A 51,699-nucleotide genomic window follows, 5' to 3' on the forward strand; every position below is an offset into this window, starting at 1 on the left:
TTTTCGGAAAGTAGCTTTTCAAAAGCAGGATTAAATTTATAGAAGAATAATAAAGCGTTTTCAATGAATATTCGTCAAAATTCGATATTTTACACGGAAATGTGAAGAAAAACTAACATTTTTAAGAAAAAAACGAATGTTTTTTATAAATTAACAAGGATATTGCAGTTTTTCGCAGAAATAGTTAAAGTATAAAAAATTCTGTCATCTAAGTGAGGTGAGCATATTGAGTGTAATAAATTGTGAAGAAGTGAAACGAGATGAGTTTCATACAGAAAAGTACTATGAAAGTTATAACATCTTTGGCGCACATGTTGTGACGGAAGATGAGATTCAAGGGGTACGATTTACAGTGTGGGCTCCTCATGCGAAAGCAATGAGTGTTGTTGGAGATTTTAATGAGTGGGATTATGAGCAACATAAGATGCTACAAGTGACAGAAGAAGGGATTTGGTCCTTATTTATACCGCATATTGAAGAAGGAGAAATATATAAATATGCGATTGAAACGTTGGCTGGTGACGTCATTTTAAAGGCAGATCCGTATGCTATATATGCAGAAGTAAGACCGAATACGGCATCTGTAGTTTTTGATATAAAAGGATATGAATGGAATGATAAAAACTGGAATCGTAAGAAAAAGAAAAAACCGATTTATAAAGAAGCGATGACAGTTTATGAATTACATTTTGGTTCTTGGAAAAAGAAAGAAGATGGAACACTATATTCTTACAGGGAAATGGCAGAAGAACTCATTCCGTATGTGGTGGAACATCAATTTACACATATTGAAATTATGCCGCTTGTTGAGCATCCATATGATCGTTCTTGGGGATATCAAGGAACGGGATATTATGCAGCGACGAGTAGATTTGGTACACCGCATGATTTAATGTATTTTGTCGACGAATGTCATAAATATGGAATCGGTGTCATTTTAGATTGGGTACCGGGGCATTTTTGTAAAGATGCTCACGGTTTATATTTGTTTGATGGCACACCGACCTATGAATATAAAGATAAAGATGTACAAGAAAATCTAGTATGGGGAACTGTCAATTTTGATTTAGGAAAGAGAGAGGTACGTAATTTCTTAATTTCAAATGCGTTATTTTGGATGAGATATTTCCATATTGATGGTTTCAGAGTAGATGCAGTTGCGAACATGTTGTACTGGAATAAAGAAGGACAAGAGCAAAGTAATGAGTACGCTGTGTCATTTTTACGGGAGTTAAATGAAGCAGTGTTTGCAGAGGATGAAGATTTTCTTATGACGGCAGAGGATTCAACAGCTTGGCCACTTGTAACAGCACCAACGTATGAAGGTGGGCTTGGATTCAATTACAAATGGAATATGGGCTGGATGAATGACGTGCTGAAATATATGGAGTGTGCGCCAGAGTACAGAAAATATATTCATGAGAAAATGACGTTCTCTTTACTATATGCTTACTCTGAAAACTTCATATTACCCCTTTCTCATGATGAAGTCGTTCATGGGAAAAAGTCGTTATTAAATAAAATGCCAGGTGATTACTGGGATAAGTTTGCTCAGCTTCGTTTATTATATGGATATTTCTTTACTCACCCAGGAAAGAAATTACTTTTCATGGGAGGAGAATTCGGGCAGTTTGATGAGTGGAAAGACCTTGAAGATTTAGATTGGAATTTACATGATTTTGAAATGCATCGTTATATGCATGATTACTTTAAAGAGCTCATAGCATTGTATAAGCGCTCAAAACCACTTTGGCAGCTTGATCATTCGCCTGAAGGTTTTCAGTGGATTGATGCTAATAATAACGAGCAAAGTATTTTCTCGTTTATCCGCCAAGGGGATAAACAAGAAGATGCGTTAGTTATCGTATGTAATTTTACGAAAGCTACATATGAAAACTATAAAGTAGGTGTACCAGATTTCGAGTATTATAACGAGATTTTAAACAGTGATGCACAGCAATATGGCGGTTCGGGACAAGTGAATAAGAAACGTCTTAAGACGATTCTAGAACCGTACCATAATCAAGCAGCACATGTAGAGATTACAATTCCACCATTTGGCGTATCCATATTACGACCAGTGAAGACGAGAAAGGGGAGCAAAAAACAAGATGGCTCAAAAACAAAAGTGCGTAGCAATGTTACTAGCAGGGGGAAAAGGTAGTCGTTTAAGTGCATTAACAAAGAATTTAGCCAAGCCAGCTGTTCCATTTGGTGGTAAATATCGCATTATTGATTTTACGCTAAGTAACTGTGCGAATTCTGGTATTGAAACGGTTGGGATTTTAACGCAATATCAACCACTCGAACTTCATAATTATATCGGAATCGGAAATGCGTGGGATTTAGACCGAGTAAACGGTGGGGTCACAGTCTTACCTCCTTATGCGGAGTCTTCAGGGGTTAAGTGGTATACAGGTACGGCAAGTGCCATTTATCAAAACTTAAACTATTTAAGTCAGTATGAACCGGAGTATGTTCTCATTTTATCAGGCGACCATATTTATAAAATGGATTACAGTAAGATGCTAGATTACCATATTGAGAAAGAATCGGACGTATCCATTTCTGTTATTGAAGTACCTTGGGATGAAGCAAGTCGCTTTGGCATTATGAATACAAATGAAGAAATGGAGATTGTTGAGTTTGAAGAGAAACCACAATTTCCAAGAAGTAATCTTGCATCAATGGGAATCTATATTTTTAATTGGTCAATTTTGAAAGAGTATTTAGAGATGGATGCAAGAAACCCTGAATCTAGTAACGATTTCGGAAAAGACGTACTTCCGCTTTTATTGGATGAAGGGAAGAAGCTAATGGCGTATCCGTTTGAAGGATATTGGAAAGATGTTGGAACGGTGAAGAGCTTATGGGAAGCGAATATGGATTTGCTTCGCGATGAAACATCACTGAATTTAAATGATCGTAATTGGCGTATTTACTCTGTCAATCCAAACGAACCGCCTCAATATATTGCTGAAAAGGCGAAAGTAGAAGAATCGCTTATTAACGAAGGGTGCGTCATTGAAGGGGACGTGAAGCATTCTGTGTTATTCCAAGGAGTGACGGTGGAAGAAGGAAGTATGGTGATTGATTCTGTCGTTATGCCAGGGGCTAAGATTGGTAAAAATGTTGTGATTGAAAGAGCGATTGTTGGATCAGAAATGGTTATCGAGGATGGAACAATCATTCGTCCAGAAAAGAATGTTGACGATGTAGTATTAATTGCTGAAGGGAAATAGAAAAGGGGGATGAAATGAATGGGAGAAAAAATGTTAGGAATTATTAATGCAACGGGAAGTTTTCCTTCCTTAAAGAAAGTAACAGGGCATCGTTCACTAGCGGCGTTACCGTTTGGGGGCCGTTATCGACTCATTGATTTCATGCTTTCAAATATGGTGAATTCTAGTATTCATAGTGTGGCAGTTTTTACAAGCCATAAAAATCGTTCGTTAATGGACCATGTTGGTTCAGGAAAACAGTGGGATTTAGATAGAAAACGAGACGGACTATTTTTATTCCCGCCAAACTGCCAATGTGACCAAGATGAATTTGGGTCTTTTGCACACTTTAGAAGACATATTGATTATTTTCTAAGAAGCAGAGAAGAGTACGTTGTTATTACGAATAGCCATCTCGTAACAGCATTAAATTTTCAAGCGGTGTTAGAGCGACATATACATACGGCAGCTGATATTACGGAAGTTTGCCATGAAGGGGTTTCACTTCAAACATATGTGTTAAAGAAACAATTATTGTTAGACTTATTTGAGTCATATAAAGATGTGGAACAATACAGTTTATTTGATGTAGTGAGAGAAAAGCGCGGGAAATCATTACACATTGCTACATATGAACATACTGGATATGTAGCAATTATTGACTCGATTGAAAGTTACTATAAACATAGCTTAGAAATTTTGCAACCTGCTATTTGGAAGCAATTATTTAAGAAAGAAGCACCGATCTTTACGAAAGTAAAAGATGAGCCACCAACTCGTTATTTAAAGGGTGCAGTCGTGAAAAATACAATGATTGCAAACGGTAGTATTATTGAAGGGGAAGTCGAAAACAGTGTTGTTTCCCGTTCAGTTAAAATTGGAAAAGGTTCAATTATTCGTAACAGTATTATTATGCAAAAGAGCCAAATTGGAGATAACTGTATAATAGATGGTGTTATTATTGATAAAGACGTGAAAATTGGTGACGGTGTCGTATTAAAAGGAAACGCCGATGGGCCGTATGTTGTAGAAAAAGGAAGCGTACAAAACAGTACGATTAATAGTTATTCTTAAAAGAATCAGTGGGGGCTTTTTCCTCCACTGATTAAAGTTTTAATTTAAATGAAAACTCGAAGGGAGGAAGCTGCAAGAGGAGTAATAAAAACTTTTCGCGCAGTGGGACAACAAGTGAATATTTTATTTGCAGTATCAGAATGTGTACCGTTTGTGAAATCGGGAGGATTAGCTGATGTAGCGGGTGCGCTCCCAAAAGAGCTGAAAAAATTAGGAGTGGACGTTCGTATTATACTTCCGAATTATAGTCTCATTCCGCAAAAGTTAAGAGATGGATGTACGTTACATAAAGTAATTAACGTCCCGCTTGGGTGGAGAAATCAATATTGTGGAATTTTAAAAGGTGAGCAAGACGGAATTACGTATTACTTAATAGATAATGAATATTATTTTAAGAGAGATTCTCTGTATGGTCATTATGATGACGGAGAGCGTTTTTCTTATTTCTCAAAAGCGGTGTTAGAGTGTATTCCGCACCTTGATTTTGAAGTGGATGTTCTTCATAGCCACGATTGGCATACGGCTATGGTTAATTTCTTACTTCGTGAAAAGTATCAAGATAACCCGTTATATGAGCGTATTAAAACGGTATATACAATTCATAACTTACAGTTCCAAGGTGTATTTCCTCCTGAAGTAATGTACGACTTGTTAGAACTTGGTGATGAATATTTCCACAGTGAGCAGTTAGAGTTTTATGGGAATGTGAACTTTATGAAGGGCGGTATTATCGCTTCGGATCAAATTACAGCGGTGAGCCCGACGTATAAAGAAGAAATTCAATATGAATTTTTCGGTGAGAAGTTAGATGGATTACTGCGAAAATATAATGATAAGCTTAGCGGTATTGTAAATGGCATTGATACGAGCGTATATAATCCAGAAACGGATTCGTATATTAAGGCTCAGTATGATGCAGAGTCATTATATGAAAAAAGTGAAAATAAACGCGCTTTGCAGCGTTATTTTGGTTTGCCAGAAAAAGAGGATACACCAATTATTTCAATGGTAACGAGATTAACGAAGCAAAAAGGGCTTGATTTAGTACGTACTGTATTCCGCGAACTAATGGAAGAAGATGTACAATGTATTATTTTAGGTTCAGGTGATTCGGAATATGAGCAATTCTTTGAGTGGATGGCATATGAGTATCCGGAGAAGGTAAAAGTTTATATCGGATTTAATGAAGAATTAGCTCACCAAGTGTATGCGGGAAGCGATTTGTTTTTAATGCCATCGCTGTTTGAACCGTGTGGACTTGGACAACTTATCGCATTAGCGTACGGTACGATTCCAATTGTAAGAGAAACAGGTGGATTAAACGATACAGTACATTCTTATGATGAAGAAACAGGCGAAGGAAATGGTTTCAGTTTCACGAATTTTAATGCACATGACATGCTGCATACGATTCATCGTGCAATTGAATTCTATCACGATAAACCGGTATGGGAGCAGCTTGTAAAACAAGCGATGACTGAAGATTACAGCTGGGAGCAATCGGCTCTTGCTTATAAGGAATTATATAAAAGTCTCATGGAATAACATGTAGGTGGTGAAAAAATGTTTACTCATGTTGAAAGTTTTAAATCAACTTTTCTAGAAAAGTTAGAGACGATGTATGGTAAAAGTTTTAAAGATTCTACAACTCGTGATCAATATAATACACTCGGCCATATGGTACGTGAGTATATGAATAGTCAATGGATTGCAACGAATGAGAGTTATCGATCCGGAGAGCAAAAGCAAATGTATTACTTGTCTATTGAGTTTTTGCTTGGACGTTTGCTTGGAAGTAACATCTTGAATTTAGGTATTAGAGATGTATGCGAGCAAGGGTTATCTGAACTAGGGATTTCGTTACAAGAGTTAGAAGAAGTGGAAGCAGATGCAGGCCTTGGTAATGGTGGGCTTGGACGCTTAGCAGCCTGTTTTCTCGATTCACTTGCATCTTTAAACTTGCCAGGACACGGCTGTGGAATTCGTTATAAACATGGTTTGTTTGATCAGAAAATTGTTGATGGTTATCAAGTCGAATTTCCAGAACAGTGGCTTCTTCATGAAAACGTATGGGAAGTAAGAAGGCATGATCAAGCTGTAGAAGTAAGTTATTTCGGCAATGTTGAACCGCTAGAAATTGACGGGCGTTTAGAGTTTAGGCATACAAATGCAGAAGTCATTATGGCCGTGCCATATGATGTGCCGGTAGTTGGCTATGAGACGAGTACTGTAAATACACTTAGACTTTGGAATGCTGAACCAGTTCCTTTCCCGCAAAACTGCAAAGATATTTTGAAATATAAGCGTGAAACAGAGGCTGTATCGGAGTTTTTATATCCAGATGATACGCATGATGAGGGAAAAATACTTCGTTTAAAACAACAGTATTTCCTCGTATCAGCAAGTTTGCAAAATATCGTTCGAATGCATAGAGAAAGATATGGTGACCTTCGTCAACTACATGAAAAAATTGCGATCCACATTAACGATACACATCCGGTTTTAGCAATTCCGGAACTGATGCGTATTTTACTAGACGAAGAAAAGTTAGCATGGGAAGAAGCTTGGCACATAACGACGCAGACGATTTCTTATACGAATCATACGACGTTATCAGAAGCGCTCGAAAAGTGGCCAATTCACATTTTTAAACCGTTATTACCGAGAATTTATATGATTATTGAAGAGATTAATGAACGTTTCTGTCATGAACTTTGGGAACAGTATCCGTATGAGTGGGATCGTATTGAAGCAATGGCGATTATTGCACATGACCTTGTGAAAATGGCTCATTTAGCGATTGTCGGTAGCCATAGCGTAAACGGTGTAGCGAAAATTCATACGGAAATATTAAAGCAGCGGGAAATGCGATTGTTTTATGAATTTTATCCAGATAAGTTTAATAATAAGACGAATGGAATTGCTCATAGGCGCTGGCTTATGAAAGCAAATCCACAGTTAACAAATCTCATTTCAGAGGCGATTGGAACAGAGTGGAAGAAAGAACCGATTAAGCTTCAAGAGCTACAATTAGTTCAATATGATGCGAGTTTCCAAGAGAAATTTGCAGAGGTAAAGCAAGAGCGTAAAGAGATTTTAGCGGAGCGTATTCATAATACAATGGGGATTACCATTGATCCAAATTCTATTTTTGATGTGCAAGTGAAAAGATTACATGCTTACAAACGACAATTATTAAATGTTCTTCATATTTTATATTTGTATAACCGTTTGAAAGAGGATGCTAGTTTTACATTTTATCCGCGTACTTTTATTTTTGGAGCGAAAGCATCACCTGGCTATTATTACGCGAAAAAAATTATTAAATTAATAAATGAACTCGCAAGAAAAGTAAATAATGACCCGTATGTCAGTCAATATATGAAAGTTATCTTTCTAGAAAACTATCGAGTTTCTTTAGCAGAAGATATATTCCCGGCAGCGGATGTAAGTGAACAAATTTCAACGGCGAGTAAAGAAGCATCGGGAACAGGTAATATGAAATTTATGATGAATGGTGCGATTACACTCGGAACGCTAGACGGTGCTAACGTTGAAATAAAAGACCGGGTCGGTGATGATAACTGTTTCATTTTCGGTTTAACAGCCGAAGAGGTTCTTCATTACTATCAAAATGGTGGATATCGTGCAAGTGATTATTATCACCACAATGGGCACATTAAAAAGGTAGTAGATCAGTTAACGAATGGTTTCTTTGCACAGTCGGGAGCCGAATTTGAAGCAATTTACGATTCTCTCGTTATTCAAAATGATGAATATTTCGTTCTGCGAGATTTTGGTCCATATGCTGAAAGACAAGAAGCTGTCGGTAGAGCTTATGAGAACCGAACGAAGTGGCTAGAAATGTCGATTTTAAATATTGCACAGTCTGGTCATTTTGCGAGCGATCGAACGATTTTGCAGTACAGTAATGAAATTTGGGGTATTGGTAATGCAGTTAAACAGTTTTAAAGAGGTTGCTATATTGGGAGATATATTATCGATTTACCAACAGAAATGGATATTAATAAATAAAACGTGCTTAATAAAATTAAGCTCGTTTTATTTATTTTGCTTAAGAAAGAAATGGAACAGTGGTATATATGATACCTGCCCCATCATACTCTCCTGTCGCAAAGTATGAAAATGTAAAGAAACCTGTAACCGTAAAAATTACAATAAGGAAAAATGCGAAGATAAATTTTAACATGTAAGGTCCCCTCATCCAAAAATAACTTCATAGATTATTATAGTATACGAATATTTTATTTCCAATTGTTTACTGGTTAAAAATGAGAAGTCAGACATGTTTTGTATGTTGTAATGGAATGATTATTTGTAATGGATTTTGTGTTTTTTGTAAATGTCATGTTGTGATGGACGTGTGCATACTCCCAGTCATGATCATTAAAATTTATGTTTCGGGGAGGGAGAAGTGGAACGACATCGAATAAGTTGACGAAACGAAAGCTACTAGCTACTTGTAGTTTATAATAATTTCGAAAAGCGATATCTCCTACTTTTGGAGAAGCGAATGTATAAAGTCCATACTGTGCGAAGGCAGTATTTATACGTGCATCTAATATGTGTAATGTGGCAAGCGCGCCACCTAGACTATGCCCAGTAGCTAGCAGTTTTTTATGTGCTGGCAATGATACGAGCATATCCATAATAGAATCACGACAAGACTCATAAATAGAGAGAAAACCGTTATGGACATTTCCGCCATTTAAAGCATAAGGATAAGGTTTTTGATTGACGAGAGAATCAATAATCCAATCTGGATCTGTTTGAGTGCCTCTGAAGGCAACGATAATTGTATCCTCAGATTCTAATATAAATCCGAACCATTCTGTTGTTTGAATTGCCTTTCCTTGAAAACCTTGTACATATTGAAAACCATCTGGTATTTCGAAAATACCATTTTGTTTATATTGTTCATACGTTAACTCACAACAAGAAGCTAACAGTATGGCAGTTTCTTTATCAAAGGATAAAGGAGTACGCATTAAGGTAGCCCTCCTTAAGAAAAGGTATAGTTTAATATATGCGGTGAGGAACTTGATTCATTCTTTTGGAGGTGGGGAATAGCTTGTATCGCTTACCTAAATCAGTGGAGGAAATTATAATGTCAAAATAAAACAGTGCCTGATAAGGGCACTGTTTACTCTTTTTCATCTCAAGGAATCGACTTTTTTAGTTATTCTTAATGAACTGACGCATGCGTTAGTTGCATAAGTAAGAGGTTTGAAAAAATAGCCTGTATATATTTGAATGATGAATAACTTACCTATTTTCTTGTGTTTGTTTGCGTTACATACAGAAAAAATTCGGAAAATAAAACATATTATTTATCTGTTTGTTTTTGCTTCTTTTTCAAATACTCCGTACGCAATTTTTCAAGTTGCTGCTTTTTATCAAATTTGGCAGGCTTCTGTTTTTCATGGAACTTTGCCACAGCTACCTGACTTTTGGAATCCAATTGATATTTTCCCACTTTGTTCACCTACTTTTCTTGTCTCTAAAGAGAATCTACTCAACAAATATAATATACCTTATTTTCCTTAAGTAAACCTTATTACTTTATTTTAACTGCTTTTTCTCGTTTGTAGACGTAAATTAAAACACCCTTTCACTTTATTACTGCAAGCAAGGGTGTTTTAATTTTATTATTTTATTAGTTGATGGCCATGCCCAAATAAGGGCGCAGTTTACTCTTTCCCATCTAGTAAACGACCAAGGCCACCTAATACACTACCTTCGCCAGTACTTTGCGCTGCTGGGCTTGTAAGGCGTGCTGCTAATCGGCTAAGTGTTAAGGACTGAATCCAAACTGTTCCAGGTCCTTCTAACGTTGCGAAGAATAAACCTTCGCCGCCAAACAGAGCTGTTTTTACTTTACCAACGAATTCAATATCATAGTTAATATCTTTTGTCATGGCAACGAGACAACCTGTATCAATGCGAAGTTTCTCACCAGGTTTTAATTCACGTTTATATACAGTTCCACCTGCGTGCATGAAAGCAAGACCGTCACCTTCAAGTTTCTGCATGATGAAACCTTCACCACCGAAGAAACCAGTTCCTATTTTTTTCGTAAATTCAATTCCGATAGAAACACCTTTTGCGGCACAAAGAAAGGCATCTTTTTGACAAACTACTTTTCCTTGATATTCTGTTAAATCTACAGGAATAATTTTACCAGGATAAGGAGCAGCAAATGAGACGTGGCGTTTGCCGTGACCTGTATTTGTAAATACAGTCATAAACATACTTTCGCCTGTAACGAGACGCTTACCAGCGCCCATTAATTTTCCGAATAAACCTCCAGATGGGCCAGAACCATCACCGAAGATTGTTTCCATTTCTATGTAATCTTCCATCATCATCATTGCGCCAGCTTCTGCGATCACGCTTTCTTCTGGATCTAACTCAATTTCAACAAACTGCATATCATCGCCATATAACTTATACTCAATTTCGTGTGCTCTCATTTTTTTCACCTCGTATGTAATAGATACTTATATTGTACAGAATTTAATAGGATTAGAATACTTTAGTTTTGTTAATTTTCAAATAAAGTGGAACCAACCAAAACTGATTATCAGCTCCCGCCAATCAAGCTGTCCGCAAATGGCGAGATAATATATGAATATGGAAATTCAACATTATATTAAAATTATAAAAAAATGGTGGAATGAAAGTGTTCTCATTTGACGTTTTTGATATAGCGTGATATAGTGAAATCACTATTGAGCTACATAATGTGGTACGGAAATAAAGCACGTTGAATTAAAGGCTGTAAGCTTGTTATACATTCATGTCCTTTATATCCACCTTTTCATGTGGATTCATAGTTTCATTTTTATTTAGGAGGTACATGACATGCAAACAGGTAAAGTTAAATGGTTCAACAGCGAAAAAGGTTTCGGTTTCATCGAAGTTGAAGGTGGAGACGATGTATTCGTTCACTTCTCAGCTATCCAAGGTGACGGATTCAAAACTTTAGAAGAAGGTCAAGAAGTTTCTTTCGAAATCGTTGAAGGTAACCGTGGACCACAAGCTGCTAACGTTACAAAAAACTAATTAGCTAGCGATAAAAAGCATTCCGATTTTCGGAATGCTTTTTTTTATTCTTTGGAACTCGACTCATTTGAAGACAATTCGCCCTTAAACGTACGCTCTTCAAAGTCATCAAGCATTTGTTCATATTCTTCATGTTCTTCCGTAGCGAAAACTTGCGGATTTTTTCCATACATATCTGTACCAATAAAGTTTTCGAAATCCTCTACGTAGCCTACGTTTTCTTCACTATTTACGTACATGCCATTATAGTTTTTCGAATCTTGTCTTTCTAAATCAGATGGTGTTTCAGATGTTCCGTAATTAGCAACATCTTGCCATGCATCTTCTGCATCATATTCAACAGAACGATCTTCATCATGTTTGTGGAAAGAAGGAGATAACACTTCTTCTTCGACTGGTCGTGTATTCATATTTAGCTTATTTGTCGCGTGCTGGATGCATGTTGTAGCAGTCGGCATTGCTTCTAATCTTTCAAATGGAATTTCTTCGCCAGACACTTCGCAAATGCCGTACGTACCCGCTTCTATTTTTTGCAAGGCATGTTTCGTATCCTCTAGCTGTTTATGCCAAAGTTCAATAAGCCCGAAGTCTTTTTCACGTTCATATAGCTCTGTTGCCATATCAGCTGGATGGTTATCATAGCTAGATAATTCTCCAACAGACTCACGTTCAGATGCACGATCTTCATTTTCGTGTGTTTGTATCGTTTGCTCTAGTTCGTGTTTTTGTTTTTCTAAAACGGATTTAAATTGATTTATTTGTTGTGGAGTTAACATAGTCGTCCACCTTCCTACAATTCAGTTTCTTTACATAGTATGAGCGTTGCGAGTAGGAATTATGAGATGAATTTCAGATATGAAAAAGGAGCCGCATAAGCAGCTCCTTTTATAGAAAGTATCCAAGTAATAATCCGATTCCCATGAGGAGACCGAAGATCGTATTTGTTTTTGCTGTTGCAATCATCGCAGGTACCATTTCCATTGGAATGCTTTTGCCGATAAAGCCTTTCGTCGCTTTAAATGCTTTCGGTGCACTTAAAAATACGATAAGCATCCATGGTGATACGATGCCCACGATAATTAAAGCAATTGTCCAAATGTAGGAAACGATGAACATAGAAGCAAGTACACCAACCGCTCTTTCACGTCCAACGAGAATTGCTAACGTTTTACGACCGTTTTCTTTATCGCCATCTAAGTCACGAATATTATTAGCTAGTAAAATGGCACCAATTAAAATGGAGCTTGGAATAGATAGTAAAATGACTTCTGATGTTACAGTTCCAGTTTGAATAAAGAATGAAATTCCAATAATGATAACACCCATAAATAATCCGGCTGTTAACTCTCCAAATGGTGTATAGGCAATGGGAAGTGGGCCACCCGTGTAAAGGTAAGCAACGGCCATACAAACAAGACCGATTGCAGCAAGCCACCAGCTAGAATTCATACAAATATAAACACCTAATAGTATTGCGATGCCGAAAAATCCAAATGCTAAGTTAAGCACTGTTTTTGGCTGAATGCCATCGCGAACGATAGCGCCGCCGATACCAACTGAACCTTCGTGATCGAGTCCTCTTTTATAATCAAAGTATTCATTAAACATGTTTGTTGCTGCCTGAATGAGAAGACAAGCAAGAAGCATTATAAGGAAAAGAGGGAGATGGATTTGATTTATACCTCCGACCTGCATTGCATAGGCTGTTCCGATGAAAACAGGAACGAAAGCTGCTGTTAATGTATGGGGACGTAGTAAACTCCACCAAATGCGCCAGCCTGTTTGCTTGCTTGGTTTTGGCGCCGTAGGAGAGGAATTCGTTTCGACGTTCATTTCCATGTTGAATCCTCCTTTGGTCACATATTGTACACAACTAAGTGTAGAAAAAGCATCATTTAGTGTCAACGTTTATTTTCTAGGAAGAGAAGGTGAATTTCTCAGAAATGCTAAACGTTGACAGGCCTTTCGTTTGAGGTGTATCTTAAAATCAAGCGTAATTATGACTATTTTTCGCCCATAGGGGGGAGACAATTGTGATTCAAACGAAACAAAAAGGCTTGCAAGAAGTTCTTAGTGCAGCCATTAAGCATGCAACTGATGAAAAAATATTGGTTAGTTTTGTAAAACAAATAGACTGGATGGATCCGCTTCTGTTTTATGCAGCAGGAAAAAGGATTGCATTGGAAAATAGATGTTATTTCGCAGATCCAGCTCAGCATGTAATATTTGCTGGAATTGGCTCTGTTTTCACTATAGCAAATTCTTCTCACAAACGCTTTCAAGCGGCTCGTGACGAGTGGGATAAAGTAAAAGAGAAAGCATTTGTACAAAGAGAAAAATATGAATTTGGAACAGGTCCTCTTTTATTTGGTGGATTTTCATTTGACCAAGAAAAAGAGAAAACGGACTTATGGAAAGAATTCGATGATACGACATTTTCACTACCAGCATTTTTATTAACTGTAAAAAATGAAAAAGCATGGTTAACGATGAATACATTCGTTTCAGCAACAGATTGTGCAGAAACTCTTTATAACGAAATTGTTTCTTTAGAAGAGAAAATTTTTGGGGAGAGTAAATGTGCATTAGAAGGATCGAAATTAACAGTTACTTCTAAAGTGGAAGTGGATCCGAAAGGCTGGATGAAAGCCATTGAGAAAGTGCAAGATGAGATGAAGCAGGGTAACGTGCAGAAGGTTGTATTAGCGAGGGAGCTAAAAGTAGAAATGGATCATCATATTGATTCTGCTCTTGTTTTAGAAGCACTTCGCATTGGGCAACCGGATTGTTACGTATTTTCTTTTGATTATAAAGGAGCATGCTTCTTAGGAGCGACGCCAGAGAGGTTAATTCGCAAAGAAGATGAGAAGTTTACTTCGATGTGTCTTGCTGGTTCAACTGGTCATGGTCAATCTATAGAAGAAAGTAAGCGAAATAGTAATGCGCTTCTTCATGATGAAAAGAATTTAGCTGAACACGGTTATGTTGTGAACATGATCAGGTCGGTATTAAATGAGCACTGCGAATACGTTAATATTCCGGAGAGTCCAGGTCTATTAACAACGAAAAACTTAATTCATTTATATACGCCTGTAGAGGCAAAAGGCACTGCGAGTCTTTTAACGATGGTAGAAGAATTACATCCAACACCAGCTCTTGGCGGGACACCTCGTTTGGAAGCGATGAAACTGATTCGTGATGTTGAATTGTTAGACAGAGGATTATATGGTGCACCGATTGGCTGGATAGATGATGAAGGAAATGGTGAATTTGCGGTTGCACTTCGCTGCGGATTATTAAATGGCGAGAAAGCATCCTTATTTGCCGGTTGCGGGATTGTAATTGATTCAGTACCGCAACTTGAATATGAAGAGACAAGTTTGAAGTTTAGACCGATGCTTGGTGCTTTGGAGGAATTAATGAAATGAACAATCATATAGAAGCATTATCATATTATTTAGGCGCGTTCGTGGATGAACTGACGCGTCTAAATGTATGTGATGTTGTCATTAGTCCAGGCTCACGGTCAACGCCGATTGCTCTACTAATGGAACAACACGAAGGAATGAACACATATTTACATGTAGATGAAAGATCTGCAGGATTTTTTGCGCTCGGTATCGCAAAAGCGAAAAAACGTCCGGTTGCATTATTATGTACGTCAGGAACGGCAGCAGCGAACTACTATCCAGCTGTATGTGAAGCTTTCCATTCACGAGTGCCGCTTATCGTCTTAACAGCAGATAGACCGCATGAATTAAGAGATGTCGGTGCACCACAAGCGATGAATCAATTTAATTTATACGGTACGTTTGTGAAGCAATTTACAGAGATGGCACTTCCAGAAGCGAGTGAAGCGATGTACCACTACGCTCGCATGACAACGCAGCGCATGATAGCAAGTGCTTGTTTAGCGCCGCAAGGACCTGTTCATCTTAATTTTCCAGTTCGTGAACCGCTTATCCCGGACTTTTCATTAGAAAGTTTATGGGATAAAGGACGCGGGGAATATACAGGAGTAGTTCAGCAAGGGAACGTGGTGATGCCGAGTGAATATGTAGATTCTCTTGTAGGGCGCCTTTCACATATGGAAAAGGGGCTTATTATTTGTGGAGATGATAGTCATTCAGAAATCGCAACGTTTGCAACGCAACTAGCTGAAAAAACGGGATACCCAATATTAGCAGACCCACTTTCTAATATTCGTAGCGGACACCACGATAAAACGATGGTAATCGACTGTTATGATACATTTTTACGAAATGAATTGTTAAAAGAGACGTGGAAGCCGGACGTTTTAATTCGTTTTGGTGGTATGCCTGTTTCGAAAGCATTAACGCAGTTCATTAAAAAACAAACGAAAGCTGTTCATATCGTTGTTGACGAATCTGGACAATGGAGAGATCCAGCTCTTGTTGCGACAGAAGTTGTACAGGCAAGTGATATTGCATTTTGCAGTACATTAATAGAAAAAATGCCAGTTATGAAAAAGAATGATTGGTCCCAAATGTGGCAACATATAAACGAAAAAACGAAGGAAACGCTTCGTGAAATGGAAACATATGAAACTGCATTTGAAGGAAAAGTCATTACAGATATTGTACGCGTATTACCAGAAGGAGCAACGTTATTTGCGAGTAATAGTATGCCAATTCGTGATACAGATTCATTCTTCTTCACATCAGATAAAAATATTCAAGTGATGGCAAACCGCGGTGTAAATGGGATTGATGGCATCATTTCGACAGCTTTAGGAGCGAGCATGATTTGCGATCCACTTGTATTAGTAATTGGTGATTTATCATTTTATCATGATTTAAACGGGCTGTTAGCAGCGAAATTACATGAATTAAATATAACGATTGTCGTTGTAAATAATGATGGTGGGGGTATTTTCTCATTCTTACCACAATATGAGAAAAAGGAACACTTCGAATCGTTATTTGGAACGCCGATTGGGCTTGACTATGAGCATGTTGTTAAAATGTACGGTGGTTCATTTAGCCGTGTAAATGGTTGGGAGCAATTCCGGGAGGAAGTACAAAAGGGAGCAACGACAGAAGGTTTACACGTTGTAGAAATTTGTACGAACCGTGATGAAAACTTAACGTTGCACCGTACGTTATGGGCAAAAACACAGGACGTAATTACTACATCATTGCAAGGTGAATCAAAATGAAAGTAACGCTGCAAGGTGTATCGTATGAATATGAAGTAGTCGGAAGCGGGGAACCACTTCTACTTCTTCATGGTTTTACGGGAAGCATGGAAACGTGGCGTTCTTTTATCTCTTCATGGAGTGGGCAGTTTCAAGTTATTGTAGTGGATCTTGTTGGACACGGAAAGACCGAGAGTCCTGAAGATGTTGCGCATTATGACATTCGAAATGTGGCATTGCAAATGAAAGAACTATTAGATTACCTTCATATTGAAAAAGCACATATACTTGGCTATTCAATGGGCGGTAGACTGGCGATTACGATGGCGTGTCTATATCCAGAATATGTACGTTCTCTTTTATTAGAAAATTGTACAGCTGGACTCAAAAGTGAAGATGAGCGAAAAGAACGCTGTGAAAAAGATGAGCGACTTGCCGATAAAATTGAGCGAGAAGGCATAGAAAGTTTTGTATCGATGTGGGAAAATATTCCGCTGTTTGAAACGCAAAAACGTTTAGCAAAAAACGTACAAGAAGCGGTGCGAAAAGAACGACTTGCTAACAATCCAAAAGGACTTGCAAATAGCTTGCGCGGCATGGGAACAGGGGCTCAGCCTTCATGGTGGGATGAGCTACACAACTTGAAAATACCTGTTCTTTTAATGAACGGAGAGCATGATGAAAAGTTCTTTCGCATATTAAAAAACATCGAAAAATGCGTCTCTGATGCGAAAATTGTCAAAATTGATGGTGCTGGCCATGCAATTCATGTGGAACAACCGGAAAAGTTTGATACAATAGTAAAGGGATTTCTAAAAACTATGCAGTGATGCTTTTTTCAGTTAAGAATGAAGTTACACTTATAGAGGAGATCAGAAATATACAAGGAGGTAGTTGTAATGGCTATTGAATGGGTAAAAGAAGGCAATTACGAAGATATTATTTATTCAACATACAATGGTATCGCAAAAATTTCGATTAACCGTCCTGAAGTACATAACGCATTCCGTCCAAAAACGGTAATGGAGTTAATCGACGCTTTTGCACAAGCTCGTGATGATGCAAATGTTGGCGTTATCATTTTAACAGGTGAAGGTGGACGTGCATTCTGTTCTGGCGGCGACCAAAAAGTTCGTGGTCATGGTGGATATGTAGGTGACGACCAAATCCCACGTCTAAACGTATTAGACTTACAACGTCTAATTCGTGCAATTCCTAAACCAGTTATCGCAATGGTAGCAGGTTATGCAATCGGTGGAGGACACGTACTTCATATCGTATGTGACTTAACAATCGCTGCAGACAACGCTGTATTCGGACAAACAGGTCCTAAAGTAGGAAGCTTTGACGGTGGATACGGAGCTGGTTACTTAGCTCGTATGGTAGGCCACAAGAAAGCTCGCGAAATTTGGTACCTATGCCGTCAATACAGTGCTGGGGAAGCGCTTGATATGGGCTTAGTAAATACAGTAGTACCATTAGAACAACTTGAAGCAGAAACAGTACAATGGGCACAAGAGATCTTAGCAAACAGCCCAATGGCACTTCGTTTCCTAAAAGCTGCATTCAACGCAGACACAGACGGTCTAGCTGGTATTCAACAACTAGCTGGAGATGCAACGTTATTGTACTACACAACTGACGAAGCAAAAGAAGGTCGCGACGCATTCAAAGAAAAACGCAGTCCGGACTTCGGTCAATTCCCTCGTTTCCCTTGATCAAATCAAAAGCGGAAGCGGCTCGCTTAGAATATGAGGGGGATGGAGCTTCTGACGTAGAGGCGTTTTTTGCCCCGTAGGAAGAAGTGAAGCCACCGAACATTCTAGCCGCTGTAGCTGGATGAAATTAAAAGCGGAAGCGGCTCGCTTAGAACAAGAGGGCGTTGGAACTCCTGACGTAGAGGCGCTTTTTGCCTCGTAGGAAGGCGTGAAACGACCGACTGTTCTAGCCGCTGTAGCTAGATGAGATCAAACCGGAAACAAAACAACTAAGAGACTTGATGTCACATCAAGTCTCTTTCTTTCATGAAAGGAGAATGTATGATGGAGACGATGCCAAATTGGTTAAAGCAACGTGCATTTTTAACACCAGATCGTACTGCAATTGAAATAGAGGAAGAGAAAGTTACTTTTATGCAGCTGCATGAAAAAGTAGTATCTGTTTGTGAACACCTCACGCATGTAGGAGTGAAGCGAGGGGAAAAGGTGGCTGTTCTGATGAAAAATGGTATGGAGATGATTACAGTTATTCACGCCCTATCGTACGTAGGGGCAGTAGCTGTGCTTTTAAATACGCGTCTTTCAAGAGAAGAGCTACTTTGGCAAATGGATGATGCTGAAGTTATTTGTTTAGTGACCGATCAAGAATTTGATGCTAAAGATGTTCCTGTCTATTCATTCGCCGAAGTGATGAATGGACCAAAAGAGGAAGCCTCTATACAAGAAGAATTCTCTTTAGAAGAAGCGATGACGATTATTTATACGTCAGGGACGACAGGGAAACCGAAAGGCGTTATTTTAACATATGGAAATCACTGGGCCAGCGCGGTTGGCTCTTCGCTTAATTTAGGACTTCGTGATGATGATTGCTGGTTAGCGTGTATGCCGATGTTCCATGTTGGCGGGTTATCTCTTCTAATGAAAAATATTATGTACGGCATGCGCATTTTACTCGTTCCGAAATATGATGCTGATTTTATTCATACAGCACTTCAAACGAGAGGCGTAACGATTATTTCAGTCGTATCAAAAATGTTAACTGATTTATTAGAGAGACTTGGAGAAGAAACATATCCTTCTTCTTTACGATGTATGTTACTTGGCGGAGGACCAGCGCCAAAACCGTTACTCGAAACATGTGTAGATAAAGGAATTCCTGTGTATCAAACGTACGGTATGACAGAAACGTCTTCGCAAATTTGTACGTTGTCCGCAGATTACATGTTAACGAAAGTAGGATCAGCTGGAAAGCCACTATTTCAGTGCCAACTTCGTATTGAAAAAGACGGCGTAGTAGTGCCGCCACATGCGGAAGGTGAAATCGTAGTAAAAGGACCGAACGTAACAGGCGGTTATTTTAACCGTGAAGATGCGACGCGTGAGACTATTCAAAACGGATGGCTTCATACTGGCGACCTCGGTTATTTAGATGAAGAAGGATTTTTATACGTATTAGATCGCCGCAGTGATTTAATTATTTCTGGCGGAGAGAATATATATCCGGCTCAAATTGAAGAAGTGTTGCTGTCCCATCCAGCGATAGCGGAAGCTGGTGTTGTAGGTATGACTGATGATAAATGGGGACAAGTACCCGCTGCTTTTGTTGTGAAAAGCGGGGCGGTAACAGAAGAAGAAATTCTTCACTTTTGCGAGGAGAAATTAGCGAAATATAAAGTGCCGAAGAAAGCATGTTTCTTAGAGGAATTACCACGTAACGCTTCGAAAAAATTGTTAAGACGAGAGTTAAGACAATTAGTGGAGGAGATGTAGGTGGAAATAAAAAAAGCGACACTGTATATAACGGAAATGCCACTCGTAATCCCGTTTGCTGCAAGCTACGGGACTTACGAAAAGCGTGAGAGTATCGTTATTGAATTAGAAGATGAAGACGGGTACATTGGATTTGGCGAAGTCGTTGCGTTCTCTGAACCGTGGTATACGGAAGAAACGGTGAAGACGGCGCTGCATGTACTGCAAGACTTTTTAATACCTGATTTATTAAAGGCTGAAATTTCTCATCCGAATGAGGTACCGGGTCTATTTCAACATATAAAAAGAAACCGAATGGCAAAGGCCGGAATTGAAGGGGCTGTTTGGGATTTATATGCGAAGTGTCAAAAGAAATCGTTAGCGACAGTGCTTGGCGGAACGAAGTCTGAAATTGAAGTCGGCGTTGTAATTGGGATCAATACGATTCCGGTTATGTTAAAACAAATCGAGAAGTACGCAGAAGAAGGATACGAGCGTTTTAAAGTGAAAATAAAGCCAGAGCATGATTACGAATTATTGAAAGAGATTCGAAAAGAGTTTCCGCATATCCCGCTAATGGCAGATGCAAATTCAGCATATACATTAGGGGATACGGAGAGGCTGAAACGACTAGATGAATTCCAATTAATGATGATTGAACAACCGTTAGCCGATTATGATTTTCTTGATCACGCGGAGTTGCAAAAGAAAATTGAAACGCCGATTTGTTTAGATGAAAGTATTCATAGTTTAGAAGATGCACGCGTTGCGATTACCCTTGGTAGCTGCCAAATTGTGAACATTAAACCAGGGCGAGTGGGCGGATTAACAGAATCGGTTCAAATCCATAATTATTGCATGGAGCACACCATACCCGTTTGGTGCGGCGGTATGGTGGAGATGGGGATTTCAAGAGCACAAAATGTTGCGCTTGCCTCATTGCCGAACTTTACGATTCCAGGCGATATATCTGCTTCTAGCAGACATTGGGAGCAGGATATTATTTCGCCGGAAGTGACGCTTAAGGGCGGAAAAGTTATGGTGCCGCAAAGTGTTGAAGCTGAGTATGAAGTAGACCGCGGAAGGTTGGCGGAGATCACGAAACAGCGAATTGTTTTGGAGCGGTAACTTGAGTCTTTAAAGTAGCGGGCGAATTTCGTTGTTAATTGTCGGTAAGTCGATATATTTCAATAATCGCTGATATAATGCGAGTTACGGTCGATATAATTGAGAAATCGCCGATATAATTCAAGTTATGGTCGATATATTTGGAAAATCGCTGATATAATTTTATTTACAAAGGTTACTCTAACGGGTAACCTTTTCGTATTGTACAAATTGGATAGACTAGTTTACAATCGAGCGTATAAAAGGGGGAGTAAAATGAAGCGCATTTCAATTTTAATAGTGGATGATGAGGCAGAAATTGCTGATTTAATTGAGATACATTTAGAAAAAGAAGGGTACCACGTCGTGAAGGCAGCAGACGGGGAAGAGGCTGTTCATATTATTGAAACGCAGCCAATCGACTTAGTGGTTTTAGATATTATGATGCCGAAAATGGATGGGTATGAAGTGACGCGTCAAATTCGCGCGAAGCACCATATGCCAATCATTTTCTTAAGTGCGAAAACTTCGGACTTTGATAAGGTGACAGGTCTTGTATTAGGCGCAGATGATTATATGACGAAACCTTTTACACCGATTGAATTAGTTGCGCGTGTAAATGCACAATTACGTAGGTTTCTTACATTAAATCAGCCGAAAGTAGCGGAGAATAAATCTGCTTTAGAGATAGGCGGAGTTATTATTGATCCTGAGCGAAGAACAGTGAACGTCTATGGAGAGCAAATTGAGTTAACACCGAAAGAGTTTGATATTTTATATTTATTAGCGAGCCATCCGAAGAAAGTGTATAATGTGGAAAATATTTTTCAGCAAGTATGGGCAGATGATTATTATGAAGGCGGAAATACAGTTATGGTACATATTCGTACGTTGCGGAAAAAGCTTGGGGAAGATAAAAGAAAGGATAAATTAATAAAAACAGTGTGGGGAGTAGGTTATACTTTCAATGGCTAATATGATGAAAAGTTTTCGATTTAAAATGATTGCCTTATTTGCGTTAAGTATGGTGCTTGCAGCAACTGTAACTTATATAATTTATAAAGGATTGCAGCTGTATTATAAAACGATGGTTCGCTACGAAGAGCCTTTAGCGCAATTTAGGTCAGTGGTAAGGGAAGTTGGGGACATTAACTTCTTTTTAATTTTCTTTATTCCGTTATCTATTATCTTTTTCTTCTTTTTGACAAAACCGTATTTAAAGTATTTTAGTGAGATTTCTAACGGGATTCATCATCTTGCGAACGGTAACTTTACGAATAAAGTTCAAGTTTCATCAAACGATGAGTTTGGAGATATCGCACGTGAAATAAATGTTGCGAGTGAAAAGTTAAAAGAAGCGGTGGAAAGAGGAGACTTTGCTGAAAGTAGTAAAGATCAGCTCGTTGTAAACTTAGCTCATGATTTAAGAACTCCATTAACATCCGTGTTAGGGTATTTAGATTTAATTCTTAAAGATGAGAATTTAACAAAAGAACAAATTAAACATTTCTCCACAATTGCATATACGAAATCGCAAAGGCTCGAAAGTTTAATTGATGAGTTATTTGAAATTACACGTATGAATTATGGCATGCTAAAGCTGGATAAAAAGCCGATTGATATAAGTGAACTACTTATACAGTTAGATGAGGAATTGTATCCTTTATTAGAGAAACATCATTTACAAGCTAGGTTGAATATTGATCCTCATTTGCCAATTAACGGTGATGGAAAATTGTTAGCTAGAGTATTTGAAAACTTGTTAACAAATGCCGTTCGATACGGATATGATGGGCAATTTGTTGATCTGAATGGGTATATCGATAATGGAGAAGTTGTCGTACAAGTTATGAATTATGGAGACAGCATTCCAGAAGAAGATTTACCGTATCTTTTTGATATGTTTTATACAGGTGATAAATCGAGAACTGAGAACCGTGGCGGGACAGGCCTTGGACTGTTTATTGCGAAAAATATTGTTGAGCAGCATAACGGTACAATTTCTGCTGAAAGTAATGTAGTTAGAACAATGTTTGAAGTGCGATTGCCAAAAGACGAAAACTTAACAATTTAATAAAAATTTAAACTTTACCCCACTTTTTATTTTAATAGTTTTTTCTATTCTATACGTAAGTTACGTTAAGGAGGAACTAGAAATGAAAAAGTGGGTATTTATTTCTTTTTTTATAGCATGCACAGTATGTGTAGGCTTTTATATATCACCGTTATTTCAAAAGGAAATCGATGTTAAAATTGTCGGAAAAGATGAGCTAGTAAAGGCGGCAAATACCGAGAGGAAAGAGATTACGAAGGAACAAATTTATAAGGGTGATTTATTATTAGTTAATAGGGATTATCCAGTAAAAAAAGATAGTATTAGGTCTGATATTATAAATGTAAATCATAATAGTGAATTAGTAAGAGGCTACGTAATATTTGATAGAAATCTTCGTTTATCAAAGTATGTTGTAAAAAAGTTTTTGAACGTTGTCGATGCGGCTGGAAAAGATGGCGTACAGCATTTCTTAATGAGTAGTGGGTATCGAGATTTTAAAGAACAAAGTAAATTATATAAAGAAATGGGATCTGATTACGCGCTTCCAGCAGGATATAGTGAACATAATTTAGGATTATCACTAGACGTTGGATCAACGCAAAAGAAGATGGAGAAAGCGCCTGAAGGAAAATGGATCGAAGAGAACGTATGGAAGCATGGCTTTGTATTACGTTATCCGAAAAATAAAAGTAACATTACTGGAATTCAATATGAGCCATGGCATATCCGTTATGTTGGCCTACCTCATAGCGCAATTATGCAAAAAAAGAATTTCACACTAGAGGAATATTTAGAGTTTTTAAAAGAGGAAAAAGAGGTTTCAACTGAAGTAGAAGGTAAGAAATATACTGTTTCTTATTATAAAGTTTCTGAGAATACGAAAGTGAACGTTCCAGCAAACAAGCAGTATGAAATTTCCGGGAACAATATGGATGGGGTTATTGTGACGGTTCAGGAATAGAGAAGAAGGCTGTGCCATTTGGGACAGCCTTTTCTTATATAAGAAAGGAATTGACGTTTCTTGTCGGTAAATCGATATTCCTTGTCGAATCGTTAATATATTGTAAGTTATGATAGATATAATTGAAAAATCGTTGATATATTGTAAGTTATGATAGATATATTCAAAAAATCGTTGATATAATTTCCTATACTATTACCATTTTGGAGGAGCATCTTTTTATTCACTTTCAAACATTATAACGTTATATTTACTTCTCCCTTTTTTTGTGTTACGCTAAACGTGTGAAAGACATATAAAATGAAACTTTAATGTAAGCGTATTCTTATGGCTTCTTATAGAAAAGGGTGGAAGTACAATGACAGAACGATTCGTACTACGTAATGTAAAACGTGTGAACGGGGAAGAGATTGACATTGTAATTGAAAATAATAAAATCGCACAGGTGACGAAAGCTGGTGCTGGCGAAGGTGGAAAGGTTCTTGATTACTCAGGTACTTACGTATCGAGTGGCTGGATTGATTTGCACGTTCATGCTTTTCCGGAGTTTGATCCGTATGGCGATGAGGTGGATGAAATTGGCGTTAAGCAAGGGGTAACGACAATTGTTGATGCGGGTAGCTGCGGAGCTGATCGTATTGCAGATTTAGTAAAAAGTAGAGAGCAGGCAAAAACGAATTTATTTGCCTTTTTAAATATTTCTCGCATCGGTTTGAAACGAATTGATGAACTATCCAATATGGAATGGATCGATAAAGAGAAAGTGATAGAAGCAGTAGAAAAGTATAAAGATGTAATCGTTGGGTTAAAGGCGAGAATGAGTAAAAGTGTCGTTTGTGATAGCGGAATTGAACCGCTTCATGTTGCACGCTCTTTATCCCGTGAAACATCATTACCAATTATGGTACATATCGGTTCAGCGCCTCCTCACATTGAGGAAGTTGTACCTCTTTTAGAAAAAGATGATGTCATTACACATTACTTAAACGGGAAAGAAAATAATTTATTCGATGAAGAAGGCAAACCGCTACCTGTATTACTAGATGCAGTGAATCGTGGTGTTCATTTAGATGTTGGTCACGGTAATGCTAGTTTTTCTTTTAAAGTAGCAGAGGCGGCGAAGCATCACGGTATTGCTTTTAATACAATTAGTACAGATATTTACCGGAAGAATCGTATACACGGTCCCGTGTATAGTATGGCTCACGTTCTTTCGAAATTCCTTTACTTAGGTTATCCGCTAGAAGAAGTAATTGACGCGGTTACGAAAAATGCAGCAGAGTGGCTGAAAAAACCAGATCTTGGCCGTATTCAAGAAGGAGATATTGCAAACTTAACTTTATTTACAGTGAAAGATGAGAAGGTTACGTTAATTGATTCAGAAGGGGATCAGCGCATTGCTGAAAGAAGGATTGATACGAAAGGGGTTGTAATCAATGGGTCATTCATTGAATGCTAAGTACGGATTAAAAAGAGTAATTAATGCGAGCGGTAGAATGAGTATTTTAGGTGTATCCGCTCCTACAGATACAGTTATGGATGCGATGAAACATGGTGGACAAAATTATGTGGAAATTGCTGATTTAGTAGATAAAGCGGGAGACCATATTGCGAGAATTCTAGATTCAGAGGCAGCGGTCGTTGTGAACTCAGCATCGAGCGGAATTGCGCTTTCTATCGCTGGTATCGTGACGGAAGGAAATCGCCGTAAAAGTGAAAGACTTCATCAAGAAGTAATCGCGAAAAACGAAGTAATTATGTTAAAAGGTCATAACGTTCAATACGGTGCTCCAGTTGAAACGATGATTTATTTAGGCGGCGGTAAGCTTGTTGAAGTGGGTTACGCAAATGAAGGGAAAGCAGAGCATATTGAAGATGCAATTGGTGAAAATACAGCAGCGATTCTGTATGTGAAATCACATCATGCAGTGCAAAAAAATATGATTTCTGTTGAAGAAGCATGGGAAGTAGCGCAGCGAAATAACGTACCACTTATCGTTGATGCGGCAGCTGAAGAAGACATTCAAAAATATGTGAAGTATTCAGACCTTGCCATTTATAGTGGTTCAAAGGCAATTGAAGGACCTACTTCTGGTATTGTTGGCGGTAAACGAAAATATATCGAATGGCTGAAAGTGCAATTACATTGCATCGGAAGAAGTATGAAAGTTGGGAAAGAAACAACTTTCGGCTTACTTCAAGCGCTTGATGAGTACGGCGTAAAAGAAGATAAAAGTGAGCAAGAAAAAGAATTGCTACAAGTACTTATACCGCTAAAAGAATTAAAAGGTGTAAATGTAACGATCGTTCAAGATGAAGCCGGAAGAGCAATCTTTAGAGCACGTATTCATATTAACGAAAAAGAGTTAAATAAATCGGCAAAAGACGTTGTGACAGCATTACGCGAAGGGGAAATCGCAATCTATACACGTGATTACGGAGTAAGACAAGGATTCTTTGATATTGATCCACGTCCACTTCAAGGTGATGACATACATGTAATTGAAGAAAAATTGAGAGAAATTGTAGGGGGAAACTAAAATGACAAATATTCAAAAACGTTTTTATAAAGGCCGCGTAGCATTAAATGTATTAGCGAACAATACCCGAAATGCGAAAGATATTTTTGAAGCAGCAGAAGGGTATGTAGTAGTGGGGGTATTATCAAAAGACTACCCAACAGTAGAAGAAGCCGTTACAGCGATGAAAGCATACGGAAAAGAAATTGATGACGCTGTATCAATCGGACTAGGAGCAGGAGATAATCGCCAAGCGGCAGTTGTAGCTGAGATTGCGAAGCATTATCCTGGCAGCCATATTAACCAAGTGTTCCCTTCAGTTGGAGCTACACGTGCAAATCTTGGCGAAAAAGATAGCTGGATTAATAGTTTAGTATCGCCAACAGGAAAAGTAGGTTACGTAAATATTTCTACTGGTCCAATTAGCGCAGCTGGAGAAGAAAAAGCAATCGTTCCAATTAAAACAGCAATTGCAATTGTACGTGATATGGGCGGAAATTCATTGAAATACTTCCCAATGAAAGGTTTAGCTCATGAAGAAGAATATCGTGCAGTTGCGAAAGCTTGTGCGGAAGAAGGATTCGCATTAGAGCCAACAGGCGGAATTGATAAAGAAAACTTCGAAACAATTGTACGTATTGCGCTTGAAGCAAACGTAGAGCAAGTTATCCCGCACGTGTACTCTTCTATTATTGATAAAGAAACTGGTAACACGAAAGTAGAAGATGTTCGTGAATTATTAGCAGTCGTGAAGAAGCTAGTTGATCAATATGCGTAAGAAAATTGCAGCGTTTGGCGAAGTAATGATGCGCATGCAAGTACCTGGATATGAATTGTTGTCGCAAGCTAACACGTTAAATTACTCATTTTCAGGTACAGGTGTGAACGTTGCAGCGGCACTTTCTCACTTAGGGCATGAAGGGCTTCTTATTTCAACTTTACCGGAAAATTCGGTTGGAGATGCAGCTGTATCTTACATTCAAAAGTTAGGGATTCAAACTTCTCTTGTTTCAAGAGGCGGTAAATATGTAGGTATGTATTTTTTAGAAAATGGATTCGGTGCACGTGCAAGCCGCGTTACGTATTCGAATCGACTAGAAAGTAGCTTCAATACGGCGTCTGAAGAGATGTACCAATTTGAAGAAATTGCTAAGGAAATTGATATCGTTCATTTTTGCGGTATTACACTTGCGATGAATGATACGGTGCGCCATCATATGAAGTCTTTAGCGAGAGCAGTTAAAGAAAACGGAGGAACCGTCGTTTTTGATTGTAATTATCGTCCATCACTTTGGGGAGAAGACGGATATGAACAGGCAAAACCGCATTATGAAGAAATGCTGGGACTTGCTGATGTCGTTATGATGAACGAAAAAGATGCAATGTTTGTTTTAGGAATAAAAACCGAAGAAACGGAGCGAGAGGCGCAACTTGTTGATCTTATTCCAAAGGTAGCTGAAACGTATCATATCGCTACAATCGCTGGTACTCATCGCTCTATTAACAGTGATAATACACATTCGCTTCGCGGATTTATATGTAAAGATGGCGCGTTCACTTTTGCAAAAACACTTACGTTTTCTGTATATGATAGAATAGGTGCTGGAGATGCTTATACGAGCGGGATTATTCATGGCGAGATAGAAGAGTTTGCACCAGAGAAAGCTGTTTCATTTGCGTCAGCAGCTGGAATGCTTGCACATACAATCGTCGGTGATACGCCAATGTCATCAGAGAAGGATATACTTCGGGCAATGACGGCATCAGTAGGTGATGTAGAAAGGTAGTGGGTGTAACGGTGAACGTAACGAGAAAAAAAGGACCATTATATTTACAAATAAAAAATATTATTCGTGATCGAATATTGCATGGTGTATATGCGATTCATACGAATATTCCTTCCGAACCGCAGTTAGAAGAAGAGTTCAAAGTGAGCAAAATTACAGTGCGTAATGCGATTAAAGAACTCGCTCAAGAAGGATATTTAGAAAAGAAAAGCGGTAAAGGAACGAAAGTTATCCGCAATACTTCTGCGACAAAGTTGTCAAAAGGTAAGAAATTTACAGAAGTGTTAGTGGAAGAAGGATATAAAGTACAAAAAAAATTGCTAAAAGCAGAAATCGTTCATAATGAAGAAGGAACGGTGCCATTTCGATTATTCGGCAAGGAGAGTTTTCGTATTGAACGTTTATATACGTTAAATGATGCACCTTACATTCATTATACGCACTATTTCTCAGCAGGAATGGCAAGTACAGATTTATCGGACTTTGACTTGCAATCGCTTTATGATTTAGTTGAAGACCGAGGCATTCACTTAGAAAACTTCAGAGATGAATTCGCTGTTGGACTCGCGCCTAGTTTCGTTGCAGAAGTGCTAGGTGAAAAAGAGGGGACAGCGTTATTAAAACGTATGCGCTATTCTTATGATGAAGTTGGCGAAGTAATTGAATATAGCGAAGGCTACTACAATACAGAGATGCAGCATTATGTAGTGAATTATGACGTATAAAAAAGAGGGGATGTTCCCTCTTTTTTTATAAAGTAAAACTTTAATTAGTGGAGGAGGGCATCATCCACTAATTATTAGCTCACACCAATCGGGATAAAAGTAAGGGGAATGGGAGATGGATATATACTTATTAATCGTCACGTTACTTGCGATCACAATTGTTATTTTAGGGGTATCATGGTGGAAATGGCATGCATTTATTAGTTTAACAGTTGCGAGTTTATTTTTAGCCATTATGTCTGGACTGAATGTAACGAAAATAGTGACTGCCTATGAAACTGGTGTTGGTAGTGTACTAGGGCATTTAGTTGGTATTTTAGCTCTCGGAACAATTTTAGGGAAAATGATGTCCGATTCAGGGGCCGGCATGCAAGTGGCAGATTTCTTTATTCGATTTTTCGGTGTAAAGAAACTACCTTGGGCTATGTTATTTGCAGGGTTTGTTATAGGGATTCCCGTATTTTTTGAAGTGGGGATTGTCATTTTATTACCACTCGTTATTTCAATTCGAAAAACGACGAAGCAAAATATATTATTAATTGCGTTACCTGTCATTGCAGGATTATCTATTGTTCACGGGCTCGTACCACCACATCCAGGGCGATGACAGCAATCGGTATTTATAACGCGAACTTAGGAAAGGTACTTTTATATTCATTAATTATCGCGTTACCAACAGCCATTATCGCAGGCCCAATATTTGCAAAGTGGGTACATAAGAGGGTTATACCTGAAAATGAACCGGAGCTTGTTCGAGTTACGACAGTATCAACTGATTTGCCAAGTCGTAAAGTTTCATTCTTTATTATTTTATTACCAGTTGTATTGATGATTTTATCAGTAGTTGCACCATATATTTCATTACCGAAAAAATTGACTGAATTTTTTGTGTTTATAGGGAGTCCAGTAATCGCCTTACTTATTTCATGTTTCGCAGCATTTTATTTACTTGGTATCAAACAAGGTATTAATAAAAAGATGATTAAAAAATTAACAGATGAAAGTTTATTGCCTGTCGGTTCTATTATTTTAATAATTGGTGCAGGCGGTGGATTTAAACAAATATTAATTGAAAGCGGCGTTGGAACAGCTATTGCACAAATGGCAGAACATATTTCGTTATCACCAATTGTATTAGCTTTCATGGTAGCTGGTTTAATTCGAATTGCAACAGGTTCAGCTACAGTAGCATTAACGACAGCAGCAGGGATTGTTTCACCAGTTATTCAGCACATGTCTGGTGTGAATTTAGAGTTGCTAGTTATTGCAACCGGTGCAGGATCATTAATGTTTTCTCACGTAAATGATGCAGGGGTCTGGCTTGTAAAAGAGTATTTAGGTTTGACGGTGAAGGAAACGTTTAAAACGTGGACGGTACTCGAGACATTGTTATCATTTATTGCATTTGGTTTTGCTCTTTTGTTGAATATGTTTCTTTAGGGAGAAAAGCCCATTTTAATTAATAAAACCCACAGGAGAAATTCAATTTCTCTGTGGGTTTTGCTATTTTTTAATCGTAGTTACTTACAAATATACAGGGCAAGGTGCTTTTTATATCTTTTTTCTATTGTCCTATTATTTAATAGAACGGACATACTGATTTTCTCCATCGTCTTTGACAAAGACTCCTAGCTCATTCAAATCTTTGCGTAAATGCTTCTTTTTTTTCGAGTTTCCTTCTCGAAGGGCATTTCGTCTTTCATACAAAATAGTATTTATGCTTTTATTAAATCGCGCATCCTCTAATTTCCATAAGCTATACTCATGTTTATAAGGATCTTGTTCCACCCAGGGGAAGCCGTGCATTAAGAAAGTATCTTTAATTTTGCTTGGGGTAATGTCAGATGTTTCACGTAACCATTCTCGGTCTTCTTGATCAATGATAACCACTTGACGCTTATCTACAAAAACGGCTTTTACATTTGATCTGGTGATTTGTTTCTTTTGATCGTCCTTATTCACGTGAATGCTTTCCGAAGTAATGTTCATTTTTAAAGCTTCACTATAAATAATTAAAGAAAATAAAATTCCTGCAATAACACCAATTAGCATGAGGATAATAGGAAGCCAGAAGGGATTAATAAAATTTAAAAGTTCTATAATTTTTGAATCAGAAAAGAGAGGAATCTTTTTTATAATCTCTATTAATTTAGGTGAAAAATATCCAATAACGCCTAAAAGGATTGGACTTACTATAGCAAGTAACTTTTCTAAAAAACCTAATCCAATGACAGATGCCTTTTTCATGTGTAGTTCATCCTTTCTTATATATATTTTTTAACCAGGGCATGTTTTAAATAGTGAGTTTTTTCACCATTTTTATGAGCTCATCTGAGTAATTTTCTATGGATATAGATGAATTTGCCTTCAACATTCTTTCTTCGATTGCTCCTAAAATAAATGAAGCTAATGTGTCGGTTTGAAAAGAGTTAGAAAACACACCATTTTGTTGTCCAGTCTTCAAAATATCTAATAACATCGTTCTAAGAGCATCATCTTCGTCGTCGTCTTCGATTCTGTAATAAGGAACATTCTCTTCATTTCTTGCATTAAAGACAATCTCAATTAAGGCAATATTATTTTTGTAATGAGTTTCTTGATAAGCCAAATGTGCTTCAATAAAAGCCTCTAGTTTGTTTATTTCAGATTGGGCTAATAGTACTCGATTACTAATAAATTCATGTTGTTTATCAACTAAAAATTGTAATGTCCGATTCATAAGATAAAGCTTATCGTTAAAATGATAAGAAATAAGTCCAGTGCTAATCTTAGCTTTTTTTGCTACCTTCGTTAAGCTCAAGTTGTTATATCCAACCTCTTCTAATGTATCAATACATGCAAGAATAATTTGTTCACGCCTAGCCTCTGCAATAAAAGAATCAGTCATGCTATTCAACTCCTGATTTATATAATTTGAATGTATAATCAAAAAATTGATTGATCGTTCAATTAAATATTAGTAAGAAATTATTAGTATGTCAAATGTTTTATACCTACATCTTGATAAGGCTCATTTTCTGAAACAAGCCCGTTTTTAGGTAAGCCAAGCTTCCTATTCGCCCTGAAAACATAATATAAATGGAATCCCCTCATTTAGAGCAAGGTGAACTTGTTATGAATGATACTAAAGGAGGAATAGGGTAATGAGCGAAAAGTGTGAACACAGACATGATGATTGTAACCGCAGACATGGTTGCGGAGGCGGTTTTGCGCTTCTAATCGTATTGTTTATTTTATTAATTATCATCGGTGCTAGCTGCTTCGGCGGAGGCGGCGGTTGTGGTTATGGCGGTTACGGCGGCTACGGATATGGTGGCTACGGCGGATATTGCTGCTAATTATTAAAAACTATTGAAAATGGCCTTGTGCAATATGCACAAGGCCATTTTATTCATATTTTTATATGCTGTGATAATTTATTAATGTACAGAGAGCGGATTAAGAAGAAGAAAATAATCTCGATAATCCCGAAAAAGGTGAGTACGATACATGTCTCTTTTAGTAATGAGAAAGAAAACATGCTTTGTAAAAACTTAACCGCAAATAACGTGTGAACACCAGCAACGATGTAAGGTACGAAAAATAAAATTCCTAATTGAATCGTTGCAGAGCGAAACATTTCTGATTCAGTTAAGCCAAGCTTTGTAATCGTAATATACTTTTGTCTTTCAGTTGTTAAGTCATTATACATACGGAAGTATAGAACACTAGCCGCACCGATAAAGAAAATAAAGCCGAGAAATGCCCAAATAAAAAATTGAGCAACTGCATTTCCTTTACCGTAAATAAGTTCATCCGTAGCCGTATGTATGAAGAAAGGAACTTGAGCGTTCTCTTCAGTATGCTTTTCGTAGAACTCACGTGCATCACCACTAATAACACGTAACATATTTTTTGTTGGAACGATTGCATTTTCCCAGTTTTCTACGAAATAGTTATAGATTACAGTTGTTTCAATATGAGGAATCATATTATCAAATACATAATCTTGTACGACAGCTAAATGAGGGAATGCAAATGATGGTTCGATTCCCTTATTAATAAACCCTTTAATATGAAATTCTTTTTTATTAGATCCAAGTGTAATCGTATTTTGCTTTGCAAATGGATTAGATACGAGATCGAGAAGTTCTGGTGAGTGGCGAGAAATAATATACACTTCTGTAGAATCAATTGTTATTTCCGGTCTTTTCAATTGTTTAGCAATTGCGTTATAATCACTCATCTTCATAAGCATAATATCTTCTTTGGAAGCTGTATCTTTTAATACTGTAAACTTATATTTTTTGTAAAGAAAATTATTAGTTGTAAGCTCCGTTTCAATTGTAGAAATATGCTTTTGTTCAAGGGAATTGTCACCTTCTGATGTATACGTGAAGGGAACGGGATATCGCTCTAATACTGATGCCTTCGTATTGTTATTAGCGGCGAATAATCCAATAATAATCGTAAATGCAAGTGCAGATAGCATAGAAACAATAAAGAGTACATTAATATTACTGCGTGTACGAGAAACTAAATCTGAAATCCATAACATATTTATTTGTTTCAAATAAAACTTTCTGCGCTTCTTTAAAATATAGATGAAAAGAAGGAATGTTTGTGAAAAGAATAAATATGTCCCGACTATTACGAGCGGTAAAATAGATAACATAATAAAAAAGACAGATCCATTTTGCACATTTTTTTCCGTTACGTAGCCTCGCGGATAACCAGCGATATAATAGCATAGCCCTAAACAAATTAAAGCGAATAAAGAGATGAGTATAGATGGTCTTTTTTCAGCTGGCATTTTCTTGTTCCCTTTAATGAGGTGGGCTGTCTTTCGAGTACGAATAAACATTGGTGTAAATGTAGAAACGATTAAAAATAAAATGATAAACGTTACGGTTGTAACGATAATCGCTTCTGTTGGCCAATATAAATAGAGACCTTTCGCACTTGTTAATTTCGAAGTGACTAATAAGAAAAAGTTAGAAAATACAAGTCCACCTTGAATGCCGATAAAGATAGATAATATCCCAATTATCATGTTTTCGGTAAATAACAATCTTTTTAATTGTCTCTGTGAGATACCAAGAATAGTGAGTATCCCGAATTGCTGTTTCCGTACATTTAAAAATGTTCCAATTGAATATAAGAGAAAGAAGAACGAGAACATAACAATCACAAGCTGTGCTGTACTAGCTAAGTTCATTAGAGGATCACGTTCTTGGAAACTTTGTACACTTTGTAACCGCGGGTGATACGCGTATACAGTAAATGAAAAGAAAACCATGATAGAAAACGCACTACTTACAAAGTAGGCGAAATATGCTTTCGAATTACGTGAGACATTTTTAAATGCGAATTGCCAAAATGTCATCCACGTCTTCCTCCTAATAATGCTAAAACATCTAATATTTCTTGATAAAATTTCTCGCGATATAATCCGCGGTGCAGTTCATTGTAAAGTTCGCCATCTTTAATAAAAATAACACGGTTACAATAACTTGCTGCAAACGGATCGTGCGTAACCATTAAAATCGTTGCATCTTCTTCTTTATTTAATTTCGTAAATAACTCCATTACGTCAATTGCCGCTTTTGAATCTAAGTTTCCTGTCGGTTCGTCGGCTAGTAGAAGTGAAGGATGATGAATAACAGCACGTGCTACTGCGGTACGCTGTGCTTGTCCTCCAGAAACTTCAAAAATACGCTTGTCCAAAATATGATCAATTCCAAGCTTTTTTGAAATGTTATCAAGCTTTTCATCCATTTCTTTTAATGGAACATTATCTAATGTTAAAGGTAGTACGATATTTTCACCGATTGTCAGTGTATCTAGTAAGTTAAAGTTTTGGAAAACAAATCCTAACTCTTGTCTTCGGAAAATAGCTAACTTCTCTCTACGAAATGTGTGCGGTTTTTTTCCGTTAATCACGACATCACCAGAAGTCGGAGAATCGATTGTAGAGATAACGTTTAAAAATGTAGATTTTCCGCTACCAGATGGTCCCATAATGGCAACGAATTCCCCTTTATCCACGTGTAAATTTATATTTTTTAAAGCAGTATGAGGGACTTTCCCCTCATATACTTTTGAGACGTTTTTTATGTGTAATACTTCTTCCATAGTAATCACCTTTCTACTTTTTAAAACTTAATGTGTTGTGATAATTTTTGCATATAAAAGGAACGAATTAAAAGGAAAAATAAAATTTCAACTGTTCCAAAAATCAACAGTACGACTGTAATTTCAGCGAAGAACGAGAGATGTAATATTTCTTGTAGCATCTTTGTCGCAAACATTGTATGGATTGATGCCATAATGTAAGGTACGAAGAAAAGAATCGCAAGCTGAATTGTCGCTGAACGTTTCATTTCAGTCTCAGTTAAGCCGATTTTCGTAATCGTTATATATTTTTCTTGCTCATTTGTTAAATCTGTATACATCCGGAAGTAAAGAACACTGCCAGCACCGATAAAGAAAATAACTCCTAGGAAAGTACCAATTAAGAAGAACGAAGCGACATTTAGTTTTGTCTTATATAGAGAATCGCTCGCTTCACTTGCATGGAAAGGTGGATGCTCTGCTTGAATTGCTGCATTATCGTTATGGATTTTTGTTATAAACGATGAACCGATATTATGTGCTTTTTCCCAATCTGTAACTTTGAAGTTATATACACTCATTTGTTTGGAAACTGTGGATAAGGCTTCTACATTTTCATCAGATAGTATGAGTAATTGGTATATTAAGCTGTTTGGGAATGGGCTATAACTTTTATATTCTTTCACTTGTAGTTGTAAATTGTTTTGAGTAAGTGTAAGAGTATTTTTCTGTTCTTTATTGTGAAGTGTTCCAATAACTTGATCATCTAAGTCTTTCATAAGAATATAAGATTCATTCTTATTTACCGTGAGTTTTTCCCAATTTAACGCTTTAGCAAGTACATTATAGTCACTTTGTTTAATGGCATAATAGAGCTGCGTGTTATCTTCAGCTGAAGATACTTCATATATATCTGTTTTAAATTTTGTATAAGTAAAGTGCTCTTCATTAAATTTCTGCTCTAACCAGTTTAAATGTTCATCAGCTAACGTATTTTCAGTATGCGATAAATAAGTAAACGGGAAAGGATTTTGTCTAATCGCATCAAACTTTGTAAATTTCCCGAAGCCATATAAGAATGTAATCATTGTAAAAGCGAGCGTCGATAACATCGCCACAATAAAGAGCATATTAATATTCGTCCGAATACGTGATGCTAGATCAGAAATCCAAAGCATATTAATTCGTTTCATATAAAACGTTCTTCGCATTTTTAAAATACGAATAAGTAAAAAACTAATTTGTGAAAAGAAAAAGTATGTTCCAGCTGCAATAAGCGATGGGATGACAAATATACTAGAGACGGCATATAAAAGTCCAATTATGTCACCTAGCGACATAAAATACAGCGGATTTGCGGCTAACGCATATCCACATATTAAACAGATCGCACCAAATAGAGAGATGAGCACGGATGCTTTTCTTTCTTTTTGTTGTTTTCCTTCTTTTAAAAGACGTACGGCTTTTCTCGTGCGAATGAGCATCGGTGTAAAAGATGATACGAGAATGAAGAGGCCGAGAAAGATGATGATAGTTAAAACGATAGCACTTGTAGGCGGATATAAATATAAACCAGGTACGTGTGTAATTTTGGCGGTAACTAACAAAAAGAACTGTGAAAAGACAAGTCCAAGTTGAATGCCAAAAAATATAGAAAGAGCACCAATTAACATATTTTCTATAAATATGAGTCGCTTTAATTGTTTTTGAGATATGCCAAGCACTGTTAAAATCCCGAACTGTTTTTTTCGTACTTTTAAAAACGTCCCGATTGAATACAGTAAAAAGAAAAATGAAAAGAACACAATGACAACTTCTGAAATTGTCATTAATATGTTCAGAGAAAAATTCACGTCTGTCATATGCAATTTAGGATGAAATAAATAAACTGCAAATGAGAAAAAGATTGCGATGGAGAACGCACTGCTTACAAAATAGGCGAAATAAGCTCTGGCGTTTCTTGTGACGTTTTTAAATGCAAACTGCCAAAATGTCATTCACCTAAACCTCCTAATAGGGTGAAGATGAAAAGAGTATGAGAGATACTCTTTTCATCAAGTTTGTTTTAAATATTTTGTCCACTCGTGTAATGTGATAATTTTTGCATATAAAGTGAACGAATGAATAAGAAAAATACGATTTCAACGAATCCAAAAATAATAAGAACGGCTGAAACTTCTTTGAACAGAGATAAACCAATTACATCTTGTAGCATTTTTGTTGCGAACATTGTATGAATGGATGCCATAATGTACGGAATGAAAAATAAAATACTAAGTTGAATGGTTGCAGATCGTTTCATCTCTGTATCTGTTACACCGATTTTAGAAATCGTTATATATTTCTCTTGTTCGTTCGTCAAATCCGTATACATTCTAAAGTAAAGAACGCTACCAGCTCCAATGAAGAAAATAACTCCTAAAAATGTCCCGATTAGGAAGTACGCGGCACTACCTGATGTTATTTTGTATAACGATCCTGCTGATTCAAAGGAACGAATAAGAGGCCCTTCATACTGGTATTTATTTCGATCTTTTTGTACCTTTTCTATAAAATTATCAGCAATTTCATATGTCTGTTCCCAATTTTGAATTTTGTAATTGTATGCTGATATATGTTTTACGGTGTTAGGTAAGTTATTTACGATAACATCAGGCAACACTATCGTTTGATATGAAAAGTCAGATGGGATTGCGTTTACATGCTCATAGCCTTTAACTCTTAATTTCGTATTTGTACTAGAGAGTGTAATGTAATCTCTATTGTAGCTTTGCTCAAATTCGTTGAATATGGTGATATAAGATGTCCCTGTTAACACATATGCTTCGTTATCATCCATAAATAGTTGTTTCATTCGTAAAGAATTCGCAAGTTTGTTATAGTCACTTTGCTTAATTGCGTATACGTCATTATAAATAGCTATATCTTTATCTTCTTTTAGTGGTGTTTCATATATATCAGCTTTTATTTTTTGATAAGGGAAGTGCTCTTTTTGTAATTGTTGCTCAAGCCAATTTAAATGCTCTGTAACAAAAGGGTTCGCATCATAAGAGAAATAAGAAATTGGGAAAGGGGAAGTTCTATTCACCTCTAGCTTAATGAATTTCCCGAATCCATATAGGAACGTGATCATTGTGAAAGCAATTGTAGAGAGCATCGCTACAATAAAAAGCATATTAATATTCGTCCGAATACGGTTTGCTAAATCTGAAATCCAAAGCATATTAATCCGTTTCATATAAAATCTTCTTCTTTTCTTTAAAATATAAATCAGTAAGAAACTAATTTGAGAAAAGAAAAAATACGTTCCTATTGTAACTAGCATTGGAATAACGAAAATACTCGAAACCATATATATAACACCGATTTGCGGGCTTACTGATACGAAATATTTAGGATTTCCAGCTAACGTATAACCACCAAATAAACAAATCGCACCAAATAATGAAACAAGTATGGATGGTTTTCTTTCTTTTTGTTTTCCACCATTTGTTTTTAAAAGGTGTACCGCTTTTTTTGTACGAATAAGCATTGGTGTGAATGCAGATACAATGATAAAAAGACTAAGGAAAACAATGGTTGTTAAAATAAACGCGTTAGTAGGACCGTATAAATATATTCCTGGAACATGCGTAAGTTTGGCTGTTACTAATAAGAAAAATTGAGAAAAAACAACTCCAAACTGCATGCCGAAAAAGATAGATAAAATCCCGATTAACATATTCTCCATAAAAACAAGACGATGTAATTGTTTTCTCGATATTCCTAAAATGGTCAAAACACCAAATTGTTTTTTTCTAACTTTTAAAAAAGTACCAATGGAATATAGTAAAAAGAAGAAAGAGAAAAATACAATTACTACTTCTGAAAATATCATTAATCCTGAAATTTCAGAGGTCATGTCAAAGTTTTGTAATTTCGGATGGAATAAGTAAACAGCAAATGAAAAGAAAACAGCAATCGAAAAGGAACTGCTTACAAAATAAGCAAAATAAGCTCTGGAATTACGTGTTACATTTTTAAAGGCAAACTGCCAAAATGTCATAATACATACCTCCCGCTAGAAGGAAAATATGTAGTTGTATTGCAAAAAATGTATGAGAGTGTGTTCTCATACATTTTGCTTGCATATGTTACGATCATGCTTCGGTCACCTTCTCCGTATGTTCTGCTTGATTATTTGCAGCGTTGTGGAAGATGATTTTAATCGTCGTTCCTTTACCAACTTCAGAATCTAGTTTGACAGAGTGACCTAAATAATCACAAATTTTACTTACAATATAAAGCCCCATACCAGTAGATTCTCCGAATGCGCGACCGTTTTTCCCAGTGTAAAATGGTTCAAATACTCTTCGAATATCTTCTTGCGGAATACCAACACCTTCATCGCGAACTTCTAAAATAATATCTTTTCCGTTTCGGTAAGCAGATAAGAATACTTTCTTTCCGCGTTCCCCAGAGTAACGAACAGCATTTGTCATTAACTGATAGATGATAAATTTTAGCCATTTCGCATCAGAAGCAACTTTTAAATCAGAATGGACTTCTAAAACAGGGAAGACACCATTACGAATGAATAGTTCTTTTAATCCGTTAATATTTTTTGTTACCGTATCTTTTAATGAAATCGTCTCAACATGGAAATCTTCATGGAAGTTATTTAACCTAGCCATGTATAAAGCCATATCAAGCCCTTGGTTTAGACGCTCTAATTCTTTTTTAAACTTTGGAATTAAATGCTCGTCTTCCATTTCTAGCACCATAAGCTGCATAACAGAAACAGGTGTCTTCATTTGATGTACCCAGTGGTTAATGAATAATTGATGTTCTTGTTGTTTTACTTCATACGATTGTAGTTCTTTTTGGAAGAGGCGGTACTGCGTACGCACGAGTTCATTGACACCGTGAGGCATCGGAGCAGTTGCTCTTTCAATAAACGCATCTTCCATTTTTTCTGGTTGCTCGCTTAATCTATGGTACATTCTACGATTGCGAACGTAACGGTAAGCGAGGAAACAAATAAATAAATATAAACTTAAAACGACGAAATAAAATTTATTGTTTTGAAATCCATCTACTGCATCATAAAGAACGAAAATGATACCGAAGTTTAAAACGTACAGTAGGAAAAATGCAAAATGATCACGTAAAAATAGCTTCATGCTTATTCACTCCAAGTTGCGTTAAAGCGATATCCAAGTCCACGTACTGTTTCAATAGAGTTCTCAATACCAAGCTCATTAAACTTTTTACGAAGACGCGTAATGTTTACGTTTAATGTATTTTCTTCAACGAAGCTTTCGTCATCCCAAAGCGCAGCTAATAAATCTTCACGGCTTGCTGTACGAGGGAATTTAGATAATAACATTTCAGCTAAAATAGCTTCTTTTTTCGTTAAAAGAACTTGTTCAGATCCGAAGTGAATTTCAGGACGTTCTGGGAATAGTTTTAAACCTTCTACTTCAACGATACGTTCAGAAATATTTGGTGCATAATCACCGTAAATACGGCGTAATTGTCCTTTAATTTTTGCCATTACAACGTCGTAGTGGAATGGTTTTGTAATGTAATCATCCGCACCGCTTTCAATTGCCATAATTTGTTCCATCTCACCAGCACGCGCTGAAATGAAAATAATTGGACAAGTAGATTCATGACGAATTTGACGGCACCAGTAGAAACCATCGAATTTCGGTAAGTTTACATCAAGTAAAACAAGATGTGGTTTCACAGCGTTAAACGATTCCATAATATCATCGAAATTCTCTGCAACAACAGCTTCATAACCGTACTTCTGAATGTGAGATTGCAGTAATGATGAAATATTTGGATCGTCTTCAACGATTAAAATTTTATACATATGTATATTCCTCCTCAGAAAAACAATTGTAGCTATAGTGTATCATGTGTTTCAAGTCTTTTCATTATGTTGAAAGATAAGCTAGTAAACAGTATAGGATAAAAGTGAGAAAAGTAAAAAGGGCCTCGTATATAATTGACAATCAACTGAAATCATTTTAACATTTAGATAAGTATCTAAATGTCTAATTATCGAAAGGAAGAAAGACATTGAATCAAGCATTCAAAGCATTAGCAGATCCAACAAGGCGAAAAATTTTAGACTTATTAAAAGAAGGGGATCTAACCGCTGGTGAGATCGCTAAACATTTCAATATGACAAAACCAAGTATTTCACACCACTTAAATGCACTTAAAAATGCTGAACTTATTCAAGATGAAAAGAAAGGACAATTCGTTATGTACTCTTTAAACACAACGGTCTTTCAAGATTTGTTGACTTGGGTGTTTACATTTACGAATAAGGGGGAAGAGGGGAAATGAAAAAACATCTTTTTGCAATCTTATTAATTGTTATAACTTGTTTAGCTTGGGCGTTTGCATGGCCACATTTGCCGGATACAATTGCAACGCATTGGAGCGGCGGTAAGGTAGATGGATATTCTTCTAAATTGTATGGAATGATTTCTATGATTGGAATTATGATTGTTTTATATATTTTTCTAAACGTGTTACCAAAGATTGACCCAAAGAAAGTAAATTACGAGAAGTTCTCTAAAGCTTTTATGATGATGAATAACGGGATACTACTGCTACTATTTGTAGGGAATATAGATATTATTACAAGTGGATTAGGATACAACTTATTTATTAATCGTGTGCCGGAATTATTAGTTGGTATTTTATTTATAGTCATCGGAAACTATTTACCACAATGTAAACCAAATTACTTTGTAGGTATAAAAACACCGTGGACATTAAGTAACGAGGAAGTATGGAGAAAGACACACCGTTTTAGTGGGAAGGTGTTTGTTGTATTAGGAGTTATTATGATTCTAAGTGTTTTTGTACCAGTAACGTGGAAATCTTTCGTAATGGTTGGAATTATTATTGGTGCAGTAGGATTAACAATGGGATATTCTTATGTTGCTTATAAAAAAGAACTAAAAATGTAAATAAAGCTGCTTTTCCTTTTAGGGAAGAGCAGCTTTATTTTTAGGTTATTCGAATTACTATATTTAATAAGTTATATTCAAATTTTTAATTAACCAAGGCTTTATCAATGACAGAACTGTTATAGGTTGCATAGCTTTAGTGTGATCCATATCATTTCCTCTTAAGATTTCTATATCCCATCCAAGATGTTCTAACTTTTGTTTGTTTTTTTGAAGTATACCAATAATATCAACTACTACATTGCCAAAATTTTCACCGTAAACAATAGTGTCTTTTTCCCCAGAAAACGCTAATCTCGGAATGATTAGTTTATGTTGGATGTCTTGATCATCAAACTCCATCAAATTCTCGTACATTGTAACAAACTGTTTAGTTTGACTCATGTCGATCTTTATCTGTATGTTATCCCAATCAATTTTTTCAGGATTAATATGTGCTTGATCAATAACAGGAGAATTGTGATTATTCACAGCTTGCTCATATGTTTTATTTGTTACTACCATCATTTCTTTATATGGACCATCTATTGGTGGAAACCCGCCCATGATTATACTGTCTAATCTATCCGTTCGAATGGCTAATTGTAACCCAGCTAAAGCTAACCAAGAGTAACCATAATAACTAAACTTATTAATATTCATTTCGTCAGCAATTGTTAATAGGTCTTTTACTATATTTTCAGGTGTGAGATTCTCTGGATTTGGATGTTGCAAACGATGGCCTTCGTAGTCAAAATATAAAATCTGAAACTTATCTATGAGTCCATCAATAAAATGTTTTCCAAATTCAGGATCTACTCCCCACAACTTCAAAGTTTCAGCATCTTGCCCATATACAGATTCTTTAGCAACTGGGAGCATGATTGTTCTAAATTTTGGATTTCCAACCAAACCAACCTTTAATACTGATTCGTCCGTAAGTTTTATGATTTTCTCCATTTCTATCACTCCTAAATTGTTTATACTAAAATCATATAACATTCATGCAATCTTCCGGATTTATGACTTTTTTCTCGTATATATAAGGATTTTATTTGAAATATGTTAATGTAGCACTTTAAGGTTTTACTTTAAAAAGGAGTTAATAAATGGAGACATATAGCCCTAAACAAATTGCAAATGTCTTAAATGTTAGTACAACAACTTTGAGAAGATATGAAGAACAAAATCTCATTCCTGTTGTGCCAAGAACGGAAAGTAATCACCGGTTTTATACATCGATACACTTTCAAGCATTTATTACCATTAGAGCATTATTAAAAGGATATGATATACCTATTGTTTATAAAGTTATGAGGATGATTAAAAACGTAAAGTTTGAAGAAGCACTTTGGTTAATTAATGAACAGCAATTCAATGTTCAGGTGGAGAAAAAACGAGTAGAAGAAATACTAAACATGATTCAAAATGCTGATTTTACTAAATATAAAAATGTAGAGTTAAATGAACGCATGAGCATTGGAGAGGCTGCAAACATAGCAGGCGTAAATACTTCGGCTATCCGTCATTGGGAACATGAAGGGTTAGTCCACTCAGAAAGAAATAAAGAAAACGGTTATAGAATGTTTCCAATATCTGAACTGCGTAAAATACTGGTTATAAGCAGTTTGAGAAAAACCGTGTATTATATAGAAAATATGAAAAGCTTGCTAGATGATTTAGAAACATTACACTATGGAAAAATTGAACGTTCCTTTCAGTTGGCTTTAGAAAACTTGAACAATCAACTATTACTCCAATTTAAAGGAATCGAAGAACTGATGAAATATATACACTTTTACGAGTAAGCAAATATGTAAAAAGAGCTAGGCACAATGCTTAGCTCTTTTCCTTTTGTTATCACTTCTTCAAAACCGGTATCCAAATTTCACTTTTAAAGTTTGGAGAAGATATATCTTTCTGTTTATTCCACAATATCTCCGGTCCTTCCGCTAGTTCATAGTTCGAAGAAGGGAACCATTCAGAGTAAATACGTCCCCATACATTTTGTAATGCATCAGGAAATGGACCGACAGCTTCGAATATAGCCCATGTTGAAGCAGTAACTTCAAGCTGTTTAAACTGCTCTGGACAATCCTTTGTTGTGGCTACTCCAATGTAGTGATCGAGTTCGCCTTTTTCCTCCATTCTTCCTTCAGAAAAGTTAGTAGAAGCACTAATGATTCCAGTAGGTTCAATGTTTGAAAGGGACTTTAATGTTTGAATAGAATCTGGGTTTAAACTTTTCCACATAGAAGCAATTTCTTCATTTACACTGTTAAAAACGATTGGTACTCGTTTTGTAATACCTATAATTCGAAATGGCTCTTTTTCTTCAATTCGATAGTTCATTTCATTTCCTCCTTGAATGGATAATTGGAAGGTCATTGGTGAATAAGCCTTCAAAGAATGGCTACTATTTCGGGCCTCTGAAGGTGTTATACCGTGCAAGTTTTGAAATGCACGGGCGAATGAATCTGGTGAGTTGTAGCCATATTTTATAGCGACATCAATGACTTTTGCATCGCTATTTTTTAGTTCAAAGGCAGCGAGAGTAAGACGTCTACAGCGAATATAATCAGATAGTGATATACCTGCTAAAAACGAAAACATTCTTTTAAAGTGATAATCAGAACAGAGAGCTAGCCTCGCAACTTCTTTAAAATCAATTTCATTCGTAAGGTTATCTTCAATATAGCGCATTGCAGTATTCATATTTTTAAGTGAATCCATATTATGACCTCCTCTGTACATAGAATAGCAGGAACGAAATAGCTCCATCCGACATTTCGTGCACAACTTTGTAGGGGACATTTTTAACCTTACAAAATTGTAATGTTCCTGTAAGGAGAATGAATGGATGGTATGATATCCCAATGTTATAGTAACAAAGTACTTTTGTTCAGTAGGTTAAATTTTTATATCTTTACTTATGCGTCTTACATAACTGTCATGTTTGTGTAAGAAACATCGATAGTGGCAAGAGTAGAGAGTGTATATAGTTGAAAATAGAGAATAGAAGAAATGAGGGATGTCGAGATGAAAACAGTGTTAGAAGCAAAAAATATTGAAAAAGTGTACGACACGGGTGGGAATAAATTTGCAGCGTTAAAAGGTATTAACTTACAAGTAAAAGAAGGTGAGTTCGTTGGAATTATGGGACCTTCTGGTTCTGGTAAGACGACTTTACTAAATGTTCTTTCTACAATTGATAATGCGACGAACGGTGAAATTTTAATTGATGGAAAAGATATTGTAAAGATGAATGATGATAAGTTAGCGTTATTCCGCCGTGATCATTTAGGTTTCATTTTCCAAGATTATAACTTATTAGATACGTTAACGGTGAAAGAGAATATCGCTTTACCACTTGCGTTATCAAAGGTGAAAGCGAGTGAGATTGATCGCCGCGTTCTTGAAATCTCAAAGAAATTCGGTATTGATCATATTTTAAGTCAGTTCCCATATCAAGTATCTGGTGGACAGAAGCAGCGCTGTGCAGCATCGCGTGCAATTGTTACGAATCCAAGTATGATTTTCGGAGACGAGCCAACTGGAGCACTTGATTCTAAATCTGCAACAGATTTACTTGAAAGTATGAAGTCGTTAAATGAATATGATAACTCAACAATTTTAATGGTAACGCACGATGCATTTGCAGCAAGTTATTGTAAACGAGTTATTTTCATTAAAGATGGTGAACTATATAAAGAATTACACCGCGGTGAATCGACGCGTAAACAGTTCTTCCAAAAAATTGTTGACGTAATGTCTTCTATTTCTGGAGGTATGGCTGATGACCTTATCTAGCATTGCCCTCCGCAACATACAGCGGAACTTTAAAGACTACTTTGTATATTTTGCATCTATGATTTTTAGTATCGTTATTTATTTTACATTTAAAGCACTGCAATATAATTCACAAATGGAAAAAGCAGCAGAAGCTTCAAAAAAAATTAGCGGAGCGTTCCAAGTTTCAAGTGTGATGCTTATCATCTTCGTAGCAGTGTTTATTATATATTCGAACGGATTCTTTACACGTAAACGTAAAAAAGAAGTTGGACTCTATTCCTTATTAGGTATTCGTAAAAGACAAATTGGTAAAATGCTCTTTTATGAAAATATGTTAATGGGATTAATGTCATTAGTAATTGGGATTGCGATCGGTAGTGTCCTTTCAAAATTATTCCTTGAGTTATTAGTAAATATGATGGGATTAAATTTAAACGTTCATTTTGAAGTACCGATGGCTGCCATTATTGATACAGCAATTATTTTCTTTGTGATTATTTTATATACATCACTTCAAGGATATCGTTTAATTTATCGCTTTAAGTTAATTGAACTTTTCCGTGCAGAACGTGAAGGAGAAGCAATGCCAAAAGGATCTGTCATTATGGCATTAATTTCAGTTTTCTTAATCGGTTCAGGTTATTTTTTAGCATTAATGTACATGAAAGCAGTTATGTATGCAGACTTTATGGTCGTTGCATTATATATTTTATTAGCGACAGTAGCAGGGACTTATTTACTGTTCATGTTCTTCACAGTATTTGTATTGAAACGTGCAAGAAATAATAAGTCAGCATTTTATAATGGTATGAATATGGTAACGACATCACAGTTACTATATCGTATTAAAGGAAATGCGAAATCACTGGCGACAATCGCTATTTTAAGTGCGGTAACATTAACAGCGGTTGGTACGTCAGTTACGATGTATTACAACACATTTACGCAATCAAAAGTTGCTGCGCCGTATAGTTATTCCTATGAGAAAAAAGATGCAGCATTAGATAAAAAAGTAAATGAAATACTTGCTGGAGAGAAGAATAATCACCCAGTCACATATGAATCAGAAGTTGAAATGATTCCTGTGAAGGGAACATTTAAAGGTGAAAGAGCTGATCAAGTTCTGAACACACACTATAATGTTACGAATCAGTACCAGCTTATTTCTCAATCAAGCTTTAATACACTTGTGAAACATTTAGATGTAGAACCTGTAAATTTAAGTGCGAATGAAGCTTTCGTATATGATAGCTTATATATTGAGAAACTTGATTTTGGTCCTCTTTATACAGGAAATACAGCTGTATTCCCTGTTGGAAACGAGTCAAAAGAATTAAAAATTAAAGGTGTAAATAATAGAAGCCTTACAAATTTAAATGAACTATTTGTAATCGTTCCTGATAAAACATATGAGCAAGTGAAACAAGTAAACGAAACGCGTACTGTAAAAAATATTGATGTAAAAGGTGAGCGAAATAGTAAAGAGTTAACAGCAAAATTAGCAAGCATTATGCCGGCTGGAGAATCAGAAGTTTTAAAACCATTTAACGATTTCTATACAGGATTCCAAATGGGGCTTGAAACAACAGGCTTAATGATGTTTATTGGGTTATTCTTAGGATTAGTATTCCTATTAGCAACAGGCTCAATCATTTACTTTAAACAATTAACAGAAGCAAGTGCTGACCGTGATCGCTACGTTGTTCTTCATAAAATTGGTGTAACGAAGCAAGAGATGAAGAGAGCTATCGCAAAACAAGTGAGCTTTATCTTTGCTATTCCGTTAGTAATTGGTATTTTACACAGCCTATTTGCACTAAAAGGTTTATCAAATATATTACCATTTGAAATTATGATTCCGCTTCTAATTAGTATCGGAGTATACGGCGCGATTTATATTGGATATTACTTCTTAACGGTTCGTTCTTATTATAAGATCGTGAGTGCGAAGTAATAAGGGACAGCTATCGCTAGAGGCGATAGCTGTTTTTTTATTCTTCATAAAATCTTAAGAAATCTCCTCAATTTTTGTTAAGAAATAATAGTTATACTTAGAAACAAGTTAAAAACTATTGAACGAATGAGGAGAGGTTTATATGCAACTCATAACATTCTTACATGAATTTATTAAACATCCGAAACATACTGGTGCAATTGCGCCAAGTTCAAAAATATTAGCAAAGAAAATGGTAGATGTAATTGATTTTAATAAAGCGAAATGCATTGTAGAGTTAGGTCCTGGTACAGGAGTCTTTACGAAAGAAATTATGAAGAGAAAGAAGAAGGAAACAATATTTCTTCTTATTGAAATTAATGAAGTGTTTTGCAAGGAACTAAAGAGAAAATTTAAAGATGAGCAGAACGTCATTGTTGTACACGGTTCAGCCGAAAATATAAAAAAGTATATAGAAGATCTCAATATAGAATGCGTGGATTACGTTTTATCGGGATTACCTTTTACCTCTTTACCAGAAGAAGTTTCAAAGCGTATTTTAAACAATGTAATGGAAGGGATACATGAGAATGGTGAATTTATTACATTTCAATATTCACTTGTGAAAAAAGGATTTATACAGCACTTCTTTCCTGAAATTACGCTAGAGAAAGTGTGGCTCAATTTCCCACCAGCGTATGTCTTTAGCTGTAAAAAAGAGCTAAGGAGAGCATATGCATAATGGAATTACATGAATTATTATCTTATATTGAACAATACGGTTATTGGGCATTATTTTTCTGTTTATGGCTAGGTATTATTGGTATGCCAATTCCAGACGAAATGATCGTAATGTGTGGTGGCTTTGTATCTTCACTAGGGATATTAAGTGTCATTCCTGCATTTTTATTAACATATTTAGGTGTTGTATCTGGGCTTTCTTTAGGTTATATATTAGGGAAAATATTTGGTACGAAAGTACTTGATAAGCTAATGAAAAAGAAAAAGGCGAAATATCTTTTGAAATCTCAACAAATGGTAGAGAAGTATGGTCATTATGCGTTAGTCACAAGTTACTTCATACCAGTTGTAAGACATATCGTACCGTATTTAGTTGGAATGAATAACATGCCATTTAAGACGTATGCTTTGTATTCTTATACGACAGGATTTGTTTGGACACTCGTTTACTTTGTGCTCGGTGCTTTATTTGGACAACACATTGAAAGTATTGTAGCGATTGCGATAGAATATGGTGTGTATTTTGGCGTGATTGTTTTTATTGTTACAGGTATTCTTTATTTATATAGACAAAAAAGAATCACACTGATGAGTAAATAGAAGTAAAGAAAGTTTCTTCCAGTATGAAGGACAAGATAGGATTATAAGTATAAAATTATCTTTATTTAATGGTAAAATATAGGTAAGTAGTTAAGGGAGGAAGAGCGTTGTGCTACTCATTTTTAGCCTTATCTTAATTGGAATTATGTGCAGTATGAAAATAGTATCTTTACACATGATAGAACGACAAAAGGTAGAGGAACGATATGTATATTGTCCAAAATGTGATACAAAAATTAGAAGAGGAAATTCAGCTCCTTTTTGTTCGAAATGTAATTTAATATTTTTAAGTAAACATTAATCCACCTAGTTCTCTTTCGTTTGTTTATTAGCTAAAATGGATTATGAATAACAATAGTATGTAAACGAAAATAAATATAAATGTACACATGGAGTGTTATATTTGGAGATTTTAATCATAGTAGGATGTCTAAACTGTATGGATGTTAACCTTTTTAGAGAAAGATATCCCAGCTAATTTAGTTTGGAAGATTGAAAGAATAGATTGAAAATAGATGAGAAGTGGAGTGCATATGATGGAGACACAAATCGTTATTGGAGTACCTGGTTTATGGAAAGATAGAACAGAATTAATACAAGAAGTTGTGAGTAAAAGTAACTATATATTAGCGGGAAATGTTATGCACCATAAGGAGAAAGAGATTGGCTTTGAAATTGATATATATGAACAAGAGGATCCATTTTATAATCCGTGTGGGGTATGGAAGTTAGAGAGTGCTTCGGCAAAGAAATCTATCTTTCAAAAATTGGGGAGTGTGCTAAAAGGGTGGAAAAATACATAAAAGAACAGAAGAGTATATGTGATAAATATAAAGCGGAGTATGTAGAATCTCCGAATGATTTGAAATTAGGAATAGCGCAAAATGTGAAAGATGGTATCGCTCCGATTAATGGGTTACGAATGCCTATAGAAAATGGAACGACAGGTTGGTACATTTGGGCTGGTGAAGAAATGGGGACAGAAGAAGATTTCTTTCTTCCTTTACACGTTCAACATATTGATGAATGGGCACCTGAAATAAAGAAGTATTTAGGGTTACCACCTGGTTGGAGATTTTTAATTGCTGGAGATTACGAGGACGTGTGGTATGATCCGAATTTGTTTGATGAAGATTTAGAAGAGGATGCAGATGAATGGGAAGAAAATATGCTACAAGAGTATGGATGGTACATGCATAGCATATTAGCAGAAGATATTGATGGCATCCATGCTAATTATCATACGCATGGTCTAAGAGATAACTTTAATCATCAAGATTTACAAATAGCATTAAATATGGATCCTGAAGTCGCGCATAGTGTTTTTTGTACCATAATAGAAGAAATAAAGAGCGGAAAAAAGTTTGAACAAGGGATTGAGTATACGAATATTATTGAAGGATATCCCATTATTATGAAGTCTTTCGTAGAGATGGATCGAGAAGTTTTGAGGGTTTTATTACCTGATGAAAGAGGGATTCTTCCTACGAGGCCAGAGTGTGATGAATGTTATAAGACTCAATTGGATAGTATTGAGGAAATTTGATAAAAAATAGCTTGAAACCATTCAAGCTATTTTTGAATTATTACATATGCTGTAAAGTAGGTTTTCGATTTGTAGTAATATCTGCTACTGAATAACGTTTCGTTTTATTAGTGCCAGTTAGCCCATTTCGTATTTAGCATATTTTTTTCTTCTTCTGAAATTATATTGTCTTTATACCAGGGTAAATGTTTACAGGTGAAATTATCAGCTACCCTTACGGCATTATAAAAACCGTTACTAATAAATTTTTTATTGTAAACAGCAAAAGTTGTATCAATTCCAGCGTTGAAAACTTTAGGGTTATTGTATTTAGTTATAGGAAAAAGCCAATACTGCATTTCCCATTCTGTTACTGTACATTTTTCATTTGACATGAGCTCTCTGTTGAAATTAGAAGTAGGTATAATGTCTAAAGCAAGGCCGGCTTTAAAGAGTGAAAGCTCGATTGTTAACTGCTTTAAATACTCTAAAAAGTTATCTGGCATTTTTTCATTAAAAGATAAATCAGGATCAGTTACAGCAAAAAAATCTGGAAGTAAATCGAAAATATAAGGAACGGCAAAAAAACGTGGTCCATAGTTGGCATTATTTTTCACTAAATTATATTTAGTTGATATTTGCTCATAAAAAGCAAGCAAAGCGGGAGCGGTTGAATTATTGTCCCAAATCCATATATCTTCACTTTTTATCTTTTTGTTTTCTAATTGTTTTAACATATTTTTCACATAAGTAAGGTTATTGAAGGCTATTACTATTATAGGAATGTTTGAATTATATTTTAAGTTTTCTATATTAGAGAGACTTAGTTCGTTCTTACATTCGAACACGATTTATAACACCTCCGAGCAAAAATAAAACACACTGCATTAGAAGCAACAAT

The 51,699-nt window shown here is 36.2% G+C and carries 48 protein-coding genes and 1 pseudogene; 32 read left to right on the top strand and 17 right to left on the bottom strand.

All coding sequences use genetic code 11. The features are described from left to right. The first annotated feature begins 226 nt into the window (after positions 1-226). From glgB to glgP, 5 genes are all read left to right on the top strand, one after another. Positions 227-2,164 (top strand): 1,4-alpha-glucan branching protein GlgB, encoded by a 1,938-nt coding sequence (gene glgB, locus ABWK52_RS09305; RefSeq protein ID WP_000111398.1) that lies wholly within the window; start codon positions 227-229, stop codon positions 2,162-2,164. Further along, positions 2,112-3,242 carry a glucose-1-phosphate adenylyltransferase gene (gene glgC, locus ABWK52_RS09310; RefSeq protein ID WP_000057604.1) on the top strand — a complete coding sequence of 377 codons (1,131 nt, stop codon included), beginning with the start codon at positions 2,112-2,114 and terminating at the stop codon, positions 3,240-3,242. The genes glgB and glgC overlap by 53 nt, the downstream gene beginning before the upstream one ends. Positions 3,243-3,260: 18 nt before the next feature. Then, positions 3,261-4,295 carry a glucose-1-phosphate adenylyltransferase subunit GlgD gene (gene glgD, locus ABWK52_RS09315; protein WP_000504164.1) on the top strand — a complete coding sequence of 345 codons (1,035 nt, stop codon included), beginning with the start codon at positions 3,261-3,263 and terminating at the stop codon, positions 4,293-4,295. A gap of 114 nt (positions 4,296-4,409) precedes the next feature. Further along, positions 4,410-5,840 (top strand): glycogen synthase GlgA, encoded by a 1,431-nt coding sequence (glgA, locus tag ABWK52_RS09320; protein WP_048568044.1) that lies wholly within the window; start codon positions 4,410-4,412, stop codon positions 5,838-5,840. Between the two features lie 18 nt (positions 5,841-5,858). Beyond that, positions 5,859-8,267 carry a glycogen phosphorylase gene (gene glgP, locus ABWK52_RS09325; protein WP_000494096.1) on the top strand — a complete coding sequence of 803 codons (2,409 nt, stop codon included), beginning with the start codon at positions 5,859-5,861 and terminating at the stop codon, positions 8,265-8,267. Positions 8,268-8,370: 103 nt separating this feature from the next. Here glgP and ABWK52_RS09330 read toward each other — a convergent pair whose 3' ends face one another. From ABWK52_RS09330 to ABWK52_RS09345, 4 genes are all read right to left on the bottom strand, one after another. After that, positions 8,371-8,505 carry a hypothetical protein gene (locus tag ABWK52_RS09330; RefSeq protein WP_000911065.1) on the bottom strand — a complete coding sequence of 45 codons (135 nt, stop codon included), beginning with the start codon at positions 8,503-8,505 and terminating at the stop codon, positions 8,371-8,373. Positions 8,506-8,581: 76 nt separating this feature from the next. Then, positions 8,582-9,304, bottom strand: coding sequence for a lipase family protein (locus tag ABWK52_RS09335; protein WP_001260134.1), 723 nt, complete (start codon positions 9,302-9,304; stop codon positions 8,582-8,584). Between the two features lie 338 nt (positions 9,305-9,642). Then, the gene (locus tag ABWK52_RS09340; protein ID WP_000521639.1) at positions 9,643-9,792 is read right to left on the bottom strand and encodes a hypothetical protein; all 150 of its coding nucleotides are present in this window, start codon (positions 9,790-9,792) and stop codon (positions 9,643-9,645) included. 214 nt (positions 9,793-10,006) lie between these two features. Further along, the gene (locus ABWK52_RS09345) at positions 10,007-10,789 is read right to left on the bottom strand and encodes a TIGR00266 family protein (RefSeq protein WP_025709976.1); all 783 of its coding nucleotides are present in this window, start codon (positions 10,787-10,789) and stop codon (positions 10,007-10,009) included. Between the two features lie 391 nt (positions 10,790-11,180). Between ABWK52_RS09345 and cspD the strand changes: the two genes are divergently transcribed. Beyond that, positions 11,181-11,381, top strand: coding sequence for a cold-shock protein CspD (gene cspD, locus ABWK52_RS09350; protein ID WP_001193054.1), 201 nt, complete (start codon positions 11,181-11,183; stop codon positions 11,379-11,381). 44 nt (positions 11,382-11,425) lie between these two features. On the opposite strand, the gene ABWK52_RS09355 is transcribed toward cspD, so the two are convergent. Both ABWK52_RS09355 and ABWK52_RS09360 read right to left on the bottom strand, forming a co-directional pair. Beyond that, positions 11,426-12,157, bottom strand: a complete 732-nt coding sequence (locus ABWK52_RS09355) for a yteA family sporulation protein (protein WP_000957365.1) — start codon at positions 12,155-12,157, stop codon at positions 11,426-11,428. 109 nt (positions 12,158-12,266) lie between these two features. Continuing rightward, positions 12,267-13,220 carry a 1,4-dihydroxy-2-naphthoate polyprenyltransferase gene (locus ABWK52_RS09360; protein WP_000425740.1) on the bottom strand — a complete coding sequence of 318 codons (954 nt, stop codon included), beginning with the start codon at positions 13,218-13,220 and terminating at the stop codon, positions 12,267-12,269. A gap of 194 nt (positions 13,221-13,414) precedes the next feature. Between ABWK52_RS09360 and ABWK52_RS09365 the strand changes: the two genes are divergently transcribed. From ABWK52_RS09365 to gntP, 15 genes and pseudogenes are all read left to right on the top strand, one after another. After that, entirely contained in the window at positions 13,415-14,809 is a 1,395-nt protein-coding gene (locus ABWK52_RS09365) for an isochorismate synthase (protein ID WP_000616750.1), read from the top strand. Continuing rightward, positions 14,806-16,560, top strand: coding sequence for a 2-succinyl-5-enolpyruvyl-6-hydroxy-3-cyclohexene-1-carboxylic-acid synthase (gene menD / locus ABWK52_RS09370; protein WP_001059220.1), 1,755 nt, complete (start codon positions 14,806-14,808; stop codon positions 16,558-16,560). Before ABWK52_RS09365 ends, menD begins: the two co-directional genes overlap by 4 nt. Further along, complete coding sequence (gene menH / locus ABWK52_RS09375) at positions 16,557-17,369, top strand: 2-succinyl-6-hydroxy-2,4-cyclohexadiene-1-carboxylate synthase (RefSeq protein ID WP_098541248.1); 813 nt, start codon at positions 16,557-16,559, stop codon at positions 17,367-17,369. Before menD ends, menH begins: the two co-directional genes overlap by 4 nt. Before the next feature lie 69 nt (positions 17,370-17,438). After that, on the top strand, positions 17,439-18,257 hold the full coding sequence (menB, locus tag ABWK52_RS09380) for a 1,4-dihydroxy-2-naphthoyl-CoA synthase (protein WP_000963884.1): 819 nt from the start codon (positions 17,439-17,441) through the stop codon (positions 18,255-18,257). A 324-nt stretch (positions 18,258-18,581) separates the two neighbouring features. Beyond that, positions 18,582-20,027 (top strand): o-succinylbenzoate--CoA ligase, encoded by a 1,446-nt coding sequence (locus ABWK52_RS09385; protein ID WP_000449541.1) that lies wholly within the window; start codon positions 18,582-18,584, stop codon positions 20,025-20,027. Next, positions 20,028-21,134 (top strand): o-succinylbenzoate synthase, encoded by a 1,107-nt coding sequence (menC, locus tag ABWK52_RS09390; protein WP_030028912.1) that lies wholly within the window; start codon positions 20,028-20,030, stop codon positions 21,132-21,134. It abuts the gene before it with no gap. Between the two features lie 255 nt (positions 21,135-21,389). After that, positions 21,390-22,088: a response regulator transcription factor gene (locus ABWK52_RS09395; RefSeq protein ID WP_000822516.1), complete on the top strand. Its 699-nt coding sequence runs from the start codon at positions 21,390-21,392 to the stop codon at positions 22,086-22,088. Beyond that, positions 22,081-23,187, top strand: coding sequence for a HAMP domain-containing sensor histidine kinase (locus ABWK52_RS09400; protein WP_000002610.1), 1,107 nt, complete (start codon positions 22,081-22,083; stop codon positions 23,185-23,187). The genes ABWK52_RS09395 and ABWK52_RS09400 overlap by 8 nt, the downstream gene beginning before the upstream one ends. A gap of 82 nt (positions 23,188-23,269) precedes the next feature. After that, on the top strand, positions 23,270-24,130 hold the full coding sequence (locus ABWK52_RS09405) for a D-Ala-D-Ala carboxypeptidase VanY (protein ID WP_000759395.1): 861 nt from the start codon (positions 23,270-23,272) through the stop codon (positions 24,128-24,130). Positions 24,131-24,488: 358 nt separating this feature from the next. Continuing rightward, on the top strand, positions 24,489-25,589 hold the full coding sequence (locus ABWK52_RS09410; RefSeq protein WP_098508072.1) for an amidohydrolase/deacetylase family metallohydrolase: 1,101 nt from the start codon (positions 24,489-24,491) through the stop codon (positions 25,587-25,589). Beyond that, entirely contained in the window at positions 25,567-26,670 is a 1,104-nt protein-coding gene (locus ABWK52_RS09415) for a DgaE family pyridoxal phosphate-dependent ammonia lyase (RefSeq protein ID WP_061654863.1), read from the top strand. Before ABWK52_RS09410 ends, ABWK52_RS09415 begins: the two co-directional genes overlap by 23 nt. A 1-nt stretch (position 26,671) precedes the next feature. Then, the gene (gene dagF, locus ABWK52_RS09420) at positions 26,672-27,427 is read left to right on the top strand and encodes a 2-dehydro-3-deoxy-phosphogluconate aldolase (RefSeq protein ID WP_061654862.1); all 756 of its coding nucleotides are present in this window, start codon (positions 26,672-26,674) and stop codon (positions 27,425-27,427) included. Next, positions 27,420-28,436: a sugar kinase gene (locus tag ABWK52_RS09425; RefSeq protein ID WP_098541246.1), complete on the top strand. Its 1,017-nt coding sequence runs from the start codon at positions 27,420-27,422 to the stop codon at positions 28,434-28,436. The genes dagF and ABWK52_RS09425 overlap by 8 nt, the downstream gene beginning before the upstream one ends. Further along, positions 28,436-29,161, top strand: coding sequence for a GntR family transcriptional regulator (locus ABWK52_RS09430; protein WP_061654860.1), 726 nt, complete (start codon positions 28,436-28,438; stop codon positions 29,159-29,161). The genes ABWK52_RS09425 and ABWK52_RS09430 overlap by 1 nt, the downstream gene beginning before the upstream one ends. Positions 29,162-29,276: 115 nt before the next feature. After that, positions 29,277-30,601, top strand: a pseudogene (gene gntP, locus ABWK52_RS09435) (gluconate permease GntP). Between the two features lie 135 nt (positions 30,602-30,736). Here the strand turns inward: gntP and ABWK52_RS09440 are convergent. Together ABWK52_RS09440 and ABWK52_RS09445 are read right to left on the bottom strand one after the other, a co-directional pair. Beyond that, positions 30,737-31,408, bottom strand: coding sequence for a YqeB family protein (locus ABWK52_RS09440; RefSeq protein ID WP_000710357.1), 672 nt, complete (start codon positions 31,406-31,408; stop codon positions 30,737-30,739). Between the two features lie 46 nt (positions 31,409-31,454). Next, positions 31,455-32,048: a TetR/AcrR family transcriptional regulator gene (locus tag ABWK52_RS09445; RefSeq protein ID WP_000132250.1), complete on the bottom strand. Its 594-nt coding sequence runs from the start codon at positions 32,046-32,048 to the stop codon at positions 31,455-31,457. Positions 32,049-32,304: 256 nt separating this feature from the next. Between ABWK52_RS09445 and ABWK52_RS09450 the strand changes: the two genes are divergently transcribed. Beyond that, positions 32,305-32,499 carry a YjcZ family sporulation protein gene (locus ABWK52_RS09450; protein ID WP_001290395.1) on the top strand — a complete coding sequence of 65 codons (195 nt, stop codon included), beginning with the start codon at positions 32,305-32,307 and terminating at the stop codon, positions 32,497-32,499. Between the two features lie 53 nt (positions 32,500-32,552). Here the strand turns inward: ABWK52_RS09450 and ABWK52_RS09455 are convergent, their stop codons facing one another. The 6 genes from ABWK52_RS09455 to ABWK52_RS09480 all read right to left on the bottom strand — a co-directional run bounded on the left by ABWK52_RS09455 (position 32,553) and on the right by ABWK52_RS09480 (position 41,114). After that, positions 32,553-34,526 (bottom strand): FtsX-like permease family protein, encoded by a 1,974-nt coding sequence (locus tag ABWK52_RS09455; protein ID WP_000144954.1) that lies wholly within the window; start codon positions 34,524-34,526, stop codon positions 32,553-32,555. Further along, positions 34,523-35,275, bottom strand: coding sequence for an ABC transporter ATP-binding protein (locus tag ABWK52_RS09460; protein WP_000393250.1), 753 nt, complete (start codon positions 35,273-35,275; stop codon positions 34,523-34,525). The genes ABWK52_RS09455 and ABWK52_RS09460 overlap by 4 nt, the downstream gene beginning before the upstream one ends. A gap of 20 nt (positions 35,276-35,295) precedes the next feature. After that, positions 35,296-37,251: an FtsX-like permease family protein gene (locus ABWK52_RS09465; RefSeq protein ID WP_061654859.1), complete on the bottom strand. Its 1,956-nt coding sequence runs from the start codon at positions 37,249-37,251 to the stop codon at positions 35,296-35,298. A gap of 68 nt (positions 37,252-37,319) precedes the next feature. Continuing rightward, positions 37,320-39,299 carry an ABC transporter permease gene (locus tag ABWK52_RS09470; protein WP_061654858.1) on the bottom strand — a complete coding sequence of 660 codons (1,980 nt, stop codon included), beginning with the start codon at positions 39,297-39,299 and terminating at the stop codon, positions 37,320-37,322. A gap of 94 nt (positions 39,300-39,393) precedes the next feature. Then, entirely contained in the window at positions 39,394-40,416 is a 1,023-nt protein-coding gene (locus tag ABWK52_RS09475; RefSeq protein WP_000765341.1) for a sensor histidine kinase, read from the bottom strand. Positions 40,417-40,418: 2 nt separating this feature from the next. After that, a complete protein-coding gene (locus tag ABWK52_RS09480; RefSeq protein WP_000276738.1) occupies positions 40,419-41,114 on the bottom strand; it encodes a response regulator transcription factor in 696 nt (231 codons plus the stop codon). A 209-nt stretch (positions 41,115-41,323) separates the two neighbouring features. Between ABWK52_RS09480 and ABWK52_RS09485 the strand changes: the two genes are divergently transcribed. Together ABWK52_RS09485 and ABWK52_RS09490 are read left to right on the top strand one after the other, a co-directional pair. Beyond that, positions 41,324-41,596 (top strand): autorepressor SdpR family transcription factor, encoded by a 273-nt coding sequence (locus ABWK52_RS09485; RefSeq protein ID WP_098508076.1) that lies wholly within the window; start codon positions 41,324-41,326, stop codon positions 41,594-41,596. Next, on the top strand, positions 41,593-42,228 hold the full coding sequence (locus tag ABWK52_RS09490; RefSeq protein ID WP_097796593.1) for an SdpI family protein: 636 nt from the start codon (positions 41,593-41,595) through the stop codon (positions 42,226-42,228). Before ABWK52_RS09485 ends, ABWK52_RS09490 begins: the two co-directional genes overlap by 4 nt. A 63-nt stretch (positions 42,229-42,291) precedes the next feature. Here the strand turns inward: ABWK52_RS09490 and ABWK52_RS09495 are convergent, their stop codons facing one another. Beyond that, on the bottom strand, positions 42,292-43,167 hold the full coding sequence (locus tag ABWK52_RS09495; RefSeq protein WP_000411236.1) for an alpha/beta fold hydrolase: 876 nt from the start codon (positions 43,165-43,167) through the stop codon (positions 42,292-42,294). A gap of 149 nt (positions 43,168-43,316) precedes the next feature. Here ABWK52_RS09495 and ABWK52_RS09500 point away from each other — a divergent pair, with 149 nt between their 5' ends. Beyond that, positions 43,317-44,015, top strand: coding sequence for a MerR family DNA-binding transcriptional regulator (locus tag ABWK52_RS09500; RefSeq protein WP_061654856.1), 699 nt, complete (start codon positions 43,317-43,319; stop codon positions 44,013-44,015). A gap of 52 nt (positions 44,016-44,067) precedes the next feature. On the opposite strand, the gene ABWK52_RS09505 is transcribed toward ABWK52_RS09500, so the two are convergent. Beyond that, entirely contained in the window at positions 44,068-44,940 is an 873-nt protein-coding gene (locus ABWK52_RS09505) for an AraC family transcriptional regulator (protein WP_098541243.1), read from the bottom strand. Between the two features lie 306 nt (positions 44,941-45,246). Here ABWK52_RS09505 and ABWK52_RS09510 point away from each other — a divergent pair, with 306 nt between their 5' ends. The 7 genes from ABWK52_RS09510 to ABWK52_RS09540 all read left to right on the top strand — a co-directional run bounded on the left by ABWK52_RS09510 (position 45,247) and on the right by ABWK52_RS09540 (position 50,819). Then, positions 45,247-46,017 (top strand): ABC transporter ATP-binding protein, encoded by a 771-nt coding sequence (locus ABWK52_RS09510; RefSeq protein WP_000859655.1) that lies wholly within the window; start codon positions 45,247-45,249, stop codon positions 46,015-46,017. Beyond that, on the top strand, positions 46,004-47,953 hold the full coding sequence (locus ABWK52_RS09515; protein ID WP_000176154.1) for an ABC transporter permease: 1,950 nt from the start codon (positions 46,004-46,006) through the stop codon (positions 47,951-47,953). The genes ABWK52_RS09510 and ABWK52_RS09515 overlap by 14 nt, the downstream gene beginning before the upstream one ends. Before the next feature lie 142 nt (positions 47,954-48,095). After that, a complete protein-coding gene (locus tag ABWK52_RS09520; RefSeq protein ID WP_001176053.1) occupies positions 48,096-48,674 on the top strand; it encodes a class I SAM-dependent methyltransferase in 579 nt (192 codons plus the stop codon). Then, the gene (locus tag ABWK52_RS09525) at positions 48,674-49,273 is read left to right on the top strand and encodes a DedA family protein (RefSeq protein WP_098541241.1); all 600 of its coding nucleotides are present in this window, start codon (positions 48,674-48,676) and stop codon (positions 49,271-49,273) included. Before ABWK52_RS09520 ends, ABWK52_RS09525 begins: the two co-directional genes overlap by 1 nt. Positions 49,274-49,382: 109 nt before the next feature. Continuing rightward, positions 49,383-49,574 (top strand): hypothetical protein, encoded by a 192-nt coding sequence (locus ABWK52_RS09530; RefSeq protein WP_097813958.1) that lies wholly within the window; start codon positions 49,383-49,385, stop codon positions 49,572-49,574. A gap of 232 nt (positions 49,575-49,806) precedes the next feature. Then, positions 49,807-50,076 carry a hypothetical protein gene (locus ABWK52_RS09535; RefSeq protein ID WP_000970753.1) on the top strand — a complete coding sequence of 90 codons (270 nt, stop codon included), beginning with the start codon at positions 49,807-49,809 and terminating at the stop codon, positions 50,074-50,076. Then, entirely contained in the window at positions 50,061-50,819 is a 759-nt protein-coding gene (locus ABWK52_RS09540) for a DUF4262 domain-containing protein (RefSeq protein WP_000417356.1), read from the top strand. The genes ABWK52_RS09535 and ABWK52_RS09540 overlap by 16 nt, the downstream gene beginning before the upstream one ends. 107 nt (positions 50,820-50,926) lie before the next feature. Here the strand turns inward: ABWK52_RS09540 and ABWK52_RS09545 are convergent, their stop codons facing one another. Then, a complete protein-coding gene (locus ABWK52_RS09545) occupies positions 50,927-51,646 on the bottom strand; it encodes a hypothetical protein (protein WP_000461059.1) in 720 nt (239 codons plus the stop codon). Positions 51,647-51,699 lie beyond the last annotated feature (53 nt).

The organism is Bacillus sp. AP50, from assembly GCF_040492675.1.
Lineage (GTDB): Bacteria > Bacillota > Bacilli > Bacillales > Bacillaceae_G > Bacillus_A > Bacillus_A cereus.

What these genes read in the sequence shown, in the direction of transcription:
- glgC (WP_000057604.1), top strand. Translation starts at nt 2,112, where the DNA reads ATGGCTCAAAAACAAAAGTGCGTAGCAATGTTACTAGCAGGGGGAAAA.
- glgD (WP_000504164.1), top strand. Translation starts at nt 3,261, where the DNA reads ATGGGAGAAAAAATGTTAGGAATTATTAATGCAACGGGAAGTTTTCCT.
- glgP (WP_000494096.1), top strand. Translation starts at nt 5,859, where the DNA reads ATGTTTACTCATGTTGAAAGTTTTAAATCAACTTTTCTAGAAAAGTTA.
- ABWK52_RS09330 (WP_000911065.1), bottom strand. Translation starts at nt 8,505, where the DNA reads ATGTTAAAATTTATCTTCGCATTTTTCCTTATTGTAATTTTTACGGTT.
- ABWK52_RS09335 (WP_001260134.1), bottom strand. Translation starts at nt 9,304, where the DNA reads ATGCGTACTCCTTTATCCTTTGATAAAGAAACTGCCATACTGTTAGCT.
- ABWK52_RS09345 (WP_025709976.1), bottom strand. Translation starts at nt 10,789, where the DNA reads ATGAGAGCACACGAAATTGAGTATAAGTTATATGGCGATGATATGCAG.
- cspD (WP_001193054.1), top strand. Translation starts at nt 11,181, where the DNA reads ATGCAAACAGGTAAAGTTAAATGGTTCAACAGCGAAAAAGGTTTCGGT.
- ABWK52_RS09355 (WP_000957365.1), bottom strand. Translation starts at nt 12,157, where the DNA reads ATGTTAACTCCACAACAAATAAATCAATTTAAATCCGTTTTAGAAAAA.
- ABWK52_RS09360 (WP_000425740.1), bottom strand. Translation starts at nt 13,220, where the DNA reads ATGGAAATGAACGTCGAAACGAATTCCTCTCCTACGGCGCCAAAACCA.
- menD (WP_001059220.1), top strand. Translation starts at nt 14,806, where the DNA reads ATGAACAATCATATAGAAGCATTATCATATTATTTAGGCGCGTTCGTG.
- menH (WP_098541248.1), top strand. Translation starts at nt 16,557, where the DNA reads ATGAAAGTAACGCTGCAAGGTGTATCGTATGAATATGAAGTAGTCGGA.
- menB (WP_000963884.1), top strand. Translation starts at nt 17,439, where the DNA reads ATGGCTATTGAATGGGTAAAAGAAGGCAATTACGAAGATATTATTTAT.
- ABWK52_RS09385 (WP_000449541.1), top strand. Translation starts at nt 18,582, where the DNA reads ATGGAGACGATGCCAAATTGGTTAAAGCAACGTGCATTTTTAACACCA.
- ABWK52_RS09395 (WP_000822516.1), top strand. Translation starts at nt 21,390, where the DNA reads ATGAAGCGCATTTCAATTTTAATAGTGGATGATGAGGCAGAAATTGCT.
- ABWK52_RS09400 (WP_000002610.1), top strand. Translation starts at nt 22,081, where the DNA reads ATGGCTAATATGATGAAAAGTTTTCGATTTAAAATGATTGCCTTATTT.
- ABWK52_RS09405 (WP_000759395.1), top strand. Translation starts at nt 23,270, where the DNA reads ATGAAAAAGTGGGTATTTATTTCTTTTTTTATAGCATGCACAGTATGT.
- ABWK52_RS09410 (WP_098508072.1), top strand. Translation starts at nt 24,489, where the DNA reads ATGACAGAACGATTCGTACTACGTAATGTAAAACGTGTGAACGGGGAA.
- ABWK52_RS09415 (WP_061654863.1), top strand. Translation starts at nt 25,567, where the DNA reads ATGGGTCATTCATTGAATGCTAAGTACGGATTAAAAAGAGTAATTAAT.
- dagF (WP_061654862.1), top strand. Translation starts at nt 26,672, where the DNA reads ATGACAAATATTCAAAAACGTTTTTATAAAGGCCGCGTAGCATTAAAT.
- ABWK52_RS09425 (WP_098541246.1), top strand. Translation starts at nt 27,420, where the DNA reads ATGCGTAAGAAAATTGCAGCGTTTGGCGAAGTAATGATGCGCATGCAA.
- ABWK52_RS09440 (WP_000710357.1), bottom strand. Translation starts at nt 31,408, where the DNA reads ATGAAAAAGGCATCTGTCATTGGATTAGGTTTTTTAGAAAAGTTACTT.
- ABWK52_RS09445 (WP_000132250.1), bottom strand. Translation starts at nt 32,048, where the DNA reads ATGACTGATTCTTTTATTGCAGAGGCTAGGCGTGAACAAATTATTCTT.
- ABWK52_RS09450 (WP_001290395.1), top strand. Translation starts at nt 32,305, where the DNA reads ATGAGCGAAAAGTGTGAACACAGACATGATGATTGTAACCGCAGACAT.
- ABWK52_RS09455 (WP_000144954.1), bottom strand. Translation starts at nt 34,526, where the DNA reads ATGACATTTTGGCAATTCGCATTTAAAAATGTCTCACGTAATTCGAAA.
- ABWK52_RS09460 (WP_000393250.1), bottom strand. Translation starts at nt 35,275, where the DNA reads ATGGAAGAAGTATTACACATAAAAAACGTCTCAAAAGTATATGAGGGG.
- ABWK52_RS09465 (WP_061654859.1), bottom strand. Translation starts at nt 37,251, where the DNA reads ATGACATTTTGGCAGTTTGCATTTAAAAACGTCACAAGAAACGCCAGA.
- ABWK52_RS09470 (WP_061654858.1), bottom strand. Translation starts at nt 39,299, where the DNA reads ATGACATTTTGGCAGTTTGCCTTTAAAAATGTAACACGTAATTCCAGA.
- ABWK52_RS09475 (WP_000765341.1), bottom strand. Translation starts at nt 40,416, where the DNA reads ATGAAGCTATTTTTACGTGATCATTTTGCATTTTTCCTACTGTACGTT.
- ABWK52_RS09480 (WP_000276738.1), bottom strand. Translation starts at nt 41,114, where the DNA reads ATGTATAAAATTTTAATCGTTGAAGACGATCCAAATATTTCATCATTA.
- ABWK52_RS09490 (WP_097796593.1), top strand. Translation starts at nt 41,593, where the DNA reads ATGAAAAAACATCTTTTTGCAATCTTATTAATTGTTATAACTTGTTTA.
- ABWK52_RS09495 (WP_000411236.1), bottom strand. Translation starts at nt 43,167, where the DNA reads ATGGAGAAAATCATAAAACTTACGGACGAATCAGTATTAAAGGTTGGT.
- ABWK52_RS09500 (WP_061654856.1), top strand. Translation starts at nt 43,317, where the DNA reads ATGGAGACATATAGCCCTAAACAAATTGCAAATGTCTTAAATGTTAGT.
- ABWK52_RS09505 (WP_098541243.1), bottom strand. Translation starts at nt 44,940, where the DNA reads ATGGATTCACTTAAAAATATGAATACTGCAATGCGCTATATTGAAGAT.
- ABWK52_RS09510 (WP_000859655.1), top strand. Translation starts at nt 45,247, where the DNA reads ATGAAAACAGTGTTAGAAGCAAAAAATATTGAAAAAGTGTACGACACG.
- ABWK52_RS09515 (WP_000176154.1), top strand. Translation starts at nt 46,004, where the DNA reads ATGACCTTATCTAGCATTGCCCTCCGCAACATACAGCGGAACTTTAAA.
- ABWK52_RS09520 (WP_001176053.1), top strand. Translation starts at nt 48,096, where the DNA reads ATGCAACTCATAACATTCTTACATGAATTTATTAAACATCCGAAACAT.
- ABWK52_RS09525 (WP_098541241.1), top strand. Translation starts at nt 48,674, where the DNA reads ATGGAATTACATGAATTATTATCTTATATTGAACAATACGGTTATTGG.
- ABWK52_RS09535 (WP_000970753.1), top strand. Translation starts at nt 49,807, where the DNA reads ATGATGGAGACACAAATCGTTATTGGAGTACCTGGTTTATGGAAAGAT.